Source organism: Kitasatospora sp. NPDC004745 (assembly GCF_042873275.1).
Classification (GTDB): Bacteria; Actinomycetota; Actinomycetes; order Streptomycetales; family Streptomycetaceae; genus Kitasatospora.
The window spans coordinates 674,825-731,771 of the sequence record NZ_JBIALK010000002.1 but is presented as its reverse complement, the minus strand read 5'-3'; the positions used below and the strand labels follow the sequence as shown (position 1 = coordinate 731,771).

Sequence of the window (56,947 nt, the reverse complement as noted above, 5' to 3'; positions counted from 1 at the left end):
GCCGTCGGCTCCGGCAAGCACAGCTGGCAGACCGGCGCCGCGGCCTTCGCCCGGGCCCTGCCCTGGCTGGCCCAGCAGCTCGGCGTCCCCGGCACCCGCGCCTGACCACCGTGCCACGGCGGCGGCGCCGCCCTGGGGAAGCCTTGGTGCCGGAGCCGCCCGGCGCCCCGTCCGGGCCGCCCGCGCGCCGCCCGGCCGATGGCCCGGACGGCGCGCGGGACCCGCCCCGGGCAGCGGGGATCCCCGCCGGGGCGCCGTCCGGGCGGTCAACGCACCGCCTGGCATGCCCATTTCGGCCACCGCAGCGCGACCATGGCTTCCGACACGCCCGCACACATGTTCACCACCATCCCGCTGCAACCGCCGGGAGCCGCGGGCCACCCGCCGCAATCCCGCTTTGCTCCCGGCGGCCCGGTGGCATAAGTTTCGACCGCCGTCGACACAGCCGACCCTGACCGCCCCTCAGACCAGAGGTGCGCGGCGGAGCCAGGGGGCCGGACGGCGGGAACCACGGGGGAAGGAAGAGCCATGCCGAGTGCCCGCGACCGCGGGTCGGCCGGGCGGCGAGGACGGAAGGCCGGCACCGCGCACACGCGGCCCGCGCCCACCGCGCGCCCGACCCCGATCCACCACACCGGACACTTGGGGAATCGTCAGTTGCGTAGCACCGGACCGGCCGCCACCGCCGTGGCGGCACTCGTCTGCCTGGGAGCGCTCAGCGCCTGCGGACCGGACACCAGCGGCCAGGACGCGGGTCGGACCGCCGCGCCCGCGCCCACCTCCGCGGCACCCTCCGCCGCCGCCACCGGCGCGGCCACCCCCGGCGCGACCAAGCCCGCCGCCGGCGGCGCCGACAAGGGCATCCCGGCCGCGGCCTGGATGGACACCAAGAGCGTCCCGATGGACGAGACGTACCACTACGCGCCACTGGCCGCCAACGCCAAGCCGGTGACCGGCGCGGTCGCCTTCAAGGGCATGGAGCTGTGCCGCGCCGTGCCCGCCAAGGAGGACGAGGGGCTGTTCACCGGCGTCGCCGCGAAGGCCTCGGTCGGGTTCGGCGGCGACCGCTGGACGGCCCAGCAGACCGTGCTCTCCCACGGGGACCCGACCCACAGCAGCGGCACCAAGCAGCTCACCAACCTGGCGGACGCGCACCTCGTGGACGCCCTCAAGGGCTGCGCCAGGACCACCCCCGGCGCCACCGTGAAGGTCGTGAGCGCGGACGGCGCGCCGTACTTCGCCGCCGTGCTGACCGTCCCTCAGCCGGACGGCTCGACCGCCACGCTGCACGAGTACGTGGTCACCGACGGCGGCTTCGTCAGCGAGCTGTCCGTCTGGGCGACCACCAAGGGCGGCGCCCAGCCCAAGGACGCCTGGAAGGCCCCCGAGGACCGGTACGTCGGCACCGGCATGACGGCACCGCTCTGCGAGGCCCTGCCGGGGTGCGACGGGCACCAGTGACGCCCGGGGCGCACCCGGGGCTCCGGGAGCACCGCGAGCACCCGGGGCCCCGGGGGTTCGAGCCGTCCCCGTAGTCCAGCACCACCCACAGACGGCCGCCCGGCCCGTCCGGCACAGGGGACCGGACGGACCGGGCGGCGCTCGTTCAGCCGGTCACAGCCCCAGCCGCCCGAGCGCCGTGGTCCAGTCGCTCGCGATCGCGCTGCGGGCCGCGGCGAGGGTCACCCGGCCGTTGCACACCGCGTTCTTGAGCTTCGTCTCGACGCCGTCCTTGCCGGTGGCCGTCTGGCTGCCGTAGCGCGGCTCGGGCCACAGGTTGCGCGGGTCGCGCGGGGCGCCGCCGAGCTCGAGCGGGACGAAGTGGTCCTCCTCGTAGTCGGACGGGTTGGTGTCCGAGAAGCCGTACTGGGCGATCTGCTGGGTCTTCAGGGCGTTGGTGTAGCTCGTCGGCGGGCGGACGGTGGCGGTCCAGCCGGAGACGCAGATGGTCCGGCCGATGGTGGCCTGGGTGACGTCCGGGTTGTAGGCGCCCGGGGTGCAGGACGGGTCGGGCAGCGGCAGGTAGGCCTGCGAACAACTCGCCGCGAGCGGGCGGGTCTTGACCGGTGCCGCCTTCGCGGGGGCGGCCTGCGCGGTGCCGGCGGCGAGCCCGGCGGCGGCGAGGGCGGTCGACGCGGCGACGACGGTGAGGCGCTGACGGAGCATCATGAGGGCGTTCTCTCCTGGGCCGGCCCGGCCTCCCGCCGGGCGGATGCGCCCATGACAGCACCGCGGAGGCGACCGCCGTCAGGCCCGGGACGTGAACGCCTGGTGCGCCCGCCTCCACAACGGCGGCCCGGCGGCCCCGCCCACCCGCGGCGCCCGCGGCGTCCACCCACCCACGGCGTCCACGGCGTCCACCCACCCGTTACCCGACCAGCAGCCGCGCCAGCAGCGCCGCCGGCCCTTCCGGCAGGCTGCCGTGGACGAGTTCGGTGCGGTGCACCAGCCGCGGGGCGGCGATCGGCGCGGAGGCGACGCCGGCCGCCCCGGCGAGGACCGGGGCCGGCAGCAGGGTGAGCCCGTGCCCGGTGGCGACCAGGGCCAGCAGCCCGTGCACGTCGGTGCCCCGGTAGCGGGTCGCCGGCCGGAAGCCGTCGACGCCGGCCGCGGCGCGCAGCCGGTCCGCGGTGGGGGTGAGGTCGGGGGCGTCCAGCCAGCGGGCGGCGCTGAGGTCGGCGAGGGCGACGCCGGCGCGGCCGGCCAGCGGGTGCCCGGCCGGCAGGGCGACGGCGACGGGCCGCTCGTCGACGGCGACGGTGCCGAGCGGGCCGACGTCGGGCAGCGGCAGCGGGTCGCTGGGCGCGGCCAGGCCGTCGACCAGGGCGAGATCGACCTCGCCGGTGGCGACCCGGGCGGGCAGCACGTCCTGGGCGAGGACCCGCACGACGAGGTCGACGCCCGGATGGGCCCGGCGCACCTCGCCGAGCACGCGCCCCAGCTCCGCCCCGACCGCCAGCGGGGTGGCTCCGAGCACGAGCCGGGCGCTCGGGGCGCCGGCCAGGCGCGCGACGTCGGCGCGCGCCGCGTCGAGCCGGACCAGCAGCGGCGCCGCGTGCTCCAGCAGCCGCCGGCCGGCTCCGGTGGGGCGGACCGGACGCCGGTCGAGCAGGCCCGCCCCGAGGTCGGCCTCCAGGGCGGCGATCTGCTGCGAGACCGCGGACTGCGTGTAGCCGAGTTCGCGCGCCGCCTCCGAGAAGGAGCCGAGCCGGGCGACGGTGACGAAGGTGCGCAGCTGCTGCGGATCCACGGCGGTCATCAACTCTTCTGATCGATGGGTAAGAAATCATCGTTGGCACTGATCTCGGGTGCGGCGTCAGGATAGCGGCATGACGTACCTGACCCCCCGGATCGCCCTCGTCGGCGACCGCTCCCCCGCCGTCCGCTCGCACGCCCGCGTCCCCGGCCTGCTCGACGCCCTCGCCGAACGCGACCGGCTCGTCCTGGACGCCTACTGGATCCCGACCGAGGAGGCCGCGGCACCCGGCGCACTGGCCGGCTTCGACGCGATCTGGCTGCTCCCCGGCAGCCCCTACCGCAGCGAGGCGGGCGCACTGGCCGCCGTCCGGACGGCCCGCGAGCGCGGCATCCCGTTCCTCGGCACCTGTGCCGGCTTCCAGCACGCGGTGCTGGAGTTCGCGCAGAACGTCTGCGGCCTCGCCGGGGTCGTCCACGGCGAGGAGCACCCGCAGGGGGACGAGCAGGTCATCGTCCCGCTCGCCTGTTCCCTGGTCGGGCACGAGGGCGCCGTCGCGATCACCCCCGGCACGCTCGCCGAGCGGGTCCTCGGCACCACCCGCACCCAGGAGCGCTACCACTGCAACTACGGCCTGAACGCGGACTACCTGGAGCGGCTGCGGACGCACGGACTGCTGTTCAGCGGCGCGGACGACAGCGGCGAGACGCGCGTCCTGGAGCTGCCGGACCACCCGTTCTTCCTGGCCTCGCTGTTCCAGCCGGAGCTGTCCGGCGACGGCAGCCGGCCGCACGCCATGATCCGGGCGCTGGCCGCGGCCGCCGTCGCGCACGCGGCGGGCGCGCCGACTGCGGTGTGACGCCAGCGGTGTGACGGCGGTGTGACCGTCACGGCGGGACCGCCGCAGGGTGCACACGACGCGGCCGTCGCAGGACGGCCGCCGGGCCGTCGGGTGCGCCGGGGGGCGCTCCCCGGCGGCCCGGGCACGGTGTCACATCGGCAGCGAGCGCAGCCGCACCGGCCCCTCCGGCCATCCGGCACCCGCCGCCAGCGGCGCCCACATGGTGCGCAGCGGCATCACCGCCAGCCGCCCCCCGGGCTGTTCCACCGTCACCTCCTCGGCGACCTCCCGGAACCCCAGTCCGCGGTAGAAGGCGGCCAGCGGCGGGCGGCAGAACAGCAGGGCGTGCCGGTGGCCGAGCTCGCGGGCGTGGTCGAGGGCGGCCCCGACGACGACGCCGGCCAGGCCGCCACCGCGCCGGTCGGGGGCCACGCAGACCCCGCCGACGCCGATCACGACCAGGTCGGTGCCGCCCACGGTGAGCGGCAGCGGCAGCAGGCCGGTGTGGGCGATCAGTCGGCCGTCGGCGGCCCGGATGCCGAAGTGGACGTCCTTGGGCAGGAAGGTCAGCCCGGTGTGGGCGACGCCGTACGGGTCGTCGCCGGGGCCGAGGATCTCGTCCTGGTCGGCGCGGGCGTACTGCGGGAGTCTCACGACGGCCGGCGGAGCGAGGAGCGCCGGTGCGGCGGGCGACGGCACGGGTGACGAGGAGGCAGGCGACGGCAGCACGGGTGACGAGGGTGCGGAAGTCGGCGGCGCGGAAGTCGGCGGCCCGGGAGAGAAACGATCATCCATTCGTCCATGATCCCGTCCCGGAAGGGCGAGTTCCAGGCTGTTCCCGGCCACTGAGCCCCCGGCTACTACGCCCGACCGCCGCGCCCCGACCGCTGTGCCCCGGCCGGAGGTCAGGCCGCGGCGCGCGCGGCCAGCTCCGCCCAGACCTCCTCGACCCGGGCCTCCAGGGCGTCCAGCGGCCCGCCGTTGTCGATCACCACGTCGGCGATCGCCAGCCGGTCCGCCCGCGAGGCCTGGGCCGCCATCCGGGCCCGGGCCTCCTCCTCGGTCATCCCGCGCAGCTCCACCAGCCGCCCGACGCGCACCTCGTCCGCGGCGTCGACCACCACGACCAGGTCGTACAGCGGCGCCAGCCCGTTCTCGGCGAGCAGCGGCACGTCGTGCACCACCACCGCGTCCGGGGCGGCGGCGGCCTCCAGTTCGGCGGAGCGGGCGCGCACCAGCGGGTGGACGACGGCGTTCAGCGCGCGCAGCCGGTCCGGGTCGGCGAAGACGACCGCCCCGAGGGCCGGGCGGTCCAGCGCGCCGTCGGGCCGCAGCACCTCGGGCCCGAACTCGGCCACCACGGCGGCCAGTCCGGCCGTCCCCGGCGCGACCACCTCGCGGGCGATGACGTCGGAGTCCACGATCACCGCGCCGCGGGCGGCGAACAGCCGGGACACCTCGCTCTTGCCCGCCCCGATGCCACCCGTCAGTCCGATCTTCAGCATGGCGCCAGGCTACCGGCGCCCGGCCGCCGCCGTCAGCCGAGGTCCAGGCTCTCGCCCTCGCCGAGGACGCGCAGTTCGGCGCCGGCGACCCCCGGCCCGTCCGGCCCGAGCAGCCGGGTCTGCACCGCGTGGCCGATCGGACTGAGCGTCGCGTCGTGCACCGGCACCGCGCGGCGCGGGCCGGCCTCCCGGACGTAGTCGATCACCTCGGAGGCCTTGCTCCACGGCGCCGCGAGCGGCAGCAGCAGGGTGTCCACGGCGTGCGGCGGCACGGTGAAGGCGTCGCCGGGGTGGAAGAGCCGGCCGTCGAACAGGAAGCCGATGTTCTTCACCCGAGGGATGTCCGGGTGGATCACGGCGTGCCACTCGCCGTGCACGCTCACCCCGATGCCGCCGACCTCGAAGGCGTCGCCCTCGCCGACCACCGAGACCCTGCTCCGCACGCCCTCCAGCTGGGCGGCCACCGCGGCGTTGGTCCACACCCGCAGCGTCGGGTCGGCCTCCAGTGCGGCCCGCAGCCGGGACTCCTCGAAGTGGTCCATGTGCTCGTGGGTGATCAGCACGGCGCCGGCCCCGGCCAGGGCCGCGGGGTCGCTGAACGCCCCCGGGTCGACGAGGACGGTGGTGCCGTCGTGCTCCAGGCGTACGCAGGCGTGTCCGAACTTGGTGATCTTCATGCAGAAAAGAATACAGCAAGGCTGCACAGTTTTGCTGCACACTTCTTCGATAGGCTTCTCCCATGGACACCCCCGCCCCAGCCCCCGACGCCCCCGTCCCCGCGGCCCCGGCACCCGAGACCCTCGAACTCGCCGCCGACCTGCGCACCGCCGTCGGCGAGCTGGTCCGCTCCCTGCGCCCGGACGACGCCCTGCCGCAGAACCAGGCCGGCGTCCTCGGCCTGCTGGTCCGCGACGAGCGCTCCTACACCGTCGCCGAACTCGCCGCCCGCCAGCGCGTGCGCCACCAGTCGATGGCCCGCACCGTCGCCCTGCTCACCGATGCCGGCCTGGTCGCCCAGCAGCCGCACCCCACCGACGGCCGCAAGCTGCTGGTCGCCGTCACCGGGCCCGGCCGGGCCGCCCTGCTCGACCAGCGCGCCCGCCGCGAGGCCCGGATCGCCGCCGCCATCGAGGCCCGGCTCACCCCCGAGGAGCGCGACCGGCTGCGCACCGCCGTCGGCCTCCTCGCCCGTCTGCACTGACCGCACCGGCCGCACCGGCCGCACCGACCGCGGGCGGGCGCCCCCCGGGGCCCGGTCAGGGCTTGACGGCCCCCGCCAGCTCCACGCGCTCCACGGGCTCCCGGTCCGCTGGCTCCCGGTCCACCGGCTTCCCGTCCGCCGGCTCGCGCTCCGCCCGCTCCCGCTCCACCGGCGACTGCGCCGCGGCCGGGCGCTGCGCCGGAAGGGTCGCCGGCGCGATGTCCGGCAGGTCGACGTGCTCGCTCAGCCCGAAGCGCCGGTGCAGTCGGCGCAGCGGTGCGGGCGCCCACCAGTTGAACTCGCCGAACAGGCTCATCGCGGCGGGCACCAGCAGACAGCGCACCAGGGTGGCGTCCACCGCGACGGCGACGGCCAGGGCGATGCCCATCTGCTTCACCATGAGCATGTCCCCGAGCGCGAAGCCCGCGAAGACGATGACCATCAGCAGGGCGGCCGAGGTGATGATCCGGCCGCTGCGCTGGACGCCCAGCTCCACCGACTCGGCGCAGCCGTACCCCTTGTCCCGCAGCTCCTTGATCCGGGCGAGCAGGAACACCTCGTAGTCCATCGAGAGCCCGAACGCGAAGGCGAAGACCAGCACCGGGATGAAGGTCTCCAGGCCGCCGGTGGGGCTGAAGCCGAGCAGTCCGCTGAAGTAGCCGTCCTGGAACACCAGGGTGAGCGCGCCGAGCGAGGCGCCCAGCGAGAGCAGGTTCATCAGCAGCGCCTTGACCGGCATGACCACCGAGCCGGTCATCAGGAAGAGCAGCACCAGCGTGCCCGCCGCGACCAGGCCGAGGGCCCAGGGGCCGCGCGACATCAGCTCGTTCTTGAAGTCGACCACGGAGGCCGCACCGCCGGTGACGTAGGTCTTCAGCCCGCCGCGGTGGTCCCGCAGCTCCTGGACGACCTTCTTGGCCTCGCCGCCCTGCGGGTCGCCGTGCACGAGCACGTCGACGGTGGAGACGGAGTCGCTCACCGGGGTCACCGCCCGTACCCCGCTCACCCCGGGCAGCTTGGCGACGACGTCGTCCGCGTAGGCCTGGGCGACGGTGGCGCCGCCCTCGACGACGACGGTGATCGGCGCGGCGGAGGCCTGCGGGAACCGCTGGTCGACGGTGTCGGCGACCTGCCGGCCGGCCGAGGAGGCGGGCAGTACGGCGGCGCCGGAGTTGCGCATGTCGGCGTGCAGGAAGGGCGCGCCGGCGGCCATCAGCACCGCGACGCAGGCGAGGGCGACGAGCACCGCGCGCTTGCGGACCCGGCGGACGGTGCGGCTGAAGAAGCCCTCGTCCGGGACGGGTGCGGCGGGCGTCTTGATCCGTGAGCCGGCGAAGCCGAGCAGCGCGGGGACGAGGGTCAGTGCGGCCGCGACGGCGATCACCACCACGCTCACCCCGGCCGCGGCGACCGCCCCCAGCACCGGGCTGGTGAAGACGAACAGGCCGGAGAGCGCGACGGCGACGGTGAGCCCGGAGAAGGCGACGGTGCGTCCGGCGGTGGCGGCGGTGCGTTCGACGGCGGCGGCGATGCCGGCTCCGTGGCCCCGTTCCTCGCGGAAACGATTCACCATGAGCAGCGCGTAGTCGATGGAGAGCCCGAGCCCCAGCACCGTGGCGATCGGCAGCACACTGGTGTCGATGTCCATGATCTTGCTGAAGCCGAACATGGCCAGCAGGGCGCCGCCCACCGAGGCGACCGCGCCGATCACCGGCAGCGAGGCCGCCGCGAGGCCGCCGAAGACCAGCACCATCACGACCAGGGTGAGCGGGAGGGTCACCATCTCGCCGAAGCGGGTGTCCTTCTCGGTCTGCGTCTTGACCTCGTCCTGCAGCACCAGGTCCCCGCCGACCGTGACGTGGGCGCCGGTCTCACCGTCGAGCGCCGCGAGCCGCTGGGTCACGGCGTCGGTCTGCGCGGAGGTGCTGGTGTCGGCCATCCGTACGGAGACCAGGCTCGCGGTGCCGTCGGCGGAGCGCAGCGCGGCCGGGGCCGGGCCGGTGCCGTAGGCGTCGAGCGCGGAGGAGACGCCGGGCAGCGCGGTGATCTCGGCGGTCGCCTTCTCGACGGCCGCCCGCACCGCCGGATCGTCGACCGGTTTGCCGTCCACGACGGCGGTGACGGTGCCCTTGGCCGGATCGGCCGCGGCGACCACGGCGTTGCCGCGGTCGCCCTCGGCGGTGGCGGAGGAGGCCCCGGCCACCGAGCCCTCGAAGACCCGCCCGCCGATCAGCACCCCTATGACCAGGATGACGGCCCAGAAACCGAGGACCCACCGCCGGTGCCGGAAGCAGAACCGGCCGAGGGCGGCGAGGCGCCCGCGGACCTGGTGGTCGGCGGACGTCGCGGGGGGAGGAGTCACTGCGGTGCTACGGCGCATGTGCAGGGGGTGCCTAGCGTGTGGGGCCGGGTGAGCGACCCATCGGGCAACTCCTCCCAAGGTAGGTGCTCACCCCGGAAACACCCATAGCCACCCCATGAGCCCCTTATCACAAAAATCCATGAGATAAGGGACAAATAAGTGAACGGGAAAAACAATGGGCCCCACCCGGATCTCTCCGGGTGGGGCCCACCGTTCAGCTACGCGCCAGGGACTGGCAGCGGATCAGAGCTTCAGCTCTGGCCGCCGGCCAGCTTCTCGCGCAGGGCGGCCAGGGCCTCGTCCGAAGCCAGGGCGCCCGAGCCCTCGTCGCTGGAGGACGAGTAGGAGCCACCGGCGGCGGCGGCGACGGCGTCGCCACCCTCGGCAGCGGCCTCCGCGTCGGCCTCACGGCTCTTGATGACCTGGGCCTGGTGCTGCTCGAAGCGGGACTGCGCCTCGGCGTACTGGCGCTCCCACTCCTCGCGCTGCTTCTCGAAGCCGGGCAGCCAGTCGTTCGCCTCGGGGTCGAAGCCCTCCGGGTAGATGTAGTTGCCCTGGTCGTCGTACGAGGCGGCCATGCCGTACAGGGTCGGGTCGAACTCGACCTCGGCCGGGTTGGCACCCAGGGCCTCGTTGGCCTGCTTCAGCGACAGGCTGATGCGGCGGCGCTCGAGGTCGATGTCGATGACCTTGACGAAGATCTCGTCGCCGACCTGGACGACCTGCTCCGGGATCTCCACGTGGCGCTCGGCCAGCTCGGAGATGTGGACCAGACCCTCGATGCCCTCGTCCACGCGGACGAACGCACCGAACGGAACCAGCTTGGTGACCTTACCCGGGACGACCTGACCGATCTGGTGCGTACGGGCGAACTGCTGCCACGGGTCCTCCTGGGTCGCCTTCAGCGACAGGGAGACGCGCTCGCGGTCCATGTCCACGTCGAGAACCTCGACGGTGACCTCCTGGCCGACCTCGACGACCTCGGACGGGTGGTCGATGTGCTTCCAGGACAGCTCGGAGACGTGCACCAGGCCGTCGACGCCACCCAGGTCCACGAAGGCACCGAAGTTGACGATCGAGGAGACGACGCCGGAGCGCACCTGGCCCTTCTGCAGGGTGGTGAGGAAGGTCTGGCGGACCTCGCTCTGGGTCTGCTCCAGCCAGGCACGGCGGGACAGGACCACGTTGTTGCGGTTCTTGTCCAGCTCGATGATCTTGGCCTCGAGCTCCTTGCCCACGTAGGGCTGGAGGTCGCGGACGCGACGCATCTCGACGAGCGAGGCCGGGAGGAAGCCGCGGAGGCCGATGTCGAGGATGAGACCACCCTTGACGACCTCGATGACGGTACCGGTGACGATGCCGTCCTCTTCCTTGATCTTCTCGATCGTGCCCCAGGCGCGCTCGTACTGAGCGCGCTTCTTGGACAGGATGAGACGACCCTCCTTGTCCTCCTTCTGGAGAACCAGGGCCTCGATGTTGTCACCGACGGCGACGACCTCGTGGGGGTCGACGTCGTGCTTGATCGAGAGCTCGCGGGACGGGATGACGCCCTCGGTCTTGTAACCGATGTCGAGGAGCACCTCGTCACGGTCGACCTTCACGATGACGCCCTCGACGATGTCGCCATCGTTGAAGTACTTGATGGTCTCGTCGATGGCGGCGAGGAACGCCTCGGCGTCGCCGATGTCGTTGACCGCGACCTGCGGGGTGGTGCTGATGGAGGAGTCGGTGGGGCTCGTCATTAGGAAAAGGGCTCCGGTACGGACATGAAGTCGTAGGTAATGCCACGCGGAGGGCCCGTATCGCTCCCACCGAACACCCGGACAGCCCAAGACGCGGCCCACCGGACTTCCCGCCATAGGCGAGAACCGGCGTCCGTCTTGCGACCGTGGGGGTCTTCGACAGAATGCGAGCGCGACCTGCTCCGTCCGAGGCGCGCAGGCCCGCAGCGCAACTTGTAGCATACGGGGACGGCCAGGCACGGTCAACGCCAAGAACGGCAAGACGGTGGAGCCCGGTACGGATCAGGCCATATCCTCCGATTGCGCACCTCACGGTGGCGCCCGCAGGGAGCCCTTCCCCGGATGCCACCGCCAGGATCCGGACCCTGACGGGCCTGGTCGCGGCAGCGGCGCTTCCGCACCCACACCCTACGCGATGGGCATTATCACCGTGGCCACCACCCCCCAGTCCGAGCTCCACGATCTTGACGCCGACGGCGACGACGCGGTACGGCGCGAGGCCGGCAGCGGGGAGAGCAGCCGGGCCAGCCGGCACTGGTGGGACCGCAACGCCGACGAGTACCAGGACGAACACGGCGAGTTCCTCGGTGACGACCGCTTCACCTGGTGCCCCGAGGGCCTCGACGAGGCCGACGCCCGGCTGCTCGGCGAGGTCACCGGCAAGGACGTCCTCGAACTCGGCGCCGGCGCCGCCCAGTGCTCCCGCTGGCTCGCCGGCCGCGGCGCCCGCCCCGTCGCCCTGGACATCTCCCACCGCCAGCTCCAGCACTCCCGCCGCATCGACCTCGGCCGCGGCACCGCCCCCGTCGCGGTCGTCCAGGCCGACGCCGCCGTGCTCCCCTTCGCCGACGCCTCCTTCGACCTCGCCTGCTCCGCCTACGGCGCCGTCCCGTTCAGCGCCGACACCGCCGCCCTGATGCGCGAGGTGCACCGCGTGCTGCGCCCCGGCGGCCGCTGGGTGTTCTCGGTGACCCACCCGATCCGCTGGGCCTTCCCCGACGAGCCCGGCGTCGAGGGCCTCACCGCGGTGGCCTCCTACTTCGACCGCACCCCGTACGTGGAGGAGGACGAGCAGGGCCGCGCCACCTACGTCGAGCACCACCGCACCCTCGGCGACCGGGTCCGCGAACTCGTCGCCGCCGGCTTCCGGCTGGTCGACCTGGTCGAGCCCGAGTGGCCGGCCGGCCTGGAGCAGGAGTGGGGCGGCTGGTCCCCGCTGCGCGGCCGGCTGATCCCCGGCACCGCGGTCTTCGTGACCGAGCGGGGCTGAGCCGGCTTGCTGCCCGACCGAGCGGCGGGGGCCGCCTGGCGCGACCTCCCGGTCCGCACCGCCCTGCCCGCCCTGCACGAGGCACTCGACGGCACCGGCACCGCCGTGCTCGCCGCGCCGCCCGGCACCGGCAAGACCACGCTGGTGCCGCTCGCCCTGGCCGGGCTGCTCTCCGACGGCCGGCCCGTCCGGCGCGTCCTGGTCGCCGAACCGCGCCGGCTCGCCGTCCGGGCCGCCGCCCGGCGGATGGCCTGGCTGCTCGGCTCGTCCGTGGGCCGCGAGGTCGGCTACACCGTGCGCGGCGAGCGCCGGGTCGGGCCGGACACCGTCGTCGAGGTGGTCACCACCGGCGTGCTCCTGCAGCGGCTCCAGCGCGACCAGGAACTGCCCGGCGTGGACGTGGTCGTGCTGGACGAGTGCCACGAACGGCACCTGGACGCCGACACCGCGCTCGCCTTCCTGCTCGACGTCCGGGCGGCGCTGCGGCCCGACCTGGGAGTGGTCTGCGCCTCGGCCACCTCCGACACCGAGGCCTGGGCCGAGCTGCTCGGCGGCGCCCCGGTGGTGGAGGCGCACGGCGTCTCCCACCCGGTGGACGTGGTCTGGGCTCCGCCACCGCGCGCCGTCCGGCCCGCGCACGGCACCCGGGTGGACTTCGCGCTGCTCGACCACGTCGCGGCCGTCGTGCGACGGGCGCTGGTCGAGCGGGAGGGCGACGTGCTCTGCTTCCTGCCCGGCGTCGGCGAGATCGCCCGCGTCGCCGGGCAGTTGGGCTCCGTCGGCGCCGAGGTGCTGCAACTGCACGGGCGCGCGCCGCAGGACGTGCAGGACGCGGCGCTGACGCCTTCCGATTCCCGGCGGGTGGTGCTCGCCACCGCCGTCGCCGAGTCCTCCCTCACCGTGCCCGGCGTCCGGGTCGTGGTCGACGCCGGGCTCGCCCGCGAACCGCGCACCGACCACGCCCGGGGGCTGGCCGCCCTGGTCACCGTCCGTGCCTCGCTCGCGGCGGCCCGCCAGCGGGCGGGGCGTGCGGGGCGCGAGGCCCCGGGCACGGTCTACCGGTGCTGGCACGAGGCGGAGGACGCCCGCGCCGCACGGTTCCCGACGCCCGAGATCGCCCTCGCCGACCTGACGTCGTTCGCGCTCCAGGCCGTCTGCTGGGGCGACCCGGACGCCACCGGGCTCGCCCTGCCCGACGCCCCGCCCGCCGGAGCGATGGCTGCCGCCCGGGAGACGCTGCAGGCCCTCGGCGCCGTCTCCGCCGACGGCCGGGCGACGAAGCGCGGCGTCCGGCTCGCCCGCACCGGGCTGCACCCCCGACTGGGGCGGGCACTCGTCGACGGAGCCCCCGCCGTGGGCGCCCGCCGGGCGGCCGAAGTCGTCGCCCTGCTGTCGGAGGAACCGCCGCGGGCGCTCGGGGACGACCTCGGGGCGGTCTGGCGGGCGGTGCGCTCGGCGCGCGACCCCTACGCCGGGCGCTGGCGCGACGAAGTCCGCCGGCTGCAGCGGGCGGCCGACGACGAGCCCGCCACCGCGCTCGACGACGCGACCGCCGTCGGGCTCGTCGTCGCCCTGGCGTTCCCGGAGCGGATCGCCAGGGCGCGGGTCGAGCGGCCCGCGCCCGGCGAACGCAGCCCGTACCTGATGGCGTCGGGGACGGCGGCCGAACTGGCCCCGGGCACCCGCCTCGGCGCCGTGCCGTGGCTCGCCGTCGCGGTGGCGGACCGCCCGGCGGGCGCGCACTCGGCGCGGGTGCTGCACGCGGCGGCACTGGACGAGCCCACCGCTCGGCAGGCAGGGGCGGCCCTGCTCGGCTCCCGCGAGGAGGTCCACTGGGACACCCGGCGAGGTGAAGTCGTCTCCCGACGGGTGGAGTCCCTCGGCGCGATCGAACTCGCCGAGAAGCCGCTCAACCGGCCCGAGGTCGCGCTCGTGCGGGCCGCCATCCTCGAAGGCCTCGCCCGCGAGGGCGTGAGCACCCTGCTGACCTTCTCGTCCAACCTCCGGGAACGCCTCGCCTTCCTCCACACGGCGATCGGCGACCCGTGGCCCGACGTCTCCGACGCCGCGCTTCTGGAACGCGCCGAAGAGTGGCTGGAACCCGAGCTCTCCCGCGCCCGCCGCCGCGCCGACCTCGCGAGGATCGACACGACGGCAGCCCTCCAGCGCCTGCTCCCCTGGGCGAGCGGACAGGCCGGGCGGCTGGACGAGCTGGCCCCCGAACGCATCACCGTGCCGTCCGGGTCGAAGATACGGGTCGACTACGGCACCGAACGCCCCGTGCTGGCCGTCAAGTTGCAGGAACTGTTCGGATGGAAGGCGGCCCCCGCCCTCGCCGGCGGCCGAGTACCACTCACCGTGCAGCTGCTCTCCCCCGCCGGCCGCCCGGCAGCGGTCACCGGCGATCTGGAGGGCTTCTGGCGCAACGGCTACCAAGCCGTCAGAGCGGACCTCAGGGGCCGCTACCCCCGCCACCCCTGGCCCGAGGACCCGACCACCGCGGAACCCACCAAACGCACCAACCCGAGGAAGTGACGGCAGAGGACCCCGCGACCCACGGGTGGGTAGCGGGGTCCTCTGCTGCCGGCAGGGCGCGTCACACGTCGCCGAACTCACCACAGCGGACGGCGGCCACGAACGACTGCCACGCGTCGGCGGGGAAGACGAGAGCAGCGCCCCCAGGGTCCTTGGAGTCACGCACGGGGACGAGGCCGGGGAATCCGGGGGCCACCTCGATGCACTCGCCCGCGTTGTCCCCGCTGTAGCTGCTCTTGCGCCACAACGCCCCGCTCAGCTCGGCGTTCTGCATATCGATATTCCTCCATCGCTTCGGCGATAAGGGCGTGGGAGTCGTCCATCGAGAGTACAGCCCCCCGGACGAGGTCGAAGTCCCGGCGACTCTCCTGCACGACCGCGGGAGCATCACTGAAGTGCCCTCGGTACAGGCTCTCCGAGTAGACCCACTCCTTCCCATCAGGCATCTCAAGCAGAATCACGGGCGTACTAGGCAACTTCCGAGCCCTCAACGCGAATGGCGCCACCTGAATAGCCACGTTCGTCCGCTCCCCCACAGACAGAAGGTGCTCCATCTGCCTTCTCATGACACCTGGTCCACCAATGACGGTTCGGATCGCACTCTCGTGGAGGATCGCGATCATTGACGGCCCATGCTCGGCCAGGAAGCGATCCTGCCGACTCAGTCGAGCCGTCATCCGTTCGGACAACCACTGCGGGTTGTTCCGGGCATCACCGAGACGGAAGATCTCATAGGCGTACTCCTCGCACTGCAGCAGACCGTTCATGCGCATGTACTGGAGGACCCGCACCCCCACGGCCTCCTCTTCCAGCTCGACGTACTTCTGGAACCAGTCCGGGTGCTCGACATCCGCATGCCAGTCCACTCGCTCCCAAAGCCGTACCAACAGGCCTCCCATGGCGAGGAATTCGTCGGCTCTCTCGACCATGTCCCGATCCATGGGCCGCTTGCCGCCCTCATACCGGGTGATCACCGTCCGATGACAGTGGAGGAGTGCAGCCAGCTCCTCCTGCTTGAGGCCGGCCTGCTCGCGCGCAAAACGGAGCGCTTCACCGAACATCACCGCCGGACTCGAGGTGAGCCCGTTATCCAGTCGCCGGTGTGACATCCCAGTTCCCCTCAGGTGCTGCGGGTCTCCGCACCTCGATTTGGTCGTCACCGTAGCTCCGACGGCCGATCATTGATACCGGAACGCGATCTTATGGATGCGTAGCGTGACATCACGCCCCCCTTCTCACGCCCCTTTCCGCCCCTACGAGGTCCCCCCCATGCTCACCACCCGCCGCCCCCGCACCTTCGCCGCGCGCCTCGACCCCCGTGCCGCCTCCACGCCCCTCGCCCGGCACCTCCTCCGGGCGTACCTCGCCGCCCTCCCATCCGGCGACCGCTACGCCGACGTCGCCGAGCTCCTGCTCGGCGAACTCTTCGCCAACGCCGTCCAGCACTCCGACGCCCCACCCGACCGCCTGATCGAGGTCCGGTTCGCCGTCATCGGCGACCGCCTCCGCCTCGAAGTCCACGACGCCGGCGCCGGCCGGCCCTCCGTCCACTCCGCCACCCCCGACGACGAGCACGGGCGTGGCCTCCTCCTCGTCAACGAGCTGGCCGAACGCTGGGGTTGCTGCCCCCCCTCGGGCGGCGTCGGCAAGTTCGTCTGGGCGCTCATCGCCCCGTCCCCCGCCCTCTCCCTCGTCACCGCCTGAAGGTGCGCCCGCGATGCAGCTTCCCCTCCTCACCCTCGCCCGGCACGCCCTCGCCCGCGGCTCCACCCCCGCCGAGGCCTACGCCCTCCTCGCCCGTCGCTCGCGCCAGCCGCTCCCCGCAGCGCGGGCCGTCTGCCTCGCCCTCGACATCCCGCCCGCCGAAACCGTCATCCGCCTCGACGACTGCTTCGACGCCCTCCTCGCCGACCCCCGCCCCGGCTCCGAGGCCGACACCGGCGAACTCCTCGAAGCCCTCGGCGTCTTCGACGTCCCCGCCACCCTCACCACCGGGTCCTCGAAAGTCGGCACCGGCACCGGCACCGACTACTCGACCGCCCCCGGCGCGCACCGCCTCGGCGACGGGAGCGTCGCCCTGGGCTCGCCGCGCAGGAAGTCGATCCACCCGACTTCCTGCGCGGTCCGGGCATCAGCCCGCCGAGCTTCACCGGTCGGGGCCTCAGCGGGCAGAGGTGGTGCCGGATCTCAGGCGGTCAGCACGGTGATGCTGGTCCAGTCCGGGTTCAGAGCGCCTTCGGCCAGTTCGGCGAAGATGCCCTCGGTGTCGAGCCGGCCCGTGGAGATCACGCCGTCGCCGGCACGGTAGAACAGCAACTCCCGGCCCACCGGCACGATGTGCGTCCAGTTCGGGGCGAGCTTTCCGTCGGCCAGCTCGGCGAAGACGCCGTCGGTGCCGAGCCTTGCCGTCGCTATCAGGCCGTCGTCGGCCCGGTAGAAGAGCATTTCCCTGGACATGCGCCCTCCTCAGTCGCAGGGACCGGGGCCGTCGCGTCCCCTGGGTACACGCGGCCGCCGTCGGGTCGGTCCCTTGCCGACCAGCTCCTTCCACGCTACGTGCACGCACCTTCCGCTGTCACCAGCCTGCCGCTCGACCTTCCCCGCACCTTTGAAGGGTCAACTTCGCTACCGGCCCGGCGATTACGGAGCGCCCCCACGGCGACTTCGCGTCACCGGCCCGGTTCAAGGCCGCCCGGCACCGCTACGCCCGCCCGCCCCGAGCAGCTCAGCAGCCGCCCGCGTTCGCCGAGCCCGATCCTCCGGAGATCCACGGCGAGGAGGACGCCGGCGAGGGCTTGGGCCGCACGCTGCGCTTGGTGGTCAGTACGACCTCGACGCCGGCGGGGCCGAGCAGCGCGGTCAGGGCCTCCTGCAGGAGCGCCGCGTCGGTGCCGGCGGGCGCCTTCCACTCCACCTGCCCACCGGTGAAGTCCAGCCGGCCGAGGAGCGTCTCCTCGGCCGGCGCGCGATCGCCCTCGTAGGGCTCGGTGATGCTGCGCTCCAGCCGAACGACGGGCAGCTCGGTCAGCGGCCGCCAGTCGCCGGCGCGCCCGGCCCGAACCAGCCGGTAGCGCTCCGCCGCCTCGGGCGGGGCGAACTCGATCCGGTGGACGGCGCTCACTTCCATCCAGGCCAGCGCCGGGACGGCAAGCAGGTACTCGACCCCCGCGATCACCCCGACCACCGTGGCGACGGTGCCTCCGGCCGCGTCGAGGAGCCACAGGAAGAACGCCGCCAGGAAGGTCGGCACGATGAGGGCCACCGGCACCATCAGCGCGTTCCTGACGGCCGTCAGGCAGTGCAGCAGCACAGTGCGCCGGGTGCCGCCGCCCTCGCGCAGGACGATGTCGGTCGAGGCGGGGCCGGTGCGCAGGACGCCATCCAGAGCCATACCAGGAGCGTAGGGCTGCCGACCAGGACCGACCAGAGCCCCAACGCGGCCAATGCGCGCGACGATCAACACGTCTGACGTTTCATCAGCTCCAGGGGGCCGGCCCCGGCCGTGGTGGGGATGACCTCCGGCCCGTTCGAGACCGCCCGGGAGCGCGGCATCCCACCCGAGCGGTACATCGTCCGACCGATCAGGCTGCACGGGAAGTCGGCCCCGCCGACTTCCCGTGCAGCCCGGGTACCGCCAGGCCGGTGGGTCCGACCGCTACGCGTCCGCCGCGGGAGAGGCCCACCAGGTCGAGGGCGACGCGACGGCATAGCCCAGCGACTCGTACAGCGGGCGGCCCAGCTTCGACGCGGTGAGCGTGAGCGGCAGGTCCGCCAGGTGGGCGAGGGCGCCGAGCATGACGGCCCGCCCCACGCCGCGCGACCGGAACGCCGACGCGGTGGCGACCCAGTAGTGGCTGCCGACACCGTCGTCCACGACGCTGACGCAGGCTCCCGCGGCCTCGCCGTCGATCGAGGCGACGAACACGTCCACGCCCGGCTGCCCGATCAGGTCCATCGGGAACAGCTCGCCCGGGCGGTGGGGCTCGAACCCGGTCAGCTCGAAGCCCTCGATCACGACCCGCTCGGCCGCCTGGAGGTCCTCGGGCCGCCGTACCCGGAGGACGTCCAGCGCCGGTGCGCCGACGGGCCCGGGCAGGCGCAGCATGACCGGCATCTGCCAGTTGCGCATGCCCAGGTGGTTCAGGTCGGTCGCGCTGTACGGATCCTCGGCGTACACCTGGCCCGTGGCCCGGCGGGCCAGCTCGCTCAGCTCGGCCAGTTCGCCCGGGTCGAGGTCGGGCTCCTGGATCAGGATCCGCAGGCCGGCGCGCTCGTCGCCGTCGACCGCGAGGAATCCGCGGCGCCGGATCACCTCGTGCCCCCGGGCTCGGCCGGTCGCGGCCCAGAAGGCGGCGGAGTTGCGGGCCTGACGCATCGGCGCCTCGGCCAGGGAGACGGTCTGGTCGGTCGAAGGGGATCCCGTTGTCATTGCGCCTACGCTAGTACGAGATTGACCCGCCGCACGGTCCAATTCCCCACGGACCCGATGGGCCACCGGCACGGACGGCGACGGGCCCGGGCACCACCGGTGCCCGGGCCCGTCTCCTTGCGCGGAGCGCGTCAGTACGCGGCCCGTCGCCATGCGCGGCGCGCCTCAGTGCGCGGCGGCCTCCCAGTTGGCGCCGACGCCGACCGAGACGTCCAGCGGGGCGCGCAGCGGGTAGGCGCCGGCCATCTGCTCGCGGACGATCGCCTCGACCTGCTCGCGCTCGCCCGGTGCGAGCTCCAGGACGATTTCGTCGTGCACCTGGAGCAGCATCCGGGAGGTGAGTCCGGCCGCGCGCAGGGCGTCGTCGACCCGGAGCATGGCGATCTTGACGATGTCGGCGGCCGAGCCCTGGATGGGGGCGTTGAGGGCCATCCGCTCGGCCATCTCGCGGCGCTGGCGGTTGTCGCTGTTGAGGTCCGGCAGGTAGCGGCGCCGGCCCAGGAGGGTCTCGGTGTAGCCGGTGGCGCGGGCCTCGTCGACGACCCGGCGCAGGTAGTCGCGGACGCCGCCGAAGCGCTCGAAGTAGGTGTCCATGAGGCCCTGGGCCTCGGCGGGCTTGATGCTGAGCTGCTGGGAGAGGCCGTAGGCGGAGAGGCCGTAGGCGAGGCCGTAGGACATCGCCTTGATCTTGCGGCGCATCTCGGCGTCCACCGCGTCGCCCGGGACCTCGAAGACCTGGGAGGCGACGGTGGTGTGCAGGTCCTCGCCGGTGGCGAAGGCCTCGATCAGGGCCTCGTCCTCGGAGAGGTGCGCCATGATCCGCAGCTCGATCTGCGAGTAGTCCGCGGTGAGCAGCGACTCGTAGCCCGCGCCGACCACGAAGGCGCGTCGGATGGCGCGGCCCTCCTCGGTGCGGACGGGGATGTTCTGCAGGTTCGGGTCCTGCGAGGAGAGCCTGCCGGTGGCGGCGACCATCTGGTTGAAGGTGGTGTGGATCCGGCCCTTGGGCGAGACGGTCTTGAGCAGGCCCTCGACGGTGGTGCGCAGCTTGGCCTGGTCGCGGTGGCGCAGCAGGATGACCGGGAGTTCGTTGTCGGTCTGGGTGGCGAGCCAGGTGAGCGCGTCGGCGTCGGTGGTGTAGCCGGTCTTGATCTTCTTGGTCTTGGGGAGGGCGAGCTCGCCGAAGAGGATCTCCTGGAGCTGCTTGGGCGAGCCGAGGTTGAACTCGTGCCCGGCGGCGGCGTGCGCCTCCTCGACCACGCGCTGGATCTCGGCGGCGAACTGGGCCTCCAGCCCGGTGAGCCACTCGCGGTCGGCGGCGATGCCGTAGCGCTCCATGCGGGCGAGCAGGGCGGCGATGGGCAGTTCCATGTCGCGCAGCAGGCCGGTGGCGCCGACCTCGCCGAGGCGGGTGTCGAAGAGCGCGGCGAGGTCGAGGACGGCGCGGGCCTGGAGCATCAGCGCCTGGGCGCCCGCGGTCGGGTCCTCCTCGGGGGCGTCGAAGGCGAGTTGACCGCTCTCGGTGGCGGGCGCCGGGGTGAGCGAGCGGGCCAGGTACTCCTCGGCGAGCACCTCCAGGGTGAAGGTGCGGCGGCCGGGCTTCTCCAGGTAGGCGGCGAGCGCGGTGTCGGCGACGACGCCCTCGATGGTCCAGCCGCGCTCGGCGAAGGCGCGCATGACCTGCTTGGCGATGTGCAGGGCCTTGGGGGCGGCCGGGTCGGCGAGCCAGCCGGCGAGGGCCCGCTCGTCCTCCTCGGCGAGCAGGGCCGGGTCGAACCAGGCGGCCGTCTCGCCCGCGGCGAGGGCGATCTCGGTGACCTCGCCGGTGCCGAGCGCCCACTGGTAGACGGCGGCCAGGGCGACCGGGGTCTTGCCGTCGGCGGCGTGCTCGCGCAGCCAGGCGGCCAGGGTGCCCGGGTCGGTGAGCAGTTCGCCGTCGACCTCGACGCCGGGGGCGAGCTCGGCCGCGGCCTCCTCGGCGCCGGTGGTCGGGTCGATGCCGAAGACGCGGTCGCGGAAGTTGGCGTTGCGGAACTCGAGGGACTCCATGAGGGTGCCGACGGCGTCCCGGTCGAACGCCGAGCGGGCCAGGTCGGCGACGCCGAGCGGGAGTTCGACGTCGCGGACCAGCTCGGTGAGGACGCGGTTGCGCTTGACCGAGTCGAGGTTGTCGCGCAGCTTCTCGCCGATCTTGCCCTTCACCTCGTCGGCGCGGGAGACCAGTTCGTCGAAGGACCCGAACTGGTTGACCCACTTGGCGGCGGTCTTCTCGCCGACGCCGGGGATTCCGGGCAGGTTGTCGGACGGGTCGCCGCGCAGGGCCGCGAGGTCGGGGTACTGGCGCGGGGTGACCCCGTACTTCTCGGCGACCTTCTCCGGGGTGTAGCGGGTGAGTTCGGAGACGCCCTTGGTCGGGTAGAGCACGGTGACGTGCTCGGTGACCAGCTGGAGGGAGTCGCGGTCCCCGGTGACGATGTCGACGTCGTAGCCGGCCGCCTCGGCCGCGGTGGCCAGGGTGGCGATGATGTCGTCGGCCTCGAAGCCCTCGGCGGTGATCCGGGGGACGTTCATGGCGTCGAGGAGTTCGCCGATCAGGCCGACCTGGCTGCGGAACTCGTCGGGGGTCTTGGCGCGGTTGGCCTTGTAGTCGGGGAACTCGACGGAGCGGAAGGTCTGCCGGGAGAGGTCGAAGGCGACGGCGAGGTGGGTGGGCTGCTCGTCGCGGACGGTGTTGGCGAGCATCGACGCGAAGCCGTAGACCGCGTTGGTGGGCTGGCCGGTGGAGGTGTTGAAGTTCTCCACGGGCAGGGCGTAGAAGGCCCGGTAGGCCATCGAGTGCCCGTCGAGCAGCATCAGCCGGGGCCGCGGGCCGGCCCCGCCGCCACCCGTCGCGCCCTTGTCCGTACTCTGCGTAGCCACGTCAACGTCCGTTCCTGCCGATTCCACTACCGGCCACCGATCCTATGGCCCGGCACCGACAAAAGGGGCGCCGCGCCGACCGGGCCGGGGCCACCGCGCCGACCGGGCCGGAGCAGCGGCACCGCACGGGCGCCGGAGCCGCCACGCCAGCCCGGCGTCGCCGCTACCCCCGAGTAGGACGGTCGTACGATCACAGGCAGCACGACGACGCGACCCCCGAACGGCAGGAGCTCCCCCATGACCGAAGCGGCCCCCGACGCGGCACCCGTCCTGAAGGTCCCGCAGGACGTGCTGGACCACTTCGCCAAGCTCGGCGTCGATCCGGGCACCTTCTCCGGCGGCCACCTCGGCGAGAAGCTCGGCATCCGGATCGTGGAGGCCTCCGGCGACCGGGTCGTCGGCACCATGCCCGTGGAGGGCAACCAGCAGCCGTACGGCCTGCTGCACGGCGGGGCGTCCGCCGCCCTGGCCGAGACGCTGGGCTCGATCGGCGCGATGCTGCACGCCGGCCCCGGCCGGTACGCGGTCGGCGTGGACCTCAACGCCACCCACCACCGCTCGGCCACCTCCGGACTGGTCACCGGGGTCGCGACGGCCGTGTTCAAGGGGCGCACCGCCGCCACCTACGAGATCGCGATCACCGACGACACCGGCAAGCGGATCACCAGCTGCCGGCTGACCTGCATGCTGCGCGACCTCTGACCCCGGATCGGCCCCGCCCGGCCGGGCCGACCGTCCGTCACATCCCTTGGCCGCCCCCTTGTTTGACCGTCCGCCCTGCTGGGCAGGCGTTGGTCCAGACAAGGGGGCGGCGGCATGTCCGGGGGCGGTCGGCGGGCTCCGCGCAGATATACCATTTTTGTAACGCTGCGTAATAAGTTTGAAATCCAAGCGCCGGCCGGTTCCGCGGCTCGCGAATACCACGGAACCCCTTCACCGCGCCCCTGATGTCCGGATTCCGGACGTGCACGGTCGGAACACGTACATCGGACACTCATGTCCGATTATCGACGCAGCCAGCCGTGACCCCCATTTCTGGGCCTTACATGGCCCGATCAGCCCTTACCTGCCCGATATCACTGGGTCGGCCGGGCCGAAACGACCACATGCTGAGACAACTGCTACGTGTGCTCATAACAAGAGAATCACAGCCTCGCCGCACCACTGCCCGAGCCGCCCAACGGCATCTAGAGTCACGGCCAGTCACCGCGCCACCGGATTGGGCCAGGCCCTCCGCGCACCCCGGCTCCCGCCACTCAGGCGCGGCGCCTCCTGAACCGAAGGGGACCCCCGTGCGTCATCGTGCAGCAGTTGTCGTGAGCATTGCCGTCATCGGCGCCCTCAGCCTGAGCGCCTGCGGCTCCCGCGACGAGAAGAAGTCCGGCGACGGGGGCGCCACCGGCGGCGGCTCCACCACCGTCACCATCGGTGTCGACGCGCCGCTCACCGGCGACCTCTCCGCCCTCGGCCTCGGCATCCGCAACTCCGTGGACCTCGCCGTCAAGAAGGCCAACGAGTCCAACGAGGTCCCCGGGGTCAAGTTCCAGATCAAGGCCCTCGACGACACCGCCAAGCCCGCCCCCGGCCAGCAGAACGCCACCCAGCTCGTCGCCGACAGCAGCGTGCTCGGCGTCGTCGGCCCGCTCAACTCCAGCGTCGCCCAGTCGATGCAGCAGATCTTCAACGACGCCAACCTCGCCGAGGTCTCCCCCGCCAACACCGGCGTCGCCCTCAGCCAGGGCGAGAAGTGGGCCACCGGCGACAAGAAGCGCCCCTTCAAGTCCTACTTCCGCACCTCCACCACCGACGCCGTCCAGGGCCCGTTCGCCGCCCAGTACCTCTTCCAGGACGCCAAGAAGACCAAGGTCTTCCTCATCGACGACCAGAAGACCTACGGCGCCGGCCTCGCCGCCACCTTCAAGGGCGAGTTCACCAAGCAGGGCGGCACCATCGTCGGCGAGGAGCACGTCAACCCCGACGACCGCGACTTCTCCGCCATCGTCACCAAGGTCAAGAGCTCCGGCGCCGAGGCCGTCTACTACGGCGGCGAGTACCCCGCGGCCGGCCCGCTCTCCCTCCAGCTCAAGGAGGCCGGCGTCAACATCCCCCTGATGGGTGGCGACGGCATCCAGAGCGGCGACTTCATCAAGCTCAACCCCAAGAGCCAGGGCGACTTCGCCACCGCCGTCGGCCTGCCCGTCGAGCAGCTCCCCACCGCCGCCAAGTTCATCTCCGACTACAAGGCCGGCGGCTACAAGGACGCCTACGAGACCTACGGCGGCTACTCCTACGACAGCGCCTGGGCCATCATCCAGGCCGTGAAGAACGTCGTCAGCGCCAACAACGGCAAGCTCCCCGCCAACCCGCGCGCCGCCGTCGTCGACGCCGTCCAGAAGGTCTCCTTCAACGGCGTCACCGGCACCGTCTCCTTCGACGAGTTCGGCGACACCACCAACAAGCAGCTCACCGTCTACACCGTCAAGGACGGCAAGTGGGCCGTGGAGAAGTCCGGCACCTTCAAGGGCTGACCCGCCCCGGGCCGGCCCACCGAGGGCCGGCCCACCGGCCACCCGGACACACACCAGCACCACAGCGCGCGGGGGCGCCACGAGTGCCCCCGCGCGCCCCCACATCCACCACCCACGCGGACACCCCCGAACGCACAACGGAGGCCCAGCGGTGCACGACCTACCGCAGCAGCTGGCCAACGGCCTGATCCTCGGAGCCCTCTACGGGCTCGTCGCGATCGGCTACACGATGGTCTACGGCATCGTCCAGCTCATCAACTTCGCCCACGGCGAGATCGTCATGGTCGGCGGCTTCGGCGCCCTGACCGCCTACCTCGCCCTCCCCGGCGGCACCACCCTCTGGCTGGCCCTACCGCTGATGCTGATCGCCGGCATCCTGGTCTCCACCCTCACCGCCGTCGCCGCCGAGCGCTTCGCCTACCGGCCCCTGCGCAACGCCCCCCGACTCGCCCCCCTCATCACCGCCATCGGGCTCTCCATCTTCCTGCAGCAGCTCGTCTTCTCCTTCTACCCCGACGCCAAGAAGGCCCGGGTCTTCCCCAAGATCCCCGGCGACCCCTTCAGCCTCGGTTCCATCACCGTGCAGCGCAGCGACCTCTTCCTGATCATCGCCGCCCCGCTGTGCATGCTCGCCCTCGGCTGGTTCGTCACCCGCACCCGCTCCGGCCGCGCCATGCAGGCCACCAGCCAGGACCCCGACACCGCCAAGCTCATGGGCATCGACACCGACCGCATCATCGTCATGGCCTTCGCCATCGGCGCCGCGTTCGCCGCCGTCGCCGCCATCGCCTACGGCCTGCGCAGCGGCCAGGTCGACTTCCGCATGGGCTTCCTGCTCGGCCTCAAGGCCTTCACCGCCGCCGTCCTCGGCGGCATCGGCAACATCTACGGAGCCATGCTCGGCGGCGTCGCCCTCGGCCTCGCCGAGAGCCTCGCCACCGGCTACATCCAGCACCTCCCCGGCATGCACCTCTTCGGCGGCGGTGCCTGGAAGGACGTCTGGGCCTTCGTACTCCTCATCCTCGTGCTCCTCGTCCGGCCCCAGGGCCTGCTCGGCGAGCGCGTCGCGGACAGGGCGTGACCACCATGACCACCACCAGCACCGAAACCACCCCGGTCATCCCCCTCCCGGCCCGTGCCGCCACCGCGCTCACCGGCCTCGGCGCCCTCGCCACCGCGGCCTCCGCCGCCCTCTCCTGGACCTGGACCCCGGACTTCCCCGGCGACCTCACCTACACCGGCTCCCCCGCCGGCCTCCAGTGGCTCGCCCTCACCGCAGGGCTGCTCACCCTCGCCCTGCTCCTCGCCACCCAGGGCGTCCCCGGCCTGCGCTGGGCCGCCCCCAGCGGCAGCAACAACGCCGTCCTCTACGCGGCCACCGGCGCCCTCGCCATCAGCGCCTTCTCCGTCACCGCGATCTCCGTCGAACTCGGCGGCCTCGCCAACCTCGAACCCGGCGGCTGGGTCCTCGCCGCCGGCGGCATCCTCTCCGTCGTCGGCGCCCTCGGCCTCCCCCTGGACCGCCGCACCCACGTGCCGCTGCGCGTCCTGGACAAGCGCCTCTTCCTGCTCGTCCCCGCCGCCCCCGTCGGCTGGTTCGCCGCCCACGCCATCCCCGGCGACAAGCCCGTCGCCCCGGTGATGACCGCCCTCGCCGGCGCCCTCGCCATCGCCACCGGCGCCGTCCTGCTCCTCCAGCTCGGACACCTCGCCAACAGCCGGCTGCGCCTGGGCACCGTCGAGCGCCCGCTCCCCGCGGCCCGCCAACTCCCCTCCTGGGTCGAGATCCTGGTCATCGTCGCCGCCTTCGGCATCGGGCTCTTCGCGATCACCTTCGGCATCGACACCGAGTACGGCGAGCTCTTCACCGGCTACCTGCTGCTCGCCGGCCTGGTCGTCGCCGCCCTCGCCAAGGCCGGCCTGATCGCCCGGCTGCGCGCCCTCACCGTGAAGTACCGGCCGGTCACCACCGGCGCCGCCTTCGCCGCCGCGGCCAGCTTCCCGTTCACCCAGACCAGCGACCAGTACACCTCGGTCGCCACCAACATCCTGATCTTCGCCACCGTCGCCCTCGGCCTCAACATCGTCGTCGGCCTCGCCGGTCTGCTCGACCTCGGGTACGTCGCCTTCCTCGGCGTCGGCGCCTACGCCGCCGCCCTGGTCTCCGGCTCCCCCGCCTCGCCCATCCACGTCCAGTTCCCGTTCTGGGCCGCGATGCTCACCGGCGCCGCCGTCTCCATGGTCTTCGGCGTCCTCATCGGCGCCCCGACCCTGCGGCTGCGCGGCGACTACCTCGCCATCGTCACCCTCGGGTTCGGCGAGATCTTCCGCATCACCATGCTCAACCTGAACGGCACCACCGGCCCCAAGATCACCAACGGCTCCAACGGCATCCCCCGGATCCCGGACCTGGAGATCTTCGGCTTCGACCTCGGCAAGCCCCACACCGTCGCCGGCATCGAACTCGGCCGCTTCTCCAACTACTACCTGCTGATGCTCCTCGTCACCGCCCTGGTCGTGCTCGTCTTCGCCCGGGTCGGCAACTCCCGCATCGGCCGCGCCTGGGTCGCCATCCGCGAGGACGAGACCGCCGCCGAGGCCATGGGCATCAACGGCTTCCGCCTCAAGCTCCTCGCCTTCGCCCTCGGCGCCTGCCTCGCCGGCCTCGCCGGCACCGTCCAGGCCCACGTCAGCTACACCGTCACCCCGGACCAGTACACCTTCGCCGAGGCGCTGCCGCCGAACTCCGCCTTCCTGCTCGCCGCCGTCATCCTCGGCGGCATGGGCACCATCAGCGGACCCCTCGCCGGCGCCACCCTCCTCTTCCTCATCCCCAAGAAGCTGGAGTTCCTCTCCGACTACCAGCTGCTCGCCTTCGGCGCCGCCCTCATCGTCCTCATGCGCGTCCGCCCCGAGGGCCTCATCCCCAACCGCCGCAGCCGACTGGAGTTCCACGAGGCCGCCATCCCCGCCCAGTCCACCGGCGACGACGTCGCACTCACCAAGGCAGGGGCGTGACCACCCAGATGACCACCACCGCCGCACCCCTGCTCGAAGTCACCGGCGTCACCATGCGCTTCGGCGGCCTCACCGCCGTCAACGACGTCAGCCTCACCGTCCGCGAGGGCGAGATCATCGGCCTCATCGGCCCCAACGGCGCCGGCAAGACCACCTTCTTCAACTGCCTCACCGGCCTCTACGTCCCCACCGAGGGCGCCGTCCGCTACCGCGACACCCTCCTGCCGCCCAAGCCCCACCTCGTCACCCAGGCCGGCATCGCCCGCACCTTCCAGAACATCCGGCTCTTCGCCAACATGACCGTCCTGGAGAACGTGCTCGTCGGCCGCCACAGCCGCACCAAGGAGGGCATCTTCTCGGCCATCCTGCGCGGCCCCGCCTACCACCGGGCCGAAGCCGAGAGCCGCGAGAAGGCCATGGAGCTCCTCGCCTTCACCGGCCTCGCGGACAAGGCCGACCACCTCGCCCGCAACCTCCCCTACGGCGAGCAGCGCAAGCTCGAGATCGCCCGCGCCCTCGCCTCCGACCCCGGCCTCCTGCTGCTCGACGAACCCACCGCCGGCATGAACCCCCAGGAGACCCGCGCCGCCGAGGAACTCGTCTTCGCCATCCGCGACCGCGGCATCTCCATCCTCGTCATCGAGCACGACATGCGCTTCATCTTCAACCTCTGCGACCGCACCGCCGTGCTCGTCCAGGGCCAGAAGATCGTCGAGGGTGACCGCGAGACCGTCCAGAACGACGAACGCGTCATCACCGCCTACCTCGGCGCCCCGCTCGAAGGCACCACCGCAGCACCGGAGGACACCCCGTGACCGCGCTCCTCGAGGTCGAAGACCTCCGCGTCTCCTACGGCAAGATCGAAGCCGTCAAGGGCATCAGCTTCACCGTGAACCAGGGCGAGGTCACCACCCTCATCGGCACCAACGGCGCCGGCAAGACCACCACCCTGCGCACCCTCTCCGGCCTCCTCAAGCCCACCGCCGGACGCATCACCTTCGACGGCCAGGACCTCTCCACCGTCCCCGCCCACAAGATCGTCTCCCTCGGGCTCGCCCACTCCCCCGAGGGGCGGCACATCTTCCCCCGCATGACCATCGAGGAGAACCTCCTCCTCGGGGCCTTCCTGCGGACCGACACCGCCGGCATCGCCGCCGACGTCGAACGGGCCTACACCCTCTTCCCCATCCTCGGCGAACGCCGCCGCCAGGCCGCCGGCACCCTCTCCGGCGGCGAGCAGCAGATGCTCGCCATGGGCCGCGCCCTGATGTCCCAGCCCAAGCTGCTCATGCTCGACGAGCCCTCCATGGGCCTGTCGCCGCTGATGATGCAGAAGATCATGGCCACCATCGTCGAGCTCAAGGGCGACGGGACGACCATCCTGCTCGTCGAGCAGAACGCCCAGGCCGCGCTCTCCCTCTCCGACCGCGGCTACGTCATGGAGACCGGCCGCATCGTCCTCTCCGGCACCGGGGCGGACCTCCTCCACGACGAGTCCGTCCGCAAGGCCTACCTCGGCGAGGACTGAGCCCCGGCACGGCGAAGGGCCCGGCGGATCACGATCCGCCGGGCCCTCCCCGTTGTCCACACCCACTCGGAGGCGTCCTACTCGGACGCGTCCTCCTCCGCCTTCTTGCGGTCCTGGGCCTCGCCCTCCTCGATGACCGCCTCGGCCACCGCGGCCATCGTCATCCGGCGGTCCATCGACGTCTTCTGGATCCAGCGGAACGCGGCCGGCTCGGTCAGCCCGAACTTCGTCTGCAGCACGCCCTTCGCCCGGTCCACCAGCTTCCGGGTCTCCAGCCGCTGGGTGAGATCGCCGATCTCCTTCTCCAGCGCCCGCATCTCGGTGTACCGCGACACCGCCATCTCGATCGCCGGCACCAGGTCCGCCTTGGAGAACGGCTTCACGATGTACGCCATCGCACCCGCGTCCCGGGCCCGGTCCACCAGCTCCCGCTGCGAGAACGCCGTCAGCATCAGGACCGGCGCCAGGTGCTTCTCGTGGATCTGCTCGGCGGCGGAGAGCCCGTCCAGCACCGGCATCTTCACGTCGAAGATCGCGAGGTCCGGCTGCAGCTCCTCGACGAGCCGCACCGCCGTCGCCCCGTCCCCGGCCTCGCCGACGACGGTGTACCCCTCCTCCTCGAGCATCTCCTTGAGGTCGAGGCGGATCAGCGCCTCGTCCTCGGCGATCACGATCCGGGTGATCTGGGGCGTATCGGTCTCAAGCGGCTGTGCCTGCTCGTCGGCGGTGCTCACGGGGCTCCTAGTTCCGGCGGGGTACTGCATGCACGAGGGTACCTAGACACGGTATGTTTGAGGTCAGCAGGGTCGGGGGGCAACCTTCGAATCTGTGGATGCCCCGGTAGCCCAGCGGCCAGAGGCACGGCGCTCAAACCGCCGACAGCGTGGGTTCGAATCCCACCCGGGGTACTTTTCCTTCGATTTCAAAGCCATTTAGGGCAACCCAACGGTTGGCGATCTTCATTCGTTCGAGTGGAAACCATCCCATTCGCCTCCGCGTTCGGCGCAATGGTGTTGAAGATCACCCGTATGGCCGTTCGATCCACCCGCCAGGAAGCCGTCCTCCTGCTCCGCCAGGGCGTCCGCAATTCCGAGGTGTCCCGCCGCCTCGGAGTGCCCCAGGGCACGGTCGGCGCCTGGAAGCACCACGACCTCGCCGGACGCGGCAAGCTTCCCGGCCGCAAACGCTCCACCTGCCCGCACTGCTACGGCGACGAGTTGAACCGCTCCTCGTACGCCTACCTCCTGGGCCTCTATCTCGGTGACGGACACATCCTGCTGCCCAACGAGTACCGCAAGACCCAGAGCCTCCAGGTCACGTGCGACGAGAAGTGGCCGGGGATCATCGACTCCGTCGAGCAGGCCATGCGTCAGGTGCTCCCCCACAACACGCCCTGCCGCGTTCGCCGAACCGGCTGCCGCGACGTGAAGGTCTACTCGAACCACCTCGTCTGCCTGTTCCCCCAGCACGGCCCCGGCAGGAAGCACGAGCGCACCATAGCCCTGGAGCCGTGGCAGCAGGAGATCGTGGATGCGCACCCCTGGGAGTTCCTCCGCGGCCTCGTCCACTCCGACGGCTGCCGGATCACCAACTGGACCACCCGGACGGTGGCCGGGGTCCGGAAGCGCTACGAATACCCGCGGTACTTCTTCACCAACACCTCGACCGACATCATCGGCCTCTTCACCGCCACCCTCGACGCCGTCGGCGTCCAGTGGAAGCACGCCTCCCGCTCCAACGGCGCCGCCAACATCTCCGTCGCCCGCAAGGCCTCCGTGGCCCTCATGGACGCCCACATCGGCCCCAAGCACTGACGGCGGCACGGGCGTGCCGCGCCGCCGTCGGTGGCCGGTGCCGGTCAGTTGTCCAGGGCCCCGACGTGGTGGACGCGGACGAGGTTGGTGGAGCCGGCGAGGCCGGGCGGGGAGCCGGCGGTGATGACGACGATGTCGCCCTTCTGGCACCGCCCCAGCGAGAGCAGCGCGGCGTCGACCTGTTCGACCATCTGGTCGGTCGTCGGGGCGAAGGGGCCGAGGAAGGTCTCGACGCCCCAGGTGAGGGCGAGTTGGCTGCGGACGGCGGGTTCGTAGGTGAAGGCGAGGACGGGGATGGGCGAGCGGTAGCGGGTGAGGCGGCGGGCGGTGTCGCCGGACTGGGTGAACGCGATGAGGTACTTGGCGTGCAGGAAGTCGCCGATCTCGGCGGCGGCCCGGGCGACGGCGCCGCCCTGGGTGCGGGGCTTGTTGCCGGCGGTGAGCGGGGGGAGGCCCTCGGCGAGGACGTCGTTCTCGGCGGCCTCGATGATGCGGCCCATGGTCCGGACGGTCTCGACGGGGTACTTGCCGACGGAGGTCTCGCCGGAGAGCATCACCGCGTCGGTGCCGTCGAGGACGGCGTTGGCGACGTCGGAGGCCTCCGCGCGGGTGGGGCGGGAGGCGTTGATCATCGAGTCGAGCATCTGGGTGGCGACGATGACCGGCTTGGCGTTGCGCCGGGCGAGCTTGACGGCGCGCTTCTGGACGAGCGGGACCTGTTCGAGGGGCATCTCCACTCCCAGGTCGCCGCGGGCCACCATGATGCCGTCGAAGGCGTCGACGATGGATTCGAGGTTCTCCACGGCCTGCGGCTTCTCGATCTTGGCGATGACGGGGACGTGACGCCCCTCCTCGGCCATGATCCGGTGGACGTCCTCGATGTCGCGTCCGCTGCGGACGAAGGACAGCGCGACGAGGTCCGCGCCGGTGCGCAGCGCCCACCGCAGGTCGGCGACGTCCTTGTCGCTGAGCGCGGGGACGGAGACGGCGACGCCGGGGAGGTTGAGGCCCTTGTGGTCGGAGACGAGGCCGCCTTCGAGGACGAGGCAGCGGACGCGGGGTCCGTCGACCTCGGCGACTTCGAGGGTGACGCGGCCGTCGTCGACGAGGATGAGTTCGCCGGGGGTGACGTCCTCGGCGAGGCCGGGGTAGGTGGTGCCGCAGATGTCCTTGTCCCCGACGACGCCGTTGTCGGTGGAGATCGTGAACTCGTCGCCGCGTTCGAGAAGTACGGGGCCGTGGGCGAAGGTGTCGAGCCGGATCTTCGGGCCTTGAAGGTCGACGAGGACGCCGACGCTGCGGCCGGTCTCGTCGGCGGCTTTGCGGACGCGGCGGTAGCGCTCCTCGTGTTCGACGTGGGAGCCGTGGCTGAGGTTGAGGCGGGCGATGTCCATTCCGGCGTCGACCAGGGTTTTGATCTGGTCGTACGAGTCGGTGGCCGGCCCGAGGGTGCAGACGATTTTTGCTCGGCGCATAGTGCTGAGACTAGGCATTACCGGCGCGTAACCACGAGGCGGGTCCGAACCGCGGGATGACCTTTGCGGTAAGGAGAGTTGAACAATCTGACACGCCCTCGGACCGGTGTGCGAGGGGCCGTCGGGGGCGCTCCGGCCGCGGGGCGTGCCGATGCGATTCCGTGAAGGGGTGTTCACTCCCGGTTCACCGTGGCTTCGGCCGCCGCTCCCCGCCCGGCGGGACGCTCGTCACCCCCGGGTGTCCACCCGGTCGGCGGGGCGGACGAGGGGAGCGTTCGGTATGAGACGTGCGGTGGGGGTGCTGGCGGCGCTGGTCCTGCTGGGCGGGGTGACGTACGCGCTGGTTCCGGGGGACGATCCGGGCGGCGGGGATCCGGTCACCGTGTCCGGTCTGATCGGCTCGGAGAAGCGCGACTTCTTCCAGGACCAGCGGGTGGTCGACGAGTTGGCCAGGCAGGGTCTGAAGGTGAACGCGGAGAGCATCGGGTCCTGGTTGATGGACGGTGACGCGAAGGACTTCGCGTTCCCGGCGAGCCAGCCGCCGGCGGACAAGCTCCGCCAGGAGTGGGGGATCAAGGAGGTGCCGGTCCAGCCGTTCTACTCGCCGCTGGTGATCCTCGCGCACCGCCCGGTGGCGGACGTGCTGAAGCAGAACGACCTGGCGACGCTGGACCAGGCGACGGGGCTGTGGACGTTCCGGATGGACGCCTACGTGGCCGCGCTGAAGGCGGGCCGCACCTGGTCGGACCTGAAGGGCTCGGCGGAGCACGCCGAGCTGCGCGGTCCGGTGTTCCTGACCACGACGGACCCGGAGTCCTCCTCGTCGGGGGCGCTGCACATCGCCCTGTTGTCGTACCTGGCGAACAACCGCCAGGTGGTGTTCGACCAGTCGGGCATCGACGCGACGAAGGACCTGCTGCGGACGGCCACGGCCGTCCAGGGCGGGCAGAAGAGCAGCAGCGACGAGCCGTTCAAGGCCTTCCTGGCGGGGGTGGGGAGCCCGCTGGTGCTGGCCTACGAGTCCCAGGCGGCCGCGATGGTGCTCAAGGGCGAGCAGACCGGGGACATGGTGGTGCTGTACCCGGACACCACGATCTACACCGACCACACGATCGTCGGCCGCACCGCGGCGGGCCGGAAGCTGGCCGCGCAGTTGCACGACAACGCCGAGCTGCGCCGCCTGGAGGCGCAGTACGGGTTCCGTCCGCAGGACGATCCGGATGCCTTCGCGGCGCTGGTGAAGGGCAGGAGCCCGGCGCTGGCGCCGAACCTGGCGGCGGCGAAGGTGAATCAGCCGCCGGTGCCGGTGCCCGATGTCCTGACCAGGCTGATCAAGGCTGCCAAGGGGAAGGCCCAGTGAACTTCCGTATGCACAGGCGAAGTTGGTTGGCGGCCGCGGTGGCGGCCCTGTTGGCGGCCACCGGGTGCACGTCCTCGGGCGGGGAGCGGCCGCCCGCTCCGAAGCCGTCCGATCCGCCGGCGGCGACGGCGCAGCCGGGGGTGCTGCGGGTGCTGGCCGGCAGTGAGCTGCAGGATCTGGCGCCGGTGCTGGAGGAGGCGCGGAAGGCGACCGGGGTGACGGTCCAGTTCTCCTGGACGGGTTCGCTGGACGGTGCGGACGCGGTGTCCTCGGGCCGGGCGGACGGCAAGTACGACGCGGTGTGGTTCCCGTCGAACCAGTACCTGCGGCTGGACGACGCCGGGAAGTCGAAGGTGCTGTCGGAGACGCCGGTGATGGTGTCGCCGGTGGCGGTGGGGGTGCGGTCGTCGGTCCTGGACGAGCTCGGTTGGGGGGACGGCTCGAAGGTCTCCTGGGCGCAGGTGGGGGACGCGGCGGCGGCGGGCCGGCTGTCGTACGGGATGTCGGACCCGACCCGGTCGAACTCGGGTTTCTCGACGCTGGTGGCGGTGGCGGCGGCGTTCTCCGGCGCCGGGTCGGCGCTGAGCGAGGCGGACGTGCAGAAGGCCACGCCGCAGCTGAAGCGGTTCTTCGCCGGGCAGAAGCTGACGTCGGGGTCCTCGGGGTGGTTGGCGCAGGCCTACTCCCGGGCGGAGCCGGGGAAGGTGGGGGCGCTGGTGAACTACGAGTCGGTGCTGTTGTCGATGAACCGGTCGCTGCCGAAGGAGCAGCAGCTGACGGTGGTCCGGCCGGTGGACGGGGTGGTGTCGGCGGACTACCCGCTGTCGTTGCTGTCCTCGTCGGCGCAGCGGGAGCGCGACTCGTTCCAGCGGCTGACGGCGTACCTGCTGAAGGAGGACGTGCAGAAACGGATCTCCGAGGTGACGCTGCGCCGTCCGGTGGCGCCGGGGGTGGCGCCGGCCGCGGGTCTGCCGTCGGACCGGCGGCGGGAGCTGCCGTTCCCGGGGAGCCGGGCGGTGGCGGACGGGCTGTTGGCCTCGTACCAGAACGAGCTGCGGCGGCCGTCGCGGACGGTGTACGTGCTGGACACCTCGGGTTCGATGGAGGGTCCGCGGATCGCGTCGCTGAAGGCGGCGCTGAGCCGGTTGACGGGGGCGGACGACACGCGGGGGGTGCGCCGGTTCCGGGACCGCGAGGAGGTGACGCTGCTGTCGTTCGCGTCGACCGTGAAGTGGGCGCGGACGCACGCGGTGCCGGCGTCGGGGAGCCAGCCCGGTCCGCAGGCGGAGCTGGCGGCGATCGACGCGGACGTGCAGTCGTTGTCGGCGTCGGGGGGTACGGCGCTGTACGCCTCGTTGGAGGAGGCGTACCGGGTGATCGCGCGGCAGCAGTCGGCGGCGGGGGACGACCGGTTCACGTCGATCGTGCTGATGACGGACGGGGAGAGCAACGAGGGGGCGACGGCGGACGACTTCCAGCGCTTCCACGCGGGGCTGTCGCCGGCGCAGCGGGCGATCCCGGTGTTCCCGATCAGGTTCGGGGAGGCGGCGGTGGGCCAGTTGCAGGGGATCGCGGACGTGAGCGGTGGGAAGCTGTTCGACGGGTCGGGGTCGCTGGACGGGGTGTTCGAGGAGATCCGTGGCTACCAGTGACGGGTTCCTCCGCCGGGCGCTGGCGTACCTGGAGTCGACCCGGAACCTGGTCGGCTGCGGGGCGGGCGCGGTGGGGCTGGGGCTGCACTTCGCGGGGCTGGGCGGGGTGTGGTGGCCGGGGGTGGTGGCGGGGCTGTACGGGGCGGGTGCGCTGTTGACGCCGGGGGCGCGGCGGGTGGTGGTGCCGCCGGTGCCTCCGGTGCCGAAGGTGCCGCCGATGCCGACGGGCTCGGCCCCGCGGCCGCGTCCGGCGCCCGCGGAGCCGGCGGAGGGTTCCGGGGCGGTGTCGGCCTCCGGCGCCGGATCGGTCCCGGCTCCGGTCGCGGCCCCGGTGCCGGATCCGGAGCTGGTGGCGTTGGCGGCGTACCTGGACACGGTGGCGCTGCCGGCCTCGGCGGGGGTGGACCGGCTGCTTGAGGCGCTGCGGTCGGCGGGGCCGGGGCCGGTGGCGGACGGGATCGTCCGGTTCGGGCTGCCGGTGGCGGTGGCGGGCTACCTGCGGGCGCTGGCCTGGCGGCCGTGGGCGGGGGCGGACGGGCCGGATCCGGAGGCGGAGCTGGGCCGCGAGGTGCGGCGGCTCTCCTCCGAGCTGGGCTGACGAGCCGGGCCGACGAGCTGGGCTGAGGGGGCGTCGGGGGGCGGGGGGGCATCGGGGGGCGTCGGGGGGCGTTCCGGTGACCGCCCTTACCACCTCACCCCCCGCCCACCGCCGTCACGAACGAGTCGCCAAGATCTCACCTGTTGGAAACGTCGGAGGGCTATCCATCGCCGGGGCCCGCACGGCACACTTCTACGCGCGTCCCTCTACGCGCGTCAATGCACTCGCGGACGCCATCCGCACATCCTCAGCACGCCAGTTGACGGTCCATCCGGCCGTCAGTTCCCACCCGGGAGAGTCGTCCATGCCCCTGAACCGCCGTGACTTCGTCACCCGGTCCGCCGCCACCGCCGCCGGCGCCGCCCTGGTCGGTGGAGCCTCCCTCGCCGCCGCCCCCGCCGCCGCGGCCGCCGAGCCGGACACGGCGGCCGCCAAGGGCAAGCGCAAGAGCCGCAAGCAGGCCTTCACCGTCATGGGCACCACCGACCTGCACGGCCGGGTGCTCAACTGGGACTACTTCACCGACGCCGTCTACGCCGACAAGGCGCACAACGAGGTCGGCCTCGCCAAGATCTCCACCCTGGCCAACCAGGTCCGCGAGGAGAAGGGCTGGGACCGCTGCCTGCTGATCGACTCCGGTGACATCATCCAGGGCACCCAGCTGACGTACTACTACGCCCGGATCGAGCCGATCGCCACCGACGGCGACAACGTGCCCGACCACCCGATGGCCGTCGCCATGAACCTCATGGGCTACGACGCCGCCGCGCTCGGCAACCACGAGTTCAACTACGGCATCCCCACCGTGAAGGCCTTCGAGGACCAGCTGGAGTTCCCGCTGCTGGGCGCCAACGCGCTGCACGCGAAGAACGAGAAGCCGGCCTTCAAGCCGTACGTCATCAAGGAGCTGCACCTGGGCGAGGGCCGGTCGCTGAAGGTCGGCATCCTCGGCCTCACCAACCCGGGCATCGCGATCTGGGACAAGGCCAACGTCTCCGGCCAGATGGTCTTCCCGGGCATCGTCGAGACCGCGGCCAAGTACGTGCCGCGGATGAAGGCGGCCGGCGCGGACGTGATCGTCGTCTCGGCGCACTCCGGCATCGACGAGGCGACCACCTACGGCGACCAGCTGCCCTGGCCCGAGGACGCCTCCGGCGAGATGGCGGAGACGGTCGCCGACATCGACGCGGTGCTGGTGGGCCACACCCACAAGGAGGTGGCGCAGCGGCTGATCGTCAACAAGAAGACCGGCAGGACCGTGGTCCTCTCCGAGCCGCTGTGCTGGGGCCAGCGGCTGAGCTGCTTCGACTTCGAGGTCGAGTTCGCGGACGGCGCGTGGAAGGTCCTCTCGGTCTCCTCGCGGGTGCTGAACTCCAACACCGTGCCGGAGGACCCGGAGATCGTCAACGCGCTCACCGAGCAGCACAAGAAGGTCGTGGCGTACGTCAACCAGCAGATCGGCACCTGCAAGACGGAGCTGTCGATCGCCGAGTCGCGGTTCCGGGCGACCCCGATCATCGACCTGATCGGCCGGGTGCAGGCGGACGCGGTGAAGGCGGCGCTGGCGGGCGGGCAGTACGCCGGCCTGCCGGTGCTGGCGCAGGCGGCGCCGTTCAACCGGACCGCGGTGATCCCGGCGGGCCAGGTCAAGCTGCGCGACGCGGCCGGCCTGTACATCTACGAGAACACCCTGGAGGCGCGCGTCCTGACGGGTGCGCAGCTGAAGGACTACCTGGAGTTCTCGGCGAAGTACTACAACCAGCTCGCCCCGGGCGCTCCGGTCGACAAGGACGCGCTGACCGGCGCGGAGGCCACGCCGGACTACAACTACGACTCGGTCTACGGGCTGAGCTACGACATCGACGTCGCGCAGCCGAAGGGCCAGCGGATCGTCAACCTGTCGTTCCAGGGCAAGCCGATCGACCCGGCCGCCGAGTTCGTCCTGGCGGTCAACAACTACCGCGCCAACGGCGGCGGCAACTTCCCGCACGTGGCGAAGGCGAAGCTGGTCTGGTCGAACTCCGACGAGATCCGCAACACGATGATCGCCTGGGTGAAGGCCAAGGGCGTCATCGACCCGGCGGACTTCTTCACGAACTCCTGGCGCCTGGTCCGCGCCGGCCAGCCGGTGTTCTAGTAGCACGATCCGCGAAGGCCGTCGGCGCGGGACTCGCTCGTCCCGCGCCGGCGGCCTTCGTGTCCGTTCACGGTGGAAGAATGGCGCCATGAGCGAGTCGCAGATCGCAGAGCGCCACGCCCGGTTGCTGGCGTACGCGCAGAGCCTGACGCCTCCGGCCGGGTGGAAGATCGAGATCTCCGGCGACGAGATCATCATGATGGCCGGCCCGTCGGTGATCCACCAGCGCAACCTCCTGCTCGTCCGCAAGCAGTTCGAGGCGCACGAACCGGCCGACATGATGCCGAGCGAGAACACCGACCTCGCGTCACCGAACGTCGGCAAGCTGCGCAACCCCGACCTGGCCTACATCCCCCTCTCCGTCCTCGAATCGGGCGGGACGAAGGTGCCTGCCGAGCAGACCGCGATCGCGGTGGAGATCGTCTCGCCCTCGAACCCGGAGAACGACCTGGTCGGCAAGGTCCGCGACTACCCGTTGATGGACATCCCGCTGTACCTGGTGATCGACCCTCGCGTCGGCGAGATCATGCTCTACTCGGACCCCTCCGGTGGTGTCTACCACCAGCAGTGGACCGGGAAGTTCGGCGACCTGGTGCCGATCCCGGAGCCGTTCGGTTTCGAGCTGGCGACCGATGCCTTGCTCCGGTATCCCGACTGACCGCTGCGCCGATGGCACCGGAGCGAACATCCGGCGAGACGATCGGACATCTTCCGGAGACTGGAGGATATTCATCGGCTCGTTCGATCTTCCTATCGTTGGGGACATCGAGAACGGCCCCACGGGGGGCCGGTGGTGACCGGTAGGGAGAGTTCGATGCGTGCGGTGGTGCAGAAGGCGTTCGGCGGTCCGGAGGTCCTGGAGGTCGCCGAGGTGGAGCGGCCGACGCCGCGGTCCGGCGAGGTGCTGGTGCGGGTGCGCGCCAGCGGGGTGAACCCGGTGGACGTGGCGGTGCGTTCGGGTCTGCTGCCGATGCTGGGCGAGCCGCCGTTCGGGGTGGGCTGGGACGTCTCCGGGGTGGTCGAGGAGGCCGGGGCCGGCGCCCGCTTCCGGGTCGGCGACGAGGTGTTCGGGATGCCGTTCTTCCCCCGGGCCGCGACCGGCTACGCCGAGTACGTGGCGGTGCCGTCGCGCCAGGTGGCCCGCAAGCCGGCGGGCCTGGACCACGTGTCGGCGGCGGCGCTGCCGCTGGCGGCGCTGACGGCCTGGCAGGGCCTGGTGGACGCGGCCGGGGTCGGCCCGGGCACGCGGGTGCTGATCCACCGGGCGGCCGGCGGTGTCGGCCACTTCGCCGTGCAGATCGCCAAGGCCCGCGGGGCGTACGTGATCGCGCTGGCGAGCGAGCCCAAGCACGGCTTCCTCCGGGAGCTGGGCGCGGACGAGGTGATCGACTACCGGACCGCCGACTACACCGCGCTGGTCTCGGACGTCGACGTGGTCTTCGACTCCTCCTCCGAGAACGTCCGCGCCCTGGAGGTGCTGAAGCCCGGCGGGGTGCTGGTGAGCATCATGGAGCACTGGAACACCGAGCTCGCCGCGGCGATCGAGGCCGCCGGGCGGCGCTTCGCGGGCGTCTCGGTGGAGCCGGACTACGCCTCGTTGGAGGCGATCGCCGCCCTCGTCGAGGAGGGCCGGATCCGCCCGCACGTGGCCGCGACCTTCCCGCTGGAGGAGGCCGGCCGGGCGCACGAGCTGGTGGCGTCGGGTACGGTCCAGGGCAAGGTCGTGCTGACCGTTGAGTGAGATCGCAGGGGGCGGGCGTTGGACATCCTGACCGAGGCACTGGGCTCGATGCGGACGGCGCACCCCGCCTCCGTCCGCACCGAGGGCCGCGCGCCGTGGGCCCTGCGGCTGCCGCCGGTGGCCGGCGCCGGGTTCCACGTGGTGCTGTACGGGACGTGCTGGCTGCTCCCCCTGGGCCCGGACGGCGGCGCGCCGGTGGCGCTCAGCCCGGGCGACGTGGTGTTCCTGCGGGACGGCCGCGGCCACGTCCTCGCCGACCACCCGGACACCCCGCCGATGCGCGCCGAGTCCGCCCCGGCGGACGACAGCGCGCCGATCGGCACGGTGACCCTGGGCGGCGACGGTGCCCGCACCAGCCTGCTGTGCGGCAACTACCACCTGGACCAGGGCCGCCCGCACCCCATGGTCCGCCAGCTGCCCGCGCTGATCCACCTGCCGACCCGGCACGGCCGGCACCCCGAACTCGCCGCCGCCGTGCAGCTGTTGGGCGCGGAGCTGGAGAACCCGCGGATCGGCTCGGCGGGGATCGTCCCAGCCCTGATCGACTCGCTGCTGCTCTACATCCTGCGGGCCTGGTTCGAGGACCAGCCGGCGGCGTCGGCGGCGGGCTGGGCGGCCGCGCTCGGGGACTCCGGGGTGGCCCCGGCGCTGGCGGCGATCCACGAGGCGCCGGCCTCGCCGTGGACGGTGGAGTCGCTGGCGGACCGGTCGGGGCTGTCCCGGGCGGCGTTCGCCCGCCGGTTCACCTCGATGGTGGGCGAGCCGCCGATGGCCTACCTGACCCGCTGGCGGATGACCACGGCGGCCCGGCTGCTGCGCGAGTCGGAGGCGCCGCTGACGGCGGTGGCGGCGCAGACGGGGTACGGCTCGGAGTACGCCTTCGCGAAGGCGTTCAAACGGGAGTTCGGCCAGGCGCCCGGCGGCTTCCGCCGGGAGGCCCGCGCCGCCTGACCCCCACCCGCACCCCGGGCCGCGGCGGGCCCGACCCGACCCACCCCGGGCCACTGCCGGACCGGACGCTCCGGACCCGGCCCCCAGACGCGACGCCCCCGGCCCGCGCGCCGCGGAGAAGCCGTCAGAACGGGAACACGGCCCGCTCGCGCTGGACGGAGATCCACTTCACGGTCGTGAACGCGTCCACCGTCGACTCCCCGTTGAGCCGTCCGACCCCGGAGTTCTTCTCCCCGCCGAACGGCACCGCGGGCTCGTCGGCGATGGTGCCCCCGTTGACGTGGACCATGCCGGCCTCGATCCGGTGCGCGATCCGCACACCGCGCTCGACGTCGGCGGTGTGCACGGCGCCGCTGAGCCCGAAGGGGGTGTCGTTGGCGATCCGGACGGCCTCGTCCTCGCCGTCGAAGGGCAGCACGAGGACGACGGGGCCGAAGAGTTCGCGCCGGAGGATCGGATCGTCCGCGGCGAGGCCGGTGAGCACCACGGGCTCCATCAGGCTGCCGGTGGTGGTGCCGCGCAGCAGGGCGGTGGCGCCCGCCGCGACGGACTGGTCGACCTGGGCGGTGAGGGCGTCGGCCTGGACGGGGTTGATCAGCGGGCCGATCTGGGTGGCCGGGTCCTTGGGGTCGCCGACGGTCAGCGCGGCGACCCTGGCGACGAACTTCTCGGTGAACTCGGCCTCGACGACGCGGTCGACCAGGATCCGGTTGGCGGCCATGCAGACCTGGCCCTGGTGGGCGAAGCGGCTGAACACGGCGGCGGACACGGCGAGGTCGAGGTCGGCGTCGTCGAGCACGATCAGCGCGCTGTTGCCGCCGAGTTCGAGCACGGTCCGCTTGAAGTGCGCGGCGGCGACGGTGGCGACGTGCCGGCCGATCCGGTCGGAGCCGGTGAAGGAGATGACCTTGGGCACCGGGTGCTCGAGGAACGCGTCGCCGATCTCGGCGATGTCGGTGACCACGACGTTGAGCAGGCCGGGCGGCAGACCGGCGTCCTCGAAGAGCTTGGCGATCAGGGTGCCGCCGACCACCGGGGTCTCCTGGTGCGGCTTGAGCACGACGCCGTTGCCGAGGGCCAGGGCGGGCGCGAGCGCCTTGATCGCCAGGAACAGCGGGAAGTTGAACGGGCTGATCACGCCGACCACGCCGACCGGCAGCCGGTGGAGGCGGTTCTCCCGGCCCGGCGCGGTCGAGGGCAGCAGACGCCCCTCCAGGCCGACCGAGAGCTGCAGGCAGTCCCGGAGCACGTCCTTGACGAGGGAGAGCTCGAAGCCGGCCTTGAGGGCGGTGCCGCCGAGTTCGGTCATGATGGCGAGGGTGATCGCGTCCTCGCGCTCCTCCAGCAGCCGCAGCACCCGCTCGAAGACGAGCCGGCGGGTGTAGGGGTTGGTCGCGGCCCACTGCTGCTGGGCCCGGGCGGCGGCGCGGTAGGCCCGGTCGACCTCTCCGACGGTGGCGACGGTGATGGTGGCGAGCTTGTCACCGGTGTAGGGGTCGACGTCGACGATGTCCCAGGAGCCGGTACCGCTGCGCCACTCGCCGTCGATGTACTGCAGCGCCAACTCGGAGAAGTACGACATCTGATGCCCCTCGTGCCGGTCCGGGGTGTCCCGGGGGACGAGCCGTTCCGGCCCGACCTGATGAGGCATCATCGTACGTGCGCGTCAGAGCTCTTGGCGTACGGAGTGCAGGAGTTCGCGGGTCAGCTCCGGGCTGAGGCTGTCGGCGGCCAGGCCGTCCATGGCGTGCCGGTACTCGCTGACCTCGGCGGGTTTGTCCAGGTAGAGCGCGGTGGTGAACTGCTCCAGGTAGACGACGTCGGCGAGTTCGGGTTCGGCGAAGCCGAGCACGGTGAAGGCGCCGCCCTCGGCGCTCAGCCCGGCGCAGCCGAGCGGCAGCACCTGCAGCCGGACGTTGGGGAGTTCGCCGAGTTCCAGCAGCCGGTCGATCTGGTTGCGCATCAGCTCGGGCCCGCCCCAGGGGCGGCGCAGCGCGGCCTCGTCGAGGACGGCGAGCAGGCGGGGCGCGTGGTCGCCGGTGAGCAGTTCCTGGCGCCTGAGCCGGACCTCGACCCGGCGTTCGATCTCGGCGGGCTCGGTGACGTGGCCGCCGGCGGCGATGACGGCCCGGGCGTAGGCGGGGGTCTGCAGCAGCCCGTGGACGAACTGGACCTCGTAGCTGCGGATCTCGGCGACGGCCTCCTCCAGGCCGACGTAGTTCTGGAACCAGGGCGGCAGGACGTCGCCGTACTCGTGCCACCAGGAGGTGGCGTTGGCGTCGCGGACCAGGCCGAGGACGGTGGCGCGCTCCTGCTCGGCGTCGACGCCGTAGAGGGTGAGCAGGTCGGCGACGTCGCGTTCCTTGAAGCCGACCCGGCCGAGCTCCATCCGGCTGATCTTGGACTCGGAGGCACGGATCGAGTAGCCGGCCTCCTCGCGACTGACGCCCCTGGCCTCGCGGAGCTTCCGCAGCTGGGAGCCGAGCATCAGCCGCCGTACCGTGGCGCCTCCGCCTGCCTGAGTCGTGCTCATCGCCTCAACCTCCGCGCTCGCGCAGCCCCCCGGCCGTCGGCGGCAGTCTGCCACCTGGCACCGACGAGCAACAGCCCGTCCGGGGACGCCGTCCGGGGCGGCGTCGGGCTGCGCCAACGGTAGTCCTGGTGGCTGGGAAATGCCTGGAAACGCCGGTGCCGCTTGACACCGGCGGAGCCGCTCGCGACGCCTCGCGCGGGATCGCGCGGAGCGCCCGCGGCGGGGCGGCCCGTCCGCCGCGCGCCGGGCGCGGAGCGCTTCGGACCGGGGCGCGGGGAACGCTGCCGGGTACGGGAACGCCACCCACCGGAACGCGCGGACCCCGCCGGGCGCGCAGCGCCGCGCACCGGCGTGCGGGAACGCGACGGCGCCCGCCCTCCAACTGGTCGGGGAAGAGGGCGGGCGCCAGGAGACCGCGTTGGCCCGGCGACGCTGGCGGGGGCAGCGGGTTGAGCTCCCGGCGATGCGGCGCCGGGCGTTCGGGGGTCGGTCGGGACCGGGTGGGGACCGGTCGGGACCGGATGGCCGGTCGGGCCGTCAGACCACCAGGGGGCGGTCGGTGGGCCGGATCGGGGCGGGCAGCGGGGTCTTGCCTCCGAGGTGCTTGTCCACGGCGGCGGCGGCCGAGCGGCCTTCCGCGATGGCCCAGACGATCAGCGACTGGCCACGGCCGGCGTCTCCGCAGACGTACACGCCATCGACATTGGTGGCGAACCGGCCGTCGCGGCCAATGTTACCGCGCGCGTCGAGGTCCACTCCCAGCTGCTCGACCAGGCCGTTGCGCACGTCCGTCCCGGTGAAGCCCATGGCCAGGGTGACGAGCTGGGCCGGGATGGACCGCTCGGTGCCGGGGACGGGCTCGAACCTGCCGTCCTTGAACTCGACCTCGACGAGGTGGAGCTCCTGGACGTTGCCGTCCTCGTCGCCGGTGAAGCGGGTGGTGTTGACGGAGTAGATCCGCTCGCCGCCCTCCTCGTGCGCGGAGGTGACCTTGTAGGTCATCGGCATGGTCGGCCAGGGCTGGTGGCCGGGGCGCTCCTCGCCGGGGCGGGGCATGATCTCCAGCTGGGTGACGGAGGCCGCGCCCTGGCGGTGGGCGGTGCCGACGCAGTCGGCGCCGGTGTCGCCGCCGCCGATGACGACGACGTGCTTGCCCTTGGCGCTGATCGGCGACTCGACGAAGTCGCCCTCCTGCACCTTGTTGGCCAGCGGCAGGTACTCCATGGCCTGGTGGACGCCCTTGAGCTCGCGCCCGGGGACGGGCAGGTCGCGGGCGGTGGTGGCGCCGGCGGCGACGACGACCGCGTCGAAGCGCTCGCGCAGCTGCTGGCCGGTGATGTCCTCGCCGACGTGGACGCCGGTGCGGAAGCGGGTGCCCTCCGCGCGCATCTGCTCGATGCGGCGGTTGATGTGGCGCTTCTCCATCTTGAACTCGGGGATGCCGTAGCGCAGCAGTCCGCCGATGCGGTCGGCGCGCTCGTACACCACCACGGTGTGCCCGGCCCGGGTGAGCTGCTGGGCGGCGGCCAGGCCGGCCGGGCCGGAGCCGACGACGGCCACGGTCTTGCCGGAGAGGCGCTCGGGGACCTGCGGGGTGACGCCGCCCCGGTCCCAGGCCTTGTCGATGATGGTGACCTCGACGTTCTTGATGGTCACCGCGTCCTGGTTGATGCCGAGCACGCAGGCCGACTCGCAGGGCGCCGGGCAGAGGCGGCCGGTGAACTCCGGGAAGTTGTTCGTCGCGTGGAGGCGCTCGATCGCGCCGACGAAGTCGTCCCGGTAGGCGAGGTCGTTCCACTCGGGGATGAGGTTCCCGAGCGGGCAGCCGTTGTGGCAGAACGGGATGCCGCAGTCCATGCAGCGGCCGGCCTGCTTGGTGATGATCGGCAGGAGGCTGCGCTCGACGTAGACCTCGTTCCAGTCCCGCAGACGGACGTCCACGGGACGGCGCTCGGCCAGCTGCTTGGGCGTGGTCAGGAAGCCCTTGGGGTCAGCCATTAGCCGCCTCCATCATCTTGCGAGTGGTCTCGGCCTCGGAGAGGCCATCGCGCTCAGCGGCGTCCTTGGCGGCGAGCACTGCCTTGTAGTCGGTCGGCATGATCTTGGAGAAGCGGGACACCCCGCCGCCCCAGTCGGCCAGGAGTTCGGCGGCGACGGTGGAGCCGGTCTCCTCGTAGTGCTGCTGCACGGTCTCGCGCAGCCATTCGCGGTCGGCGGCGCCGGGGGCCTCGATGCCCACCAGTCCGTCGTTGACGTTCGCGGGGCGCAGGTCCAGCACGTAGGCGATGCCGCCGGACATGCCGGCCGCGAGGTTGCGCCCGGTCTCGCCGAGGATGACGACCCGGCCGCCGGTCATGTACTCCAGGCCGTGGTCGCCGACGCCCTCGACGACCAGGGTGGCGCCGGAGTTGCGGACGGCGAAGCGCTCGCCGGCCTTGCCGCGCAGGTGGATCCGCCCGGCGGTGGCGCCGTAGCCGATGGTGTTGCCGGCGATGACGTGGTTCTGGGCGTCGTTGCCGATGGCCGCGGCGTCGCGGGCGGGGCGGACGACCACGACGCCGCCGGAGAGGCCCTTGCCGACGTAGTCGTTGGCGTCGCCCTCCAGGCGCAGGGTCACGCCGCGCGGCACGAAGGCGCCGAAGGACTGGCCGGCGGAGCCGGTGAAGGTCACGTCGATGGTGCCCTCGGGCAGGCCCTCGCCGCGGTAGCGCTTGGTCACCTCGTGGCCGAGCATGGTGCCGACCGTGCGGTTGACGTTGCGGATCGGCAGCTGGATGCGGACGGCGTCGCCGCGCTCCAGGGCGTCCTCGGCCAGCGTGATCAGCTGGTTGTCCAGGGCCTTGTCCAGGGCGTGGTCCTGGGTGGTGGTGCAGTGCCGCGCCGCGCCGTCCGGGAGCGCGGGGACGTGGAAGAGCGGGGCCAGGTCGAGCCCGGCGGCCTTCCAGTGGTCGATCGCGCCCTGGGCGTTGATGTGCTCGGCGTGGCCGACGGCCTCCTCGATCGAGCGGAAGCCCAGCGAGGCCAGGATCTCCCGGACCTCCTCGGCGATGAACTCGAAGAAGTTGACCACGAACTCGGGCTTGCCGGAGAAGCGCTCGCGCAGCACCGGGTTCTGGGTGGCGACGCCGACCGGGCAGGTGTCCAGGTGGCAGACGCGCATCATGATGCAGCCGGAGACGACCAGCGGGGCGGTGGCGAAGCCGAACTCCTCCGCGCCGAGCAGCGCGGCGATGACGACGTCGCGGCCGGTCTTGAGCTGGCCGTCGGTCTGCACGACGATGCGGTCGCGCAGGCCGTTGAGCAGCAGGGTCTGCTGGGTCTCGGCGAGGCCGAGCTCCCAGGGGCCGCCGGCGTGCTTGAGCGAGGTGAGCGGGGAGGCGCCGGTTCCGCCGTCGTGGCCGGAGACGAGGACGACGTCCGCGTGCGCCTTGGAGACGCCCGCGGCGACCGTTCCGACGCCGACCTCGGAGACCAGCTTCACGTGGATGCGGGCCGCCGGGTTGGCGTTCTTGAGGTCGTGGATCAGCTGCGCCAGGTCCTCGATCGAGTAGATGTCGTGGTGCGGCGGCGGCGAGATCAGACCGACACCCGGGGTGGAGTGCCGGGTCTTGGCGACCCACGGGTAGACCTTGTGGCCGGGCAGCTGGCCGCCCTCGCCGGGCTTGGCGCCCTGGGCCATCTTGATCTGGATGTCGTCGGCGTTGACGAGGTACTCGGAGGTGACGCCGAAGCGGCCGGAGGCGACCTGCTTGATCGCCGAGCGGCGCTCGGGGTCGTACAGGCGGTCCGGGTCCTCGCCGCCCTCGCCGGTGTTGGACTTGCCGCCGAGGCGGTTCATCGCGATGGCGAGGGTCTCGTGGGCCTCGCGGGAGATGGAGCCGTAGGACATCGCGCCGGTGGAGAAGCGCTTGACGATCGCGGAGACCGGCTCGACCTCCTCCACGGGGACGGGGGTCCGGCCGAGGGCGTCCAGCTCGAACAGGCCGCGCAGCGTCATCAGGCGGGTGGACTGCTCGTTCACCCGGTCCGTGTACTGCTTGAAGATGTCGTAGCGGCGGTTGCGGGTGGAGTGCTGCAGCCGGAAGACGGTGTCCGGGTCGAACAGGTGCGGCTCGCCCTCGCGGCGCCACTGGTACTCGCCGCCGATCTCCAGCGCGCGGTGCGCGGCGGGGATGCCGGAGGCCGGGTAGGCCTTGGCGTGGCGGGCGGCGGTCTCCTTGGCGATCTCGTCCAGGCCGATGCCGCCGAGCTTGGTGGTGGTGCCGGCGAAGTAGCCGGCCACCAGGTCCTGGGAGAGGCCGATGGCCTCGAAGACCTGGGCGCCGCGGTAGGAGGCGACGGTGGAGATGCCCATCTTGGACATGACCTTGAGCACGCCCTTGCCGAGCGCCTTGATCAGGTTCTTGATGGCCTTCTCGGGCTCGACGCCCTGGATGAACACGCCCTGGGCGACGAGGTCCTCGACGGACTCCATGGCCAGGTACGGGTTGACCGCGCCGGCGCCGTAGCCGATCAGCAGCGCGACGTGGTGCACCTCGCGGACGTCACCGGCCTCGACCAGCAGCGACACCTGGGTGCGCTGCTTGGTGCGGATGAGGTGGTGGTGGATCGCGGAGGTGAGCAGCAGCGAGGGGATCGGGGCGTGCTCGGCGTCGGAGTGCCGGTCGGAGAGCACGATGATCCGGGCGCCGTCGGCGATCGCGGCGTCGGCCTCGGCGGCGATCGCGGTCAGCCGGGCGGCCAGGCCCGCGCCGCCGGCACCGACCTTGTACAGGCCGGAGAGCGTGACGGCCTTGAGGCCGGGCTGGTCGCCGTCGGCGTTGATGTGGACGAGCTTGGCCAGCTCGTCGTTGTCGATCACCGGGAAGGTGATGCCGACGGAGCGGCAGGAGGCGGCCTCGGCGGCCAGCAGGTTGCCCTCGGGGCCGAGGTTGCTGAGCAGCGAGGTGACGAGCTCCTCGCGGATGGCGTCCAGCGGCGGGTTGGTGACCTGCGCGAAGAGCTGGACGAAGTAGTCGAAGAGCAGACGGGGCTTCTCGCTGAGCGCGGCGATCGGCGAGTCGGTGCCCATCGAGCCGAGCGCCTCGGCGCCGGTCTTGGCCATCGGCGCGAGGATGACGCGCAGCTCCTCCTCGGTGTACCCGAAGGTCTGCTGGCGGCGGGTGACCGAGGCGTGGGTGTGGGCGATGTGCTCGCGCTCGGGCAGCTTGGCGAGCTGGATCTGCCCGGCGGCGACCCAGTCCGCGTAGGGGTGCTCGGCGGCGAGGGCGGACTTGATCTCCTCGTCCTCGACGATGCGGCCCTCGGCGGTGTCGACGAGGAACATCCGGCCGGGCTGCAGGCGGCCCTTCTTGGCGACCTTCTCCTGCTCGATGTCGAGCACGCCGACCTCGGAGGAGAGGACGACCAGGCCGTCCTCGGTGATCCAGTAGCGGGCCGGGCGCAGGCCGTTGCGGTCGAGCACGGCGCCGACCTGGGTGCCGTCGGTGAAGGTGACGCAGGCCGGGCCGTCCCAGGGCTCCATCAGGTTGGAGTGGTACTGGTAGAACGCGCGGCGGGCCGGGTCCATGGTGGCGTGGTTCTCCCACGCCTCCGGGATCATCATCAGCACCGAGTGCGGGAGCGAGCGGCCGCCGAGGTGGAGCAGCTCCAGGACCTCGTCGAAGGAGGCCGAGTCGGAGTGGTCCGGGGTGCAGACCGGGAAGATCCGCTCCAGGCCCTGCCCCTTGCTGTTGGCGGGGATCAGGTCGGTGGCGAGCTGGGACTCGCGGGCGCTCATCCAGTTGCGGTTGCCCTTGACCGTGTTGATCTCGCCGTTGTGGGCGACGAAGCGGTACGGGTGGGCGAGCGGCCAGCTCGGGAAGGTGTTGGTGGAGAAGCGCGAGTGCACCAGGCCGATGGCGGAGGCGTAGGAGCGGTCCGACAGGTCGGGGAAGAAGGGCTCCAGCTGGCCGGTGGTCAGCATGCCCTTGTAGACGATGGTGCGCGCGGACAGCGACGGGAAGTAGACCCCGGCCTCGCGCTCGGCGCGCTTGCGGACGACGAAGGCGGTGCGGTCCAGCTCGATGCCGGCCTGGCCGTCCTTGCCGAGGAAGAGCTGCCGGAAGCGGGGCATGACCGAGCGGGCGGTGGCGCCGAGCAGGTCGGGGGTGACCGGGACGTCGCGCCAGCCGAGGACGGTGAAGCCCTCCTCGGCGGCGATGCCCTCGATCTGCGCGACGGCGGCGGCGGCCTCGTCGTCCTGGTCGGGCAGGAAGGCGATGCCGACGGCGTAGGCGCCGGCGGCGGGGAGGTCGAAGTCGACCTTGCCGCGCAGGAAGGCGTCCGGGACCTGGGTGAGGATGCCCGCGCCGTCGCCGGAGTCGGGCTCGGCGCCGGTGGCGCCGCGGTGCTCCAGGTTGCGCAGGACGGTCAGCGCCTGCTCGACGATGGTGTGGTCGGCGATGCCGGTCAGCGTGGCGACGAAACCGACGCCGCAGGCGTCGTGCTCGTTTCGCGGGTCGTACAGGCCCTGAGCGGTAGGTCGCGCATCCGGAACGAGCGCGTACGGCCGGCGGGAGGCGCCGGCCTGGGGCTCGTTGGCGGAGTGCATGGATGCAGACAGCATCGGCTCTCCCGTCGTCGTCTTTCGGCGGTGTGGTGCAAGGAGGGACGACGCTGGCCCTGATGCGATTTCGTGCAAGTTACATGATGCCCAAGATCCCGGGAAGTGGAATATCCGGTCCACATGGCGGACGGATCCGCAGGTCAAGGGGGCAATGGGGGGACGTGCCACGGTGCACGTCCCGACGATTGTGCCCGGCGGTCGGCCGCCTGAAACAGGGGCGAAACCCGATCGCCACACAGGACGATCATGGCGTCCTGCGATTCCATCCCGAGGCTCTGCCCGCGGATGCGAATCCACGGTTCCTGAGCTCGGATGATGAGACTAGGCCAGGCGGTACCGGGGATCCATGTGTGGAACGTCACGCATTGACCAGCATAGTCATGCACTCCGCTGTGGCATCGCACAGAGCTCCCCCACCACCCCGGCCCGCCCTCCGGCCCGCTCTCCGGTCCGGCCGTCCGGCCGTCCGGTCGGCGGGCCCGCCCGGTCAGCCGACGTGGCCGCCGATCAGCCACCCCAGCAGGTACGTCACCCCGGCCGCCGCCCCGCCCAGCACCAGCTGCCGCAGCCCGCTGAACCACCAGCTGCGCGCCGTCACCCGGGCCACCACCGCGCCGCACAGGAACAGCCCCGCCGCCGACAGCAGCAGCGCGGGCACCAGCGAGGTCGCCCCCAGCAGGTACGGCAGCAGCGGCAGCAGCGCACCCACCGCGAAGCAGACGAACGAGGACCCGGCGGCCACCCACGGCGACGGCAGGTCGTTGGGGTCGACGCCCAGCTCCTCCCGGGCGTGGACCTCCAGGGCCTGGTCCGGATTGGCCGACAGCTGCCGGGCGACCTCGTGGGCCAGCTCCGGCTCCACCCCGCGGGAGACGTACAGCTGCGCCAGCTCGGCCAGCTCGCCGTGCGGGTTGCGGCTCAGCTCCAGCCGCTCGACCTCGATCTCCGCCTGGACCAGCTCGGCCTGCGAGGCGACCGAGGTGTACTCCCCCGCCGCCATCGAGCAGGCACCGGCCGCCAGCCCGGCGAGCCCGGTCAGCACGACCGTGCCATTGGACGCCGCGCCGCCGACCACACCGGTCATCAGGGCGAAGTTGGAGACCAGGCCGTCCATCGCGCCGAACACGGCGGGCCGCAGCCAGCCGCCGTTCACGTCCCGGTGGTGGTCCGCCGCGGGTATGCGGGGGTGCTGCCCGGCCTCGGGCTCCAGGGTGGTCGCGCTCACGGTCGTTCCCCTCCGTTCGATTCGTCTGTCTTGAACGTAGCCGCCCTGACCTGGGCACTTCCAGCAAAGTAAGGCTGTCCGAACACCGCGACGGCCGCCCTCCGCGAGCATCGCGGGGGCGGCCGGTCCGGGGTGAAGTCCCAGGTCAGGTCAGGTTCTTGGCGTCCTTGCCGGTGGCGTCGGCGGCTCCGGCGGCCGGTTCCCCGGCCTCCTCGCCGTCCACGGACCGGGACGGTTTCCTCCCGGCGGCACCCTCCGGCGCCCGGTCGGCCGGCTCCTCGTCCGCCCCGGTGCGGGCCTTGCCGGCCCCGTCCGCGGCCTCGGCGGCCTCCGGCTCCGACTCGTGCGCGGCCGGGTCGATGGTGGCCGGGTCCTCCCGGCCGGGCCGCTTCTTCCCGACGATCACCAGGTACGCCACGGCGCCCAGGAACACCAGGATCGAGGTCCAGTCGTTCAGCCGCAGGCCGAAGTAGACGTGCGCCTCGTCGATCCGCAGCCACTCCGTCCAGAACCGGCCCACCGTGTACGCGGCCACGTACAGCGCGAACGCCCGCCCGTGGCCCAGGGTGAAGCGGCGGTCCGCCCAGATCACCAGCAGCGCGACGGCGACGCACCAGATCGACTCGTAGAGGAAGGTCGGGTGGTAGACGCCCTTGACGACCTCACCGCCGGGCAGCGTCTTGTCGATCTCCAGGCCCCACGGCAGCGTGGTCGGGCGGCCGTACAGCTCCTGGTTGAAGTAGTTGCCCCAGCGGCCCAGCGCCTGCGCGAGCGCGATGCCCGGCGCGATGGCGTCGGCGTAGGCGGGCAGCGGCACGCCCCGGCGGCGGGCGCCGATCCAGGCGCCGACCGCGCCCAGCGCGATCGCGCCCCAGATCCCGAGGCCGCCCTCCCAGATCTTGAAGGCGTTCCAGGGGTTCTTGCCCTCGTCGAAGTACAGCTGGTGGTCGGTGATCACGTGGTAGAGCCGGCCGCCGACCAGGCCGAAGGGCACGGCCCAGACGGCGATGTCGCCGACCGTGTGCTTGGCACCGCCCCGGGCGACCCAGCGCTTGCTGCCGAGCCAGACGGCCACGACGACACCGAGGATGATGCAGAAGGCGTAGGCGCGCAGCGGGACGGGTCCGAGGTACAGGACGCCCCGCGACGGGCTGGGAATGTAGGCGATATCCATGGCGGTTCCGACGCTACAGGGTCCGCGGCCCCCGCCGGACACCCCCGGGGTCACAGAAACCGAACAACGGGCCGCGGGACGACGCCGCCGCCCCCTCCGGACGGGGAGGGAGCGGCGGCTGCGCCCGGCGGGGTGGAGCCCGTCCGGTGGATCCGGTGCGCCCGGGCGGGAGCGGCCGGACCGGCTCCGGAGCTCAGCCGGCGTTGGGGGACGGGTTGTTGGCCTCCGACGCGGTGCTGGTGGGCGCCGGAGTCTGCCCGTTGGAGCCGGGGGTGCCGAGCTGCTTGCCCTGGTTGGCGGCGTCGACCCACTTCGTCAGGTTGGCCGGGGTGATCTCCTCGGAGCCGTTCTTGGGGTAGATCGGCTGGCCGTTGAGCAGCACGGTCGGGGTCGACTTGTAGCTGGACTTGTCGAAGTCCTGCTGCACCGAGGAGACCCACCCGCCGAACTTGTTGTCGTTGACGCAGGCCTGGAAGGCGGGGGTGTCGAGGCCGTTGACCTGCTTGGCGAGGTTGAGCAGGACGGCCTTGTCCCCGAAGGCGTCGCTGGTCTCGTCCGGCTGGTTGCGGTAGAGCACGTCGTGGTAGTCCCGGAAGTGCCCGGCGTCCTGGGCGCAGGCCAGCGCGTTGGCCGCGGTCTTGGAGCCCTTGCCGGGGACGGCCCGGTCGATGAACGACACGATGTGGTAGTTGGTGGAGATCTTGCCGGCGTCCTCGAGCTGGTCGACGGTCGGCGAGAACTCGCGCTCGAAGATGCCGCAGGCCGGGCAGCGCGGGTCCTCGTAGACGGTGAGGACGGACGGGGCGTTGGCCGAGCCGACCGGGATGACCAGGTTCTTGTCGCCGATGGTCCCGGCGGGGGCGGCCGTCGGGGTCTCCGGCTTGGAGCGCTGGTTCTGCACCACGACGCCGGTGACCACGGCGGCGGCGATCACCGCGAGCACCACGCCGCCCACGATCAGCTTCTTCTTCCGCCGGGACGCGGCCTCCTCGGCCGCCCGCTGCGCCTGCATCCGCTCGCGGGCGGTGCGCTTGCCTTCTCGGTTCTTCTCGCTCATTGCCTTGACATCCACAGTCGGAGGGCCTTCGTGGGGTGGGGTGGTCGGGGTGCGGCGGGGCCGGCCGGTCAGCTCGCGAGCCAGCCGTCCGCCGAGAACTTGGTGCGGGGCCGCCACAGCAGCCACCCGGCGAGCAGCAGGAAGCCGGTGTCGCGCAGGATCTCCTGCAGGTACTCGGTCTGCGAGGCGTCGACGTGCCCACCGCCGCCGAAGCAGCCGCAGTCGATCGAGATGCCGCGCGCCCAGGCGGAGACGATCCCGGCGATGAAGGCGAGCAGCAGCACCGCGGAGACGCCGGCGACGATCCGCACGCCGAGGCCGATCACCAGCAGCAGGGCGAGCGCCAGCTCCAGGAAGGGCAGGGCGTAGCCGACCGGTTTGACCAGGCCTTCGGGCAGGATCTCGTAGGCGCGGACGGCCTGGGCGGCCTCCGCCGGGTCGGCGATCTTGGCGAGGCCCGCCCAGCCCCAGACCACCGCGAGGCCGAGCCTGGCGGCGGTGCCCAGCCACAGGCTCCAGGCCGGATCCGACGGCCGCGCCGCCGGTGCGGGCGCCGAGTCGCCGGGCTGCGCTGCCGGGCCGGCCATCAGGGAACCCCCCTTGGGAAACTCGTTCACTTCCTGACGAACCGTAAGGGACGAGGGGTGGTTCCTCCATATTCAGGAATTAAGCCGGACGAGTGACGGCTGATGACGGTGTGTCCGTATTCGGCGAACACCCGTTCCCCGTCCGGCGGCGCCCGGCGCGCCTCAGAGCCGGTGGCAGCCGGGCGGGCGGACCGGGTCGGTCGGGTCGGCCCGGCCCGCGTGGTGCGGGCGGGCGGCCCGTTCGGCGGCGTCCCACCGGGCTGCCTCCGCGCAGGCGTGCGCGTCCCGCACGGCCCGTTCGGCGCCGCGCTTGGCCAGCGCCTGCCCCACCTCGGTGTGCGCCCCGACGGCGGCGCCGAGGGCCAGCGCGGCGGCCGCCGCGCGCAGCAGAACGGCCCGATGGAGACCCGGCACCGGCTCACCCCTTCGTTCGCTCGGCGACCTCGTGCACGTCGCCCGTGCACTCGTCCCTCCACTCAACGCCGGTCAACCCCGCCTGATGCGTGTCCCCGGCGCTGTTCACCCGTTCGGGGCCGCACCGCTGCGCCGCACGCCCGCCACCCGTCCCCCGGGCGGTCCGGGTGCGGGCCACGAAGGGCGACGGCCCGCCACCCCCCTGCGCGAGGGGGGTGGCGGGCCGTCGGGTGGTGCGGGTGCGGGTCAGCGCCGGCGGACGCCCGCCGCCAGGTCGCCGGCGACGGCGCGCACCGCGTCCAGCGCGGCCGCCTCGTCGTCCCCGGCCTCCAGGATCCGCTTCACGAACGCGGAGCCCACGATCACGCCGTCCGCGAAGCCCGCCACCTCGGCGGCCTGCTCCGCGGTGGAGACCCCGAGGCCCACGCAGACCGGGAGGTCGGTGGTGGCCCGGGTGCGGGCGACCAGGTCCTCGGCGAGCGAGCCGACCTGGGTGCGGGTGCCGGTCACGCCCATCACGGCGGCGGCGTAGACGAAGCCGCTGCCGGCCGCGGTGACCTCGGCCAGGCGGTGGTCCTTGCTGCTCGGGGCGACCACGAACACGGTGTCCAGGCCGTGCTCCTCCGCCGCCTTGCGCCACTCCTCGGACTCCTCGACCGGCAGGTCGGGCAGGATGCAGCCGACGCCGCCCGCGGCGGCGAGGTCGGCGGCGAAGCGCGCGGTGCCGTAGCGCTCGACCGGGTTCCAGTAGGTCATCACCAGCACCGCCGCCTCGGGGTGCGCGGTGGCGACCTCCTGGACGGTGCGCAGCACGTCCTTGATCCGCACGCCGCCGCGCAGCGCGATGTCGTCGGCGGTCTGGATGACGGCGCCGTCCAGGACCGGGTCGGAGTGCGGCAGGCCGACCTCGACGACGTCGCAGCCGCCCTCGATCAGGGCGTTGACCGCCCGGATGCCGCCGTCGACGGTCGGGAAGCCGGCCGGCAGGTAGCCGATCAGCGCGGCGCGGTTCTCCGCCTTGGCGGCGGCCAGGATGCCGCTGAGCTTCGATGCCATGGTCACTTACCCCCGTGGGCCGAGTCGTGGGCCGCGTCGCCGGCCGGCTCGTCGTACAGGCCGAAGTACTCGGCCGCGGTGTGCATGTCCTTGTCGCCGCGCCCGGAGAGCGAGACCAGGATGGTGGCCTCGGGCCCGAGTTCACGGCCCAGTTCGAGGGCCCCGGCGAGCGCGTGGGCGCTCTCGATGGCCGGGATGATGCCCTCGGTGCGGGACAGCAGCCGCAGCGCCTGCATGGCGGCGTCGTCGGTGACGGGGCGGTACTCGGCCCGGCCGGAGTCCTTCAGCCAGGCGTGCTCCGGGCCGACGCCCGGGTAGTCGAGGCCGGCCGAGATGGAGTGCGACTCGATGGTCTGGCCGTCCTCGTCCTGCAGGACGTAGGTGCGCGAGCCGTGCAGCACGCCGGGGTCGCCCTTGGTGAGGGTGGCGGCGTGCCGGGGGGTCTCGGCGCCCTCGCCGGCGGCCTCGCAGCCGATCAGGCGCACGCCGGCGTCGGGGATGAACTCGTGGAAGATGCCCATCGCGTTGGAGCCGCCGCCGACGCAGGCGACGACGGCGTCGGGCAGCCGCCCGGTGCGGTCGAGGACCTGCTGGCGCGCCTCGACGCCGATGACCCGGTGGAAGTCGCGGACCATCATCGGGAAGGGGTGCGGGCCGGCGACGGTGCCGAACAGGTAGTGGGTGGAGTCCACGTTGGCGACCCAGTCGCGGAACGCCTCGTTGATGGCGTCCTTGAGGGTGCGGCTGCCGGAGGTGACGGACACCACCTCGGCGCCCAGCATCCGCATCCGGGCGACGTTCAGCGCCTGGCGCTGGGTGTCGACCTCGCCCATGTAGATGGTGCAGTCGAAGCCGAACAGCGCGCAGGCGGTCGCGGTGGCCACGCCGTGCTGGCCGGCGCCGGTCTCGGCGATGATCCGGGTCTTGCCCATCCGCCGGGTGAGGAGGGCCTGACCCAGCACGTTGTTGATCTTGTGCGAGCCGGTGTGGTTGAGGTCCTCGCGCTTGAGCAGGACGCGCGCGCCGCCCGCCTCGGCGGAGAAGCGGTGCACGTCGGTCAGCGGGCTCGGCCGGCCGGTGTAGTCCTTGAGCAGGGCGTCCAGCTCGGCGGTGAAGGCCGGGTCGGACTTGGCCTTCTCGTACTCCTCGGCGACCTGCTCGACGGCGGCGACCAGCGCCTCCGGGATGAAACGGCCGCCGTAGGCGCCGAAGTAGCCCCGGGCGTCCGGCACCTGGGCGCCGGGGAGGTAGTCCTTCGCGGACTTGTCGGACATGGTGGAAGTCCTTAGGGGGAGATGACGACAGTGACGTCTTCTGGCCGGGACCGGCCGAACGTCAGCCGCCATCGGCGGCCCGGCACCTGCCCGGGCTCGCAGCCGATCACGTACCGCACCCGCCGCCCCAGCACCCGGCGTGCGGGCGCGCGGCAGCCGCGCGGGCGGCAACCGGGGGCGAGGCGGGTGGCGATCTTCATGTCGGCCGGTCAGTCCTT

50 protein-coding genes and 1 tRNA gene (2 of these 51 cut by a window edge) are annotated in these 56,947 nt (G+C 72.5%); 22 read left to right on the top strand and 29 right to left on the bottom strand.

The annotated features are described in order from the left end of the window. Positions 1-105 carry the 3' portion of an alpha/beta hydrolase gene (locus ACFYUY_RS06945; RefSeq protein ID WP_387898600.1) on the top strand. It extends 1,155 nt beyond the left edge of the window, so the window shows 105 of its 1,260 coding nt (coding positions 1,156-1,260); the start codon falls outside the window, past its left edge; its stop codon occupies positions 103-105. Positions 106-657: 552 nt separating this feature from the next. Further along, entirely contained in the window at positions 658-1,461 is an 804-nt protein-coding gene (locus tag ACFYUY_RS06940) for a hypothetical protein (protein WP_387898597.1), read from the top strand. Between the two features lie 153 nt (positions 1,462-1,614). On the opposite strand, the gene ACFYUY_RS06935 is transcribed toward ACFYUY_RS06940, so the two are convergent. Both ACFYUY_RS06935 and ACFYUY_RS06930 read right to left on the bottom strand, forming a co-directional pair. Then, on the bottom strand, positions 1,615-2,169 hold the full coding sequence (locus tag ACFYUY_RS06935) for a hypothetical protein (RefSeq protein ID WP_360212392.1): 555 nt from the start codon (positions 2,167-2,169) through the stop codon (positions 1,615-1,617). A 199-nt stretch (positions 2,170-2,368) separates the two neighbouring features. After that, positions 2,369-3,259, bottom strand: a complete 891-nt coding sequence (locus ACFYUY_RS06930; RefSeq protein ID WP_387898594.1) for a LysR family transcriptional regulator — start codon at positions 3,257-3,259, stop codon at positions 2,369-2,371. A gap of 70 nt (positions 3,260-3,329) precedes the next feature. Between ACFYUY_RS06930 and ACFYUY_RS06925 the strand changes: the two genes are divergently transcribed. Continuing rightward, complete coding sequence (locus ACFYUY_RS06925) at positions 3,330-4,055, top strand: hypothetical protein (RefSeq protein ID WP_387898592.1); 726 nt, start codon at positions 3,330-3,332, stop codon at positions 4,053-4,055. A 132-nt stretch (positions 4,056-4,187) separates the two neighbouring features. Here ACFYUY_RS06925 and ACFYUY_RS06920 read toward each other — a convergent pair whose 3' ends face one another. The 3 genes from ACFYUY_RS06920 to ACFYUY_RS06910 all read right to left on the bottom strand — a co-directional run bounded on the left by ACFYUY_RS06920 (position 4,188) and on the right by ACFYUY_RS06910 (position 6,219). After that, on the bottom strand, positions 4,188-4,691 hold the full coding sequence (locus ACFYUY_RS06920) for a GNAT family N-acetyltransferase (protein WP_360212396.1): 504 nt from the start codon (positions 4,689-4,691) through the stop codon (positions 4,188-4,190). Between the two features lie 251 nt (positions 4,692-4,942). After that, positions 4,943-5,542, bottom strand: coding sequence for a dephospho-CoA kinase (gene coaE / locus ACFYUY_RS06915; RefSeq protein ID WP_387898588.1), 600 nt, complete (start codon positions 5,540-5,542; stop codon positions 4,943-4,945). A gap of 32 nt (positions 5,543-5,574) precedes the next feature. Then, positions 5,575-6,219 (bottom strand): MBL fold metallo-hydrolase, encoded by a 645-nt coding sequence (locus tag ACFYUY_RS06910; RefSeq protein WP_387898586.1) that lies wholly within the window; start codon positions 6,217-6,219, stop codon positions 5,575-5,577. A 62-nt stretch (positions 6,220-6,281) separates the two neighbouring features. On the opposite strand from ACFYUY_RS06910, the gene ACFYUY_RS06905 reads away from it, so the two are divergent. Then, the gene (locus tag ACFYUY_RS06905; protein WP_387898583.1) at positions 6,282-6,743 is read left to right on the top strand and encodes a MarR family winged helix-turn-helix transcriptional regulator; all 462 of its coding nucleotides are present in this window, start codon (positions 6,282-6,284) and stop codon (positions 6,741-6,743) included. A 55-nt stretch (positions 6,744-6,798) separates the two neighbouring features. Here ACFYUY_RS06905 and ACFYUY_RS06900 read toward each other — a convergent pair whose 3' ends face one another. Both ACFYUY_RS06900 and rpsA read right to left on the bottom strand, forming a co-directional pair. Beyond that, positions 6,799-9,123 (bottom strand): MMPL family transporter, encoded by a 2,325-nt coding sequence (locus ACFYUY_RS06900; RefSeq protein WP_387898580.1) that lies wholly within the window; start codon positions 9,121-9,123, stop codon positions 6,799-6,801. A gap of 233 nt (positions 9,124-9,356) precedes the next feature. Further along, positions 9,357-10,847 carry a 30S ribosomal protein S1 gene (rpsA, locus tag ACFYUY_RS06895; RefSeq protein WP_360212406.1) on the bottom strand — a complete coding sequence of 497 codons (1,491 nt, stop codon included), beginning with the start codon at positions 10,845-10,847 and terminating at the stop codon, positions 9,357-9,359. Positions 10,848-11,262: 415 nt separating this feature from the next. Between rpsA and ACFYUY_RS06890 the strand changes: the two genes are divergently transcribed. Next, positions 11,263-12,117, top strand: a complete 855-nt coding sequence (locus ACFYUY_RS06890; protein ID WP_387898576.1) for a class I SAM-dependent methyltransferase — start codon at positions 11,263-11,265, stop codon at positions 12,115-12,117. 6 nt (positions 12,118-12,123) lie between these two features. Then, positions 12,124-14,652: an ATP-dependent helicase HrpB gene (hrpB, locus tag ACFYUY_RS06885; protein ID WP_387898573.1), complete on the top strand. Its 2,529-nt coding sequence runs from the start codon at positions 12,124-12,126 to the stop codon at positions 14,650-14,652. Between the two features lie 61 nt (positions 14,653-14,713). Here the strand turns inward: hrpB and ACFYUY_RS06880 are convergent, their stop codons facing one another. Continuing rightward, entirely contained in the window at positions 14,714-14,899 is a 186-nt protein-coding gene (locus tag ACFYUY_RS06880; protein ID WP_387898698.1) for a DUF397 domain-containing protein, read from the bottom strand. Beyond that, complete coding sequence (locus ACFYUY_RS06875; protein ID WP_387898695.1) at positions 14,811-15,713, bottom strand: helix-turn-helix domain-containing protein; 903 nt, start codon at positions 15,711-15,713, stop codon at positions 14,811-14,813. The genes ACFYUY_RS06880 and ACFYUY_RS06875 overlap by 89 nt, the downstream gene beginning before the upstream one ends. Positions 15,714-15,921: 208 nt before the next feature. On the opposite strand from ACFYUY_RS06875, the gene ACFYUY_RS06870 reads away from it, so the two are divergent. Beyond that, entirely contained in the window at positions 15,922-16,356 is a 435-nt protein-coding gene (locus ACFYUY_RS06870; RefSeq protein ID WP_387898570.1) for an ATP-binding protein, read from the top strand. On the opposite strand, the gene ACFYUY_RS06865 is transcribed toward ACFYUY_RS06870, so the two are convergent. The 5 genes from ACFYUY_RS06865 to polA form a co-directional block, all read right to left on the bottom strand. After that, positions 16,346-16,759 carry a hypothetical protein gene (locus ACFYUY_RS06865; protein ID WP_387898567.1) on the bottom strand — a complete coding sequence of 138 codons (414 nt, stop codon included), beginning with the start codon at positions 16,757-16,759 and terminating at the stop codon, positions 16,346-16,348. The genes ACFYUY_RS06870 and ACFYUY_RS06865 overlap by 11 nt on opposite strands. Before the next feature lie 80 nt (positions 16,760-16,839). Beyond that, the gene (locus tag ACFYUY_RS06860; RefSeq protein ID WP_387898565.1) at positions 16,840-17,109 is read right to left on the bottom strand and encodes a hypothetical protein; all 270 of its coding nucleotides are present in this window, start codon (positions 17,107-17,109) and stop codon (positions 16,840-16,842) included. A gap of 268 nt (positions 17,110-17,377) precedes the next feature. Further along, complete coding sequence (locus ACFYUY_RS06855; protein ID WP_387898563.1) at positions 17,378-18,043, bottom strand: hypothetical protein; 666 nt, start codon at positions 18,041-18,043, stop codon at positions 17,378-17,380. 264 nt (positions 18,044-18,307) lie between these two features. Continuing rightward, positions 18,308-19,081 carry a GNAT family N-acetyltransferase gene (locus ACFYUY_RS06850; protein WP_360212422.1) on the bottom strand — a complete coding sequence of 258 codons (774 nt, stop codon included), beginning with the start codon at positions 19,079-19,081 and terminating at the stop codon, positions 18,308-18,310. 165 nt (positions 19,082-19,246) lie between these two features. Next, positions 19,247-21,934 carry a DNA polymerase I gene (gene polA / locus ACFYUY_RS06845; protein WP_387898692.1) on the bottom strand — a complete coding sequence of 896 codons (2,688 nt, stop codon included), beginning with the start codon at positions 21,932-21,934 and terminating at the stop codon, positions 19,247-19,249. 303 nt (positions 21,935-22,237) lie between these two features. Between polA and ACFYUY_RS06840 the strand changes: the two genes are divergently transcribed. The 6 genes from ACFYUY_RS06840 to ACFYUY_RS06815 all read left to right on the top strand — a co-directional run bounded on the left by ACFYUY_RS06840 (position 22,238) and on the right by ACFYUY_RS06815 (position 29,074). Further along, positions 22,238-22,702, top strand: a complete 465-nt coding sequence (locus tag ACFYUY_RS06840) for a hotdog fold thioesterase (protein WP_360212424.1) — start codon at positions 22,238-22,240, stop codon at positions 22,700-22,702. A 590-nt stretch (positions 22,703-23,292) separates the two neighbouring features. Then, positions 23,293-24,528 (top strand): branched-chain amino acid ABC transporter substrate-binding protein, encoded by a 1,236-nt coding sequence (locus ACFYUY_RS06835; RefSeq protein WP_360212426.1) that lies wholly within the window; start codon positions 23,293-23,295, stop codon positions 24,526-24,528. 151 nt (positions 24,529-24,679) lie between these two features. Continuing rightward, positions 24,680-25,609 (top strand): branched-chain amino acid ABC transporter permease, encoded by a 930-nt coding sequence (locus ACFYUY_RS06830; RefSeq protein ID WP_360212427.1) that lies wholly within the window; start codon positions 24,680-24,682, stop codon positions 25,607-25,609. 5 nt (positions 25,610-25,614) lie between these two features. Continuing rightward, positions 25,615-27,546 carry a branched-chain amino acid ABC transporter permease gene (locus tag ACFYUY_RS06825; RefSeq protein ID WP_360212494.1) on the top strand — a complete coding sequence of 644 codons (1,932 nt, stop codon included), beginning with the start codon at positions 25,615-25,617 and terminating at the stop codon, positions 27,544-27,546. Between the two features lie 8 nt (positions 27,547-27,554). After that, on the top strand, positions 27,555-28,361 hold the full coding sequence (locus tag ACFYUY_RS06820; RefSeq protein ID WP_360212496.1) for an ABC transporter ATP-binding protein: 807 nt from the start codon (positions 27,555-27,557) through the stop codon (positions 28,359-28,361). Beyond that, positions 28,358-29,074, top strand: a complete 717-nt coding sequence (locus ACFYUY_RS06815) for an ABC transporter ATP-binding protein (protein ID WP_360212429.1) — start codon at positions 28,358-28,360, stop codon at positions 29,072-29,074. The genes ACFYUY_RS06820 and ACFYUY_RS06815 overlap by 4 nt, the downstream gene beginning before the upstream one ends. A gap of 77 nt (positions 29,075-29,151) precedes the next feature. Here ACFYUY_RS06815 and ACFYUY_RS06810 read toward each other — a convergent pair whose 3' ends face one another. Next, positions 29,152-29,808 carry a response regulator gene (locus ACFYUY_RS06810; RefSeq protein WP_360212431.1) on the bottom strand — a complete coding sequence of 219 codons (657 nt, stop codon included), beginning with the start codon at positions 29,806-29,808 and terminating at the stop codon, positions 29,152-29,154. A 100-nt stretch (positions 29,809-29,908) separates the two neighbouring features. On the opposite strand from ACFYUY_RS06810, the gene ACFYUY_RS06805 reads away from it, so the two are divergent. Further along, positions 29,909-29,982, top strand: a tRNA-Leu gene (locus tag ACFYUY_RS06805). Positions 29,983-30,102: 120 nt separating this feature from the next. Further along, positions 30,103-30,888, top strand: a complete 786-nt coding sequence (locus ACFYUY_RS06800) for a helix-turn-helix domain-containing protein (RefSeq protein ID WP_387898556.1) — start codon at positions 30,103-30,105, stop codon at positions 30,886-30,888. Positions 30,889-30,932: 44 nt separating this feature from the next. On the opposite strand, the gene pyk is transcribed toward ACFYUY_RS06800, so the two are convergent. Beyond that, a complete protein-coding gene (pyk, locus tag ACFYUY_RS06795) occupies positions 30,933-32,363 on the bottom strand; it encodes a pyruvate kinase (protein WP_360212435.1) in 1,431 nt (476 codons plus the stop codon). A gap of 280 nt (positions 32,364-32,643) precedes the next feature. Between pyk and ACFYUY_RS06790 the strand changes: the two genes are divergently transcribed. The 7 genes from ACFYUY_RS06790 (at position 32,644) to ACFYUY_RS06760 (ending at position 40,802) form a co-directional block, all read left to right on the top strand. Then, a complete protein-coding gene (locus ACFYUY_RS06790) occupies positions 32,644-33,723 on the top strand; it encodes a hypothetical protein (RefSeq protein ID WP_360212437.1) in 1,080 nt (359 codons plus the stop codon). Between the two features lie 8 nt (positions 33,724-33,731). Then, the gene (locus ACFYUY_RS06785; RefSeq protein ID WP_387898552.1) at positions 33,732-35,375 is read left to right on the top strand and encodes a VWA domain-containing protein; all 1,644 of its coding nucleotides are present in this window, start codon (positions 33,732-33,734) and stop codon (positions 35,373-35,375) included. Then, entirely contained in the window at positions 35,362-35,973 is a 612-nt protein-coding gene (locus tag ACFYUY_RS06780) for a hypothetical protein (RefSeq protein WP_387898549.1), read from the top strand. Before ACFYUY_RS06785 ends, ACFYUY_RS06780 begins: the two co-directional genes overlap by 14 nt. Before the next feature lie 304 nt (positions 35,974-36,277). Continuing rightward, complete coding sequence (locus tag ACFYUY_RS06775) at positions 36,278-38,110, top strand: 5'-nucleotidase C-terminal domain-containing protein (protein WP_360212442.1); 1,833 nt, start codon at positions 36,278-36,280, stop codon at positions 38,108-38,110. A gap of 88 nt (positions 38,111-38,198) precedes the next feature. Beyond that, entirely contained in the window at positions 38,199-38,768 is a 570-nt protein-coding gene (locus ACFYUY_RS06770; RefSeq protein ID WP_387898546.1) for a Uma2 family endonuclease, read from the top strand. Between the two features lie 156 nt (positions 38,769-38,924). Continuing rightward, positions 38,925-39,851 (top strand): NADP-dependent oxidoreductase, encoded by a 927-nt coding sequence (locus tag ACFYUY_RS06765; protein WP_360212446.1) that lies wholly within the window; start codon positions 38,925-38,927, stop codon positions 39,849-39,851. A gap of 18 nt (positions 39,852-39,869) precedes the next feature. After that, positions 39,870-40,802, top strand: coding sequence for an AraC family transcriptional regulator (locus ACFYUY_RS06760; RefSeq protein WP_387898543.1), 933 nt, complete (start codon positions 39,870-39,872; stop codon positions 40,800-40,802). 124 nt (positions 40,803-40,926) lie between these two features. Here ACFYUY_RS06760 and ACFYUY_RS06755 read toward each other — a convergent pair whose 3' ends face one another. From ACFYUY_RS06755 to trpC, 13 genes are all read right to left on the bottom strand, one after another. Further along, on the bottom strand, positions 40,927-42,384 hold the full coding sequence (locus ACFYUY_RS06755; protein ID WP_387898540.1) for an aldehyde dehydrogenase family protein: 1,458 nt from the start codon (positions 42,382-42,384) through the stop codon (positions 40,927-40,929). A gap of 84 nt (positions 42,385-42,468) precedes the next feature. Beyond that, entirely contained in the window at positions 42,469-43,335 is an 867-nt protein-coding gene (locus ACFYUY_RS06750; protein ID WP_387898538.1) for a helix-turn-helix domain-containing protein, read from the bottom strand. A 537-nt stretch (positions 43,336-43,872) separates the two neighbouring features. After that, entirely contained in the window at positions 43,873-45,333 is a 1,461-nt protein-coding gene (locus ACFYUY_RS06745) for a glutamate synthase subunit beta (protein WP_360212454.1), read from the bottom strand. Further along, positions 45,326-49,927 (bottom strand): glutamate synthase large subunit, encoded by a 4,602-nt coding sequence (gene gltB / locus ACFYUY_RS06740; RefSeq protein ID WP_360212498.1) that lies wholly within the window; start codon positions 49,925-49,927, stop codon positions 45,326-45,328. The genes ACFYUY_RS06745 and gltB overlap by 8 nt, the downstream gene beginning before the upstream one ends. A gap of 502 nt (positions 49,928-50,429) precedes the next feature. Next, on the bottom strand, positions 50,430-51,152 hold the full coding sequence (locus tag ACFYUY_RS06735) for a VIT1/CCC1 transporter family protein (protein ID WP_360212499.1): 723 nt from the start codon (positions 51,150-51,152) through the stop codon (positions 50,430-50,432). A gap of 160 nt (positions 51,153-51,312) precedes the next feature. Beyond that, positions 51,313-52,341: a prolipoprotein diacylglyceryl transferase gene (lgt, locus tag ACFYUY_RS06730; protein WP_387898534.1), complete on the bottom strand. Its 1,029-nt coding sequence runs from the start codon at positions 52,339-52,341 to the stop codon at positions 51,313-51,315. A gap of 193 nt (positions 52,342-52,534) precedes the next feature. Next, a complete protein-coding gene (locus ACFYUY_RS06725; protein ID WP_360212457.1) occupies positions 52,535-53,398 on the bottom strand; it encodes a thioredoxin domain-containing protein in 864 nt (287 codons plus the stop codon). Positions 53,399-53,466: 68 nt separating this feature from the next. After that, positions 53,467-53,985, bottom strand: coding sequence for a MauE/DoxX family redox-associated membrane protein (locus tag ACFYUY_RS06720; RefSeq protein ID WP_360212459.1), 519 nt, complete (start codon positions 53,983-53,985; stop codon positions 53,467-53,469). Between the two features lie 162 nt (positions 53,986-54,147). Further along, positions 54,148-54,399, bottom strand: a complete 252-nt coding sequence (locus ACFYUY_RS06715) for a hypothetical protein (protein ID WP_360212461.1) — start codon at positions 54,397-54,399, stop codon at positions 54,148-54,150. A 246-nt stretch (positions 54,400-54,645) separates the two neighbouring features. Continuing rightward, on the bottom strand, positions 54,646-55,455 hold the full coding sequence (gene trpA / locus ACFYUY_RS06710; RefSeq protein ID WP_360212463.1) for a tryptophan synthase subunit alpha: 810 nt from the start codon (positions 55,453-55,455) through the stop codon (positions 54,646-54,648). Positions 55,456-55,457: 2 nt separating this feature from the next. Further along, on the bottom strand, positions 55,458-56,729 hold the full coding sequence (trpB, locus tag ACFYUY_RS06705; protein ID WP_360212465.1) for a tryptophan synthase subunit beta: 1,272 nt from the start codon (positions 56,727-56,729) through the stop codon (positions 55,458-55,460). 11 nt (positions 56,730-56,740) lie between these two features. Further along, on the bottom strand, positions 56,741-56,929 hold the full coding sequence (gene trpM / locus ACFYUY_RS06700) for a tryptophan biosynthesis modulator TrpM (protein ID WP_387898528.1): 189 nt from the start codon (positions 56,927-56,929) through the stop codon (positions 56,741-56,743). Between the two features lie 9 nt (positions 56,930-56,938). After that, on the bottom strand, positions 56,939-56,947 hold the end of the coding sequence (trpC, locus tag ACFYUY_RS06695; protein WP_360212466.1) for an indole-3-glycerol phosphate synthase TrpC. 798 nt of this gene lie beyond the right edge of the window; 9 of the gene's 807 nt are visible here — the last part of the coding sequence; its start codon lies beyond the right edge, outside the window; the stop codon is at positions 56,939-56,941.

Coding starts and splice junctions, on each gene's coding strand:
- ACFYUY_RS06935 (WP_360212392.1), bottom strand. CDS start 2,169: ATGATGCTCCGTCAGCGCCTCACCGTCGTCGCCGCGTCGACCGCCCTC.
- ACFYUY_RS06930 (WP_387898594.1), bottom strand. CDS start 3,259: ATGACCGCCGTGGATCCGCAGCAGCTGCGCACCTTCGTCACCGTCGCC.
- ACFYUY_RS06925 (WP_387898592.1), top strand. CDS start 3,330: ATGACGTACCTGACCCCCCGGATCGCCCTCGTCGGCGACCGCTCCCCC.
- coaE (WP_387898588.1), bottom strand. CDS start 5,542: ATGCTGAAGATCGGACTGACGGGTGGCATCGGGGCGGGCAAGAGCGAG.
- ACFYUY_RS06910 (WP_387898586.1), bottom strand. CDS start 6,219: ATGAAGATCACCAAGTTCGGACACGCCTGCGTACGCCTGGAGCACGAC.
- ACFYUY_RS06905 (WP_387898583.1), top strand. CDS start 6,282: ATGGACACCCCCGCCCCAGCCCCCGACGCCCCCGTCCCCGCGGCCCCG.
- ACFYUY_RS06900 (WP_387898580.1), bottom strand. CDS start 9,123: ATGCGCCGTAGCACCGCAGTGACTCCTCCCCCCGCGACGTCCGCCGAC.
- rpsA (WP_360212406.1), bottom strand. CDS start 10,847: ATGACGAGCCCCACCGACTCCTCCATCAGCACCACCCCGCAGGTCGCG.
- ACFYUY_RS06890 (WP_387898576.1), top strand. CDS start 11,263: ATGGGCATTATCACCGTGGCCACCACCCCCCAGTCCGAGCTCCACGAT.
- ACFYUY_RS06875 (WP_387898695.1), bottom strand. CDS start 15,713: ATGTTCGGTGAAGCGCTCCGTTTTGCGCGCGAGCAGGCCGGCCTCAAG.
- ACFYUY_RS06870 (WP_387898570.1), top strand. CDS start 15,922: ATGCTCACCACCCGCCGCCCCCGCACCTTCGCCGCGCGCCTCGACCCC.
- ACFYUY_RS06860 (WP_387898565.1), bottom strand. CDS start 17,109: ATGTCCAGGGAAATGCTCTTCTACCGGGCCGACGACGGCCTGATAGCG.
- ACFYUY_RS06855 (WP_387898563.1), bottom strand. CDS start 18,043: ATGGCTCTGGATGGCGTCCTGCGCACCGGCCCCGCCTCGACCGACATC.
- ACFYUY_RS06850 (WP_360212422.1), bottom strand. CDS start 19,081: ATGACAACGGGATCCCCTTCGACCGACCAGACCGTCTCCCTGGCCGAG.
- polA (WP_387898692.1), bottom strand. CDS start 21,934: ATGCTGCTCGACGGGCACTCGATGGCCTACCGGGCCTTCTACGCCCTG.
- ACFYUY_RS06840 (WP_360212424.1), top strand. CDS start 22,238: ATGACCGAAGCGGCCCCCGACGCGGCACCCGTCCTGAAGGTCCCGCAG.
- ACFYUY_RS06825 (WP_360212494.1), top strand. CDS start 25,615: ATGACCACCACCAGCACCGAAACCACCCCGGTCATCCCCCTCCCGGCC.
- ACFYUY_RS06820 (WP_360212496.1), top strand. CDS start 27,555: ATGACCACCACCGCCGCACCCCTGCTCGAAGTCACCGGCGTCACCATG.
- ACFYUY_RS06800 (WP_387898556.1), top strand. CDS start 30,103: ATGGCCGTTCGATCCACCCGCCAGGAAGCCGTCCTCCTGCTCCGCCAG.
- pyk (WP_360212435.1), bottom strand. CDS start 32,363: ATGCGCCGAGCAAAAATCGTCTGCACCCTCGGGCCGGCCACCGACTCG.
- ACFYUY_RS06790 (WP_360212437.1), top strand. CDS start 32,644: ATGAGACGTGCGGTGGGGGTGCTGGCGGCGCTGGTCCTGCTGGGCGGG.
- ACFYUY_RS06785 (WP_387898552.1), top strand. CDS start 33,732: ATGCACAGGCGAAGTTGGTTGGCGGCCGCGGTGGCGGCCCTGTTGGCG.
- ACFYUY_RS06775 (WP_360212442.1), top strand. CDS start 36,278: ATGCCCCTGAACCGCCGTGACTTCGTCACCCGGTCCGCCGCCACCGCC.
- ACFYUY_RS06770 (WP_387898546.1), top strand. CDS start 38,199: ATGAGCGAGTCGCAGATCGCAGAGCGCCACGCCCGGTTGCTGGCGTAC.
- ACFYUY_RS06765 (WP_360212446.1), top strand. CDS start 38,925: ATGCGTGCGGTGGTGCAGAAGGCGTTCGGCGGTCCGGAGGTCCTGGAG.
- ACFYUY_RS06755 (WP_387898540.1), bottom strand. CDS start 42,384: ATGTCGTACTTCTCCGAGTTGGCGCTGCAGTACATCGACGGCGAGTGG.
- ACFYUY_RS06750 (WP_387898538.1), bottom strand. CDS start 43,335: ATGAGCACGACTCAGGCAGGCGGAGGCGCCACGGTACGGCGGCTGATG.
- ACFYUY_RS06745 (WP_360212454.1), bottom strand. CDS start 45,333: ATGGCTGACCCCAAGGGCTTCCTGACCACGCCCAAGCAGCTGGCCGAG.
- gltB (WP_360212498.1), bottom strand. CDS start 49,927: ATGCACTCCGCCAACGAGCCCCAGGCCGGCGCCTCCCGCCGGCCGTAC.
- lgt (WP_387898534.1), bottom strand. CDS start 52,341: ATGGATATCGCCTACATTCCCAGCCCGTCGCGGGGCGTCCTGTACCTC.
- ACFYUY_RS06725 (WP_360212457.1), bottom strand. CDS start 53,398: ATGAGCGAGAAGAACCGAGAAGGCAAGCGCACCGCCCGCGAGCGGATG.
- ACFYUY_RS06720 (WP_360212459.1), bottom strand. CDS start 53,985: ATGGCCGGCCCGGCAGCGCAGCCCGGCGACTCGGCGCCCGCACCGGCG.
- trpA (WP_360212463.1), bottom strand. CDS start 55,455: ATGGCATCGAAGCTCAGCGGCATCCTGGCCGCCGCCAAGGCGGAGAAC.
- trpB (WP_360212465.1), bottom strand. CDS start 56,729: ATGTCCGACAAGTCCGCGAAGGACTACCTCCCCGGCGCCCAGGTGCCG.
- trpM (WP_387898528.1), bottom strand. CDS start 56,929: ATGAAGATCGCCACCCGCCTCGCCCCCGGTTGCCGCCCGCGCGGCTGC.